This window comes from Paenibacillus sp. 01T424, assembly GCF_056398745.1.
Genome location: NZ_JBFTPZ010000002.1, coordinates 173,015 through 230,685, shown reverse-complemented (window position 1 = coordinate 230,685; position 57,671 = coordinate 173,015). Strand labels below are relative to the sequence as shown.

At 43.9% G+C, this 57,671-nt stretch carries 40 protein-coding genes, 1 tRNA gene and 2 pseudogenes (2 of these 43 running past the window's edge); 36 read left to right on the top strand and 7 right to left on the bottom strand.

Annotated elements, in window-relative coordinates:
- The 10 genes and pseudogenes from AC1DPK_RS03000 to AC1DPK_RS02955 all read left to right on the top strand — a co-directional run.
- Positions 1–477, top strand: partial view of a hypothetical protein gene (locus tag AC1DPK_RS03000; RefSeq protein WP_477509256.1) — the end only. It extends 813 nt beyond the left edge of the window; only the last 477 of its 1,290 coding nucleotides appear in the window; its start codon lies off the left edge, out of view; it ends in the stop codon at positions 475–477.
- Positions 478–505: 28 nt separating this feature from the next.
- Positions 506–1,972, top strand: a complete 1,467-nt coding sequence (locus AC1DPK_RS02995; protein WP_477509255.1) for a DUF5677 domain-containing protein — start codon at positions 506–508, stop codon at positions 1,970–1,972.
- The gene (locus AC1DPK_RS02990) at positions 1,965–3,068 is read left to right on the top strand and encodes a hypothetical protein (RefSeq protein WP_477509254.1); all 1,104 of its coding nucleotides are present in this window, start codon (positions 1,965–1,967) and stop codon (positions 3,066–3,068) included. The genes AC1DPK_RS02995 and AC1DPK_RS02990 overlap by 8 nt, the downstream gene beginning before the upstream one ends.
- A 214-nt stretch (positions 3,069–3,282) precedes the next feature.
- Positions 3,283–4,449, top strand: coding sequence for a DUF4317 family protein (locus AC1DPK_RS02985; RefSeq protein WP_475775611.1), 1,167 nt, complete (start codon positions 3,283–3,285; stop codon positions 4,447–4,449).
- 135 nt (positions 4,450–4,584) lie between these two features.
- Positions 4,585–5,095: pseudogene (gene sigK, locus AC1DPK_RS02980) on the top strand (RNA polymerase sporulation sigma factor SigK); the annotation flags it as partial.
- A 373-nt stretch (positions 5,096–5,468) separates the two neighbouring features.
- Complete coding sequence (locus AC1DPK_RS02975) at positions 5,469–6,383, top strand: phosphotransferase (RefSeq protein WP_477509253.1); 915 nt, start codon at positions 5,469–5,471, stop codon at positions 6,381–6,383.
- Between the two features lie 464 nt (positions 6,384–6,847).
- A complete protein-coding gene (locus AC1DPK_RS02970) occupies positions 6,848–7,759 on the top strand; it encodes a sensor histidine kinase (RefSeq protein WP_477509252.1) in 912 nt (303 codons plus the stop codon).
- 1 nt (position 7,760) lies between these two features.
- A complete protein-coding gene (locus AC1DPK_RS02965) occupies positions 7,761–8,456 on the top strand; it encodes a response regulator transcription factor (protein ID WP_477509251.1) in 696 nt (231 codons plus the stop codon).
- A 102-nt stretch (positions 8,457–8,558) separates the two neighbouring features.
- Complete coding sequence (locus AC1DPK_RS02960) at positions 8,559–9,485, top strand: ABC transporter ATP-binding protein (RefSeq protein ID WP_477509250.1); 927 nt, start codon at positions 8,559–8,561, stop codon at positions 9,483–9,485.
- A gap of 10 nt (positions 9,486–9,495) precedes the next feature.
- On the top strand, positions 9,496–10,242 hold the full coding sequence (locus tag AC1DPK_RS02955; RefSeq protein WP_477509334.1) for an ABC transporter permease: 747 nt from the start codon (positions 9,496–9,498) through the stop codon (positions 10,240–10,242).
- 229 nt (positions 10,243–10,471) lie between these two features.
- On the opposite strand, the gene AC1DPK_RS02950 is transcribed toward AC1DPK_RS02955, so the two are convergent.
- Complete coding sequence (locus tag AC1DPK_RS02950; protein ID WP_477509249.1) at positions 10,472–11,386, bottom strand: ketopantoate reductase family protein; 915 nt, start codon at positions 11,384–11,386, stop codon at positions 10,472–10,474.
- A 149-nt stretch (positions 11,387–11,535) separates the two neighbouring features.
- On the opposite strand from AC1DPK_RS02950, the gene AC1DPK_RS02945 reads away from it, so the two are divergent.
- Positions 11,536–12,126 (top strand): TetR/AcrR family transcriptional regulator, encoded by a 591-nt coding sequence (locus AC1DPK_RS02945; RefSeq protein WP_477509248.1) that lies wholly within the window; start codon positions 11,536–11,538, stop codon positions 12,124–12,126.
- A gap of 284 nt (positions 12,127–12,410) precedes the next feature.
- Here the strand turns inward: AC1DPK_RS02945 and AC1DPK_RS02940 are convergent, their stop codons facing one another.
- A complete protein-coding gene (locus AC1DPK_RS02940; protein ID WP_477509247.1) occupies positions 12,411–13,262 on the bottom strand; it encodes a helix-turn-helix transcriptional regulator in 852 nt (283 codons plus the stop codon).
- A 175-nt stretch (positions 13,263–13,437) separates the two neighbouring features.
- Between AC1DPK_RS02940 and AC1DPK_RS02935 the strand changes: the two genes are divergently transcribed.
- The 7 genes from AC1DPK_RS02935 to AC1DPK_RS02905 all read left to right on the top strand — a co-directional run bounded on the left by AC1DPK_RS02935 (position 13,438) and on the right by AC1DPK_RS02905 (position 26,273).
- Positions 13,438–14,826 carry a family 4 glycosyl hydrolase gene (locus AC1DPK_RS02935; protein WP_477509246.1) on the top strand — a complete coding sequence of 463 codons (1,389 nt, stop codon included), beginning with the start codon at positions 13,438–13,440 and terminating at the stop codon, positions 14,824–14,826.
- Between the two features lie 246 nt (positions 14,827–15,072).
- Positions 15,073–15,146: transfer RNA gene (locus AC1DPK_RS02930), tRNA-Ala, on the top strand.
- A 229-nt stretch (positions 15,147–15,375) separates the two neighbouring features.
- Positions 15,376–15,852 (top strand): endo-1,4-beta-xylanase, encoded by a 477-nt coding sequence (locus AC1DPK_RS02925; protein ID WP_477509333.1) that lies wholly within the window; start codon positions 15,376–15,378, stop codon positions 15,850–15,852.
- 328 nt (positions 15,853–16,180) lie between these two features.
- Positions 16,181–22,243 carry an endo-1,4-beta-xylanase gene (locus AC1DPK_RS02920; RefSeq protein WP_477509245.1) on the top strand — a complete coding sequence of 2,021 codons (6,063 nt, stop codon included), beginning with the start codon at positions 16,181–16,183 and terminating at the stop codon, positions 22,241–22,243.
- Between the two features lie 113 nt (positions 22,244–22,356).
- On the top strand, positions 22,357–22,518 hold the full coding sequence (locus AC1DPK_RS02915; protein WP_477509244.1) for a hypothetical protein: 162 nt from the start codon (positions 22,357–22,359) through the stop codon (positions 22,516–22,518).
- 887 nt (positions 22,519–23,405) lie between these two features.
- Positions 23,406–25,547 (top strand): sensor histidine kinase, encoded by a 2,142-nt coding sequence (locus tag AC1DPK_RS02910; RefSeq protein WP_477509243.1) that lies wholly within the window; start codon positions 23,406–23,408, stop codon positions 25,545–25,547.
- Between the two features lie 18 nt (positions 25,548–25,565).
- Positions 25,566–26,273, top strand: a complete 708-nt coding sequence (locus AC1DPK_RS02905; RefSeq protein WP_477509242.1) for a response regulator transcription factor — start codon at positions 25,566–25,568, stop codon at positions 26,271–26,273.
- A 285-nt stretch (positions 26,274–26,558) separates the two neighbouring features.
- Here the strand turns inward: AC1DPK_RS02905 and AC1DPK_RS02900 are convergent, their stop codons facing one another.
- The 3 genes from AC1DPK_RS02900 to AC1DPK_RS02890 form a co-directional block, all read right to left on the bottom strand.
- Positions 26,559–28,928, bottom strand: a complete 2,370-nt coding sequence (locus AC1DPK_RS02900) for a flagellin N-terminal helical domain-containing protein (RefSeq protein ID WP_477509241.1) — start codon at positions 28,926–28,928, stop codon at positions 26,559–26,561.
- A gap of 157 nt (positions 28,929–29,085) precedes the next feature.
- Positions 29,086–29,286, bottom strand: coding sequence for a carbon storage regulator (locus AC1DPK_RS02895; protein ID WP_076269472.1), 201 nt, complete (start codon positions 29,284–29,286; stop codon positions 29,086–29,088).
- 477 nt (positions 29,287–29,763) lie between these two features.
- Positions 29,764–29,925, bottom strand: coding sequence for a carbon storage regulator (locus AC1DPK_RS02890; protein ID WP_147947669.1), 162 nt, complete (start codon positions 29,923–29,925; stop codon positions 29,764–29,766).
- A 379-nt stretch (positions 29,926–30,304) separates the two neighbouring features.
- Here AC1DPK_RS02890 and AC1DPK_RS02885 point away from each other — a divergent pair.
- Together AC1DPK_RS02885 and AC1DPK_RS02880 are read left to right on the top strand one after the other, a co-directional pair.
- Positions 30,305–30,586, top strand: a pseudogene (locus AC1DPK_RS02885) (YkoP family protein); the annotation flags it as partial.
- Complete coding sequence (locus tag AC1DPK_RS02880) at positions 30,537–30,905, top strand: polysaccharide deacetylase family protein (RefSeq protein ID WP_477509240.1); 369 nt, start codon at positions 30,537–30,539, stop codon at positions 30,903–30,905. The pseudogene AC1DPK_RS02885 and the gene AC1DPK_RS02880, both read left to right, overlap by 50 nt.
- Before the next feature lie 73 nt (positions 30,906–30,978).
- Here AC1DPK_RS02880 and AC1DPK_RS02875 read toward each other — a convergent pair whose 3' ends face one another.
- Entirely contained in the window at positions 30,979–31,782 is an 804-nt protein-coding gene (locus tag AC1DPK_RS02875; RefSeq protein WP_477509239.1) for a helix-turn-helix domain-containing protein, read from the bottom strand.
- Positions 31,783–32,157: 375 nt separating this feature from the next.
- Between AC1DPK_RS02875 and AC1DPK_RS02870 the strand changes: the two genes are divergently transcribed.
- The 5 genes from AC1DPK_RS02870 (at position 32,158) to AC1DPK_RS02850 (ending at position 38,050) form a co-directional block, all read left to right on the top strand.
- Complete coding sequence (locus AC1DPK_RS02870; protein ID WP_477509238.1) at positions 32,158–33,615, top strand: sulfatase family protein; 1,458 nt, start codon at positions 32,158–32,160, stop codon at positions 33,613–33,615.
- A gap of 154 nt (positions 33,616–33,769) precedes the next feature.
- Positions 33,770–34,744, top strand: coding sequence for a formylglycine-generating enzyme family protein (locus AC1DPK_RS02865; protein ID WP_477509332.1), 975 nt, complete (start codon positions 33,770–33,772; stop codon positions 34,742–34,744).
- Positions 34,745–34,840: 96 nt separating this feature from the next.
- Positions 34,841–35,140, top strand: coding sequence for a hypothetical protein (locus tag AC1DPK_RS02860; RefSeq protein ID WP_477509237.1), 300 nt, complete (start codon positions 34,841–34,843; stop codon positions 35,138–35,140).
- Positions 35,141–36,133: 993 nt separating this feature from the next.
- A complete protein-coding gene (locus AC1DPK_RS02855; protein WP_339208096.1) occupies positions 36,134–37,003 on the top strand; it encodes a YitT family protein in 870 nt (289 codons plus the stop codon).
- Between the two features lie 306 nt (positions 37,004–37,309).
- A complete protein-coding gene (locus tag AC1DPK_RS02850; protein WP_477509236.1) occupies positions 37,310–38,050 on the top strand; it encodes an S-layer homology domain-containing protein in 741 nt (246 codons plus the stop codon).
- A gap of 803 nt (positions 38,051–38,853) precedes the next feature.
- Here the strand turns inward: AC1DPK_RS02850 and AC1DPK_RS02845 are convergent.
- The gene (locus AC1DPK_RS02845) at positions 38,854–40,338 is read right to left on the bottom strand and encodes an FGGY-family carbohydrate kinase (RefSeq protein ID WP_477509331.1); all 1,485 of its coding nucleotides are present in this window, start codon (positions 40,336–40,338) and stop codon (positions 38,854–38,856) included.
- A 280-nt stretch (positions 40,339–40,618) separates the two neighbouring features.
- Between AC1DPK_RS02845 and AC1DPK_RS02840 the strand changes: the two genes are divergently transcribed.
- From AC1DPK_RS02840 to AC1DPK_RS02790, 11 genes are all read left to right on the top strand, one after another.
- Positions 40,619–41,494, top strand: coding sequence for a class II fructose-bisphosphate aldolase (locus AC1DPK_RS02840; protein WP_477509235.1), 876 nt, complete (start codon positions 40,619–40,621; stop codon positions 41,492–41,494).
- A 35-nt stretch (positions 41,495–41,529) separates the two neighbouring features.
- Positions 41,530–42,366, top strand: a complete 837-nt coding sequence (locus AC1DPK_RS02835; RefSeq protein WP_339208100.1) for a class I fructose-bisphosphate aldolase — start codon at positions 41,530–41,532, stop codon at positions 42,364–42,366.
- 5 nt (positions 42,367–42,371) lie between these two features.
- Positions 42,372–43,526 (top strand): Gfo/Idh/MocA family protein, encoded by a 1,155-nt coding sequence (locus AC1DPK_RS02830; RefSeq protein WP_477509234.1) that lies wholly within the window; start codon positions 42,372–42,374, stop codon positions 43,524–43,526.
- 23 nt (positions 43,527–43,549) lie between these two features.
- Complete coding sequence (locus AC1DPK_RS02825; protein ID WP_477509233.1) at positions 43,550–44,590, top strand: aldose 1-epimerase family protein; 1,041 nt, start codon at positions 43,550–43,552, stop codon at positions 44,588–44,590.
- A gap of 24 nt (positions 44,591–44,614) precedes the next feature.
- The gene (araA, locus tag AC1DPK_RS02820) at positions 44,615–46,114 is read left to right on the top strand and encodes an L-arabinose isomerase (RefSeq protein WP_477509232.1); all 1,500 of its coding nucleotides are present in this window, start codon (positions 44,615–44,617) and stop codon (positions 46,112–46,114) included.
- 95 nt (positions 46,115–46,209) lie between these two features.
- Positions 46,210–47,625 carry a glycolate oxidase subunit GlcD gene (gene glcD / locus AC1DPK_RS02815; RefSeq protein ID WP_477509231.1) on the top strand — a complete coding sequence of 472 codons (1,416 nt, stop codon included), beginning with the start codon at positions 46,210–46,212 and terminating at the stop codon, positions 47,623–47,625.
- Positions 47,618–48,970, top strand: a complete 1,353-nt coding sequence (locus AC1DPK_RS02810) for a (Fe-S)-binding protein (protein ID WP_477509230.1) — start codon at positions 47,618–47,620, stop codon at positions 48,968–48,970. The genes glcD and AC1DPK_RS02810 overlap by 8 nt, the downstream gene beginning before the upstream one ends.
- 176 nt (positions 48,971–49,146) lie before the next feature.
- Positions 49,147–49,902 (top strand): DeoR/GlpR family DNA-binding transcription regulator, encoded by a 756-nt coding sequence (locus AC1DPK_RS02805; RefSeq protein WP_477509229.1) that lies wholly within the window; start codon positions 49,147–49,149, stop codon positions 49,900–49,902.
- A 325-nt stretch (positions 49,903–50,227) separates the two neighbouring features.
- Positions 50,228–55,387 carry an S-layer homology domain-containing protein gene (locus tag AC1DPK_RS02800; protein ID WP_477509330.1) on the top strand — a complete coding sequence of 1,720 codons (5,160 nt, stop codon included), beginning with the start codon at positions 50,228–50,230 and terminating at the stop codon, positions 55,385–55,387.
- A 15-nt stretch (positions 55,388–55,402) separates the two neighbouring features.
- The gene (locus tag AC1DPK_RS02795; RefSeq protein WP_441879671.1) at positions 55,403–56,008 is read left to right on the top strand and encodes an SGNH/GDSL hydrolase family protein; all 606 of its coding nucleotides are present in this window, start codon (positions 55,403–55,405) and stop codon (positions 56,006–56,008) included.
- A 136-nt stretch (positions 56,009–56,144) separates the two neighbouring features.
- A protein-coding gene (locus tag AC1DPK_RS02790; protein ID WP_477509228.1) for a sensor histidine kinase crosses the window boundary here: on the top strand, positions 56,145–57,671 show its 5' portion. Its footprint extends 255 nt past the window's final position; only the first 1,527 of its 1,782 coding nucleotides appear in the window; its start codon is at positions 56,145–56,147; its stop codon lies off the right edge, out of view.

Sequence of the window (57,671 nt, the reverse complement as noted above, 5' to 3'; positions counted from 1 at the left end):
AAATATCTTAAAAAGTTATTTGATTCGAGAAAATCGAAACTTGAGGTTCAAGAGGTTGAGGAAATCCTTAATGATTGTCAGAACGTTTGGGCACATAGGGCAACTCCCAAAGGTAATGATTTTGGTAAGAGGATTTACCCTGATTATTTGTCAATTGCATTTTCTGATATGGCGGGAGATGTTTCAGATGAACGAATCATTGAAATTATGGCTGGGCGGGATGATGATGCTGAGTTTGAGTTAGAGATGATATTTAAGAAGCTGCAATTGCAAGATCCCAACAAAGCTTTCGAACTGTCAAAGAGAATTATCAATGATGCGAATTGGAAGGTGCTAATTGAGGAAGCTTTTCGTTATTTAGCATCAATAGACAGTACGGAAGTTGAAGATATATTTATTAAATATTTAATAGATACTGATTACGATTCAAAGGATATATGCAGAAAGATAGCAGACGAATACTTAAATAATAGATAATCATTATAACGATTGTGATGTGATAGGTATGGATAAGCAATTCAGCAAACTCTCTGATCATACATTCAAAAAAGGAGTATTATATACACCATTTAATAGCAGTCTAGGAGATCAACTTTCTCTATCTCCATGGGCTATTGAGTGGTTACCTGAATATTTATGGTTAGCATTGATTCTAGAGCAGTATGGCAGGGAAGATGGACTAAATATAGTTGGCAGGATTTCAGGGGAATTATCGAAGATAGATAAGGAATTGTGCATTCCTATGCTATCGAAAATTTTTGAGCTAGAACCCAAAAAACAGCGGATTTTTTATGAAGTAATATGTAAATGGGCTACTAGGGATGTATTATCCCCTCTAACAATAATATACCGTACAGACAAACATGCTCTCTTTTATGAGTATTTTTCAGACTTCGAAACATCAATAGATGATAAAACCATTACCCTTCAAAATGTAATTGATAAAAATCTATTCCATCAAACAAATGAAGCTACAGATATAAGGTTTCTAATTTTATGGTTTAACGTTTTCGCTGAGCGAATTCATTTTGCTAGAGGGATGGAAATAACAAAGGCATTAGTTGAGTATCCTAAACTATCTCATGACCATCTAGAAATGAGATTGTATCGCCCGTTAATTAGATCATCYGAAATGGCTTTAAGGTTTAGAGAAGGTAACGGAGATTTTCCAAAACAATTTTGGCATAGTCTTGGGTTATTAACAAAGTGTAGATCTTTTATTATTGATTATGGTGAACAGGTAGGTGGAAGTGTGTCTTTTTTAGAGGATGCCGTTAATACGATCGACTACTTAATGTCTAATAACAAAGAGTCACTACTCACGGATGAAAAATTTTCTGTCTGCTTGGGTATCGCAACTTATGCACTGAAGATTTATAAAGAAGTGCTCGAAAGTCGAATTGGAGATGGAATCTTAGGTAGAAATGCCTTAAGGACTATTACAGAAGTGTATGTGACTTTGAAATACATGTCATTAAAAGAACAAGACCAACCAGATATATGGAAGGCTTTTAAGGAATACGGAATAGGTAAGTATAAATATGTAATTCTCAAAGCTAGAGAAGTTGAACCAGACCTCGAAAAACACCACTTTGCCCTTCCTGTACTAGAAGCATTGCTTAACGAAGATAAAGGTGAAGAATTCACTAATATGGACACAAGGCTATTTGATAATCAAAATGTAAGAAAGAAATTTGAAGCCATTGGTGAAAATGATCTTTACGATCTTTATTATGAATATGATACTAACTTCACTCATGGACTGTGGGGGRCTATTAGAGAAAGTGCAATGATTTTCTGTAATAATCCTTCTCACAAGTATCATACTGTTCCCGATATTACTTTTGAGCAGAAACTTAGAAGCGTGGAACATGACTGTGAGTATGTTCTGAAGAAACTATTTAATCAGTTATCTTCATTTTATGAATTTCCAGACTTCTTTAAAGATAAGTATGGTGGTCTAGATGATTGAATTGAAGCCGATCATTAAGATTCAAAAGGAATATTTAGACCTGATAAGTAAATATGTCGATTGCATAATGGATGAAGAAATCACAAACAATGAACTGGCATATTTCTTTGAGGAAGTATCACTTTTTTGGCGTAGAAAACATGAGATAATTGACTTTTTTCTAAAGAAGATAAGTACGGATGATAAATGTAGTTTTCTTGCTGGAGCAATGTATATTGATCTGAAAAATGATGGGCACTATGAATTCGCACCTTGTGGGAAATATCGTATTTTTACAGATCCTGTCTCGAAAATGAGAACTTTCTTTTTAACCGAAAGCAGCGCGATTAAACAAAAGAGAGTAAGGGAGTACTTAGTCAAGGTTGTAAATGATTGCATAAATGTCCTGTCAGAGTACTCGAACTATTTCATAGTTCTACCTTTGGATGATATCTTTTCGGAAGATCAAGAAGATCGAATGGCCTTTTTGAAGAAAAGCTCTTATTCGTTTATCTCAAGCCTTTTTGTTAACCCCTGTGCGACAGAGGAAGAATTTTTAGATAAATATCATTCCCTTAAGGAGATAGAACAAGATATCAGAGCAGATTTACTTGATAATTTAATCCTCAATGATAAGAGTGATGTCTCTATTTCTCTGCAAGAACGAATTGAAAAGAATTTAAATGATACTCTGTCTCTTGATGTTTTAAGACAAAGGATGGGGGATGCAGAGATTTTTTTAATGGCAATAGGGCAGTTTTTCATGCAAATCATGGATATTATTCTAATAGCGTATTCATACAAATTAATACCCTTCATTAGATCAGATGTAGTATTTAATTATTTATTAATTACGTATCCTATGATATCTGAAGAAAAAGTAGCTGTTACACTCTTAGAACAGACTGCCATAGCTTATATGTTTCAAAAGATGTACGGGAATTATGATTTTTCCTCCATCACATTCTCTGATTTTTATACCCATGTGTCCGAGAATCGTATTATTGATTCTGTGATTGAAAAGTCGCGGAGTAATGGGGAAAGCGTTTTTGATTTACAAGTCAGTGAAATTGCTTCGCTAATAAAAGAAGAATGTTCATTATTTTTACCAGCATAATTAAGAAAACAAAAAAGCCACTATTAGTGGCTTGGTGAAGGGCACATCATATTCATTTGTTCACACTGTCTACTCAACACATATTGAGTGTGTGGCTGTGTTGGTTTGGAACGGAACTGAAGATAAGTAACATTAACAGCCCTTCTAGCGAAGGGTTGTTATATCGTTTATACTGATAAAACCAATTTACTTCTTAGGAGTTGTCTAGCGAATCATGATAAAGAAAGAAGTCGCGCATATACGCAAGCAATTTAAGCTGGATCACGATATGATGAATATTAACGACATTCTCAACGTGTATATTATGAAGGATAGCAACGAGGTCTATCATTGGGAGAGCCAGGCGTTTGCTCTGGTGGATAGAGAGAAGCAGGAGTTGTATATGGGGAATTTCAAAAAACTGCTGACCGGAGAATTGGATCAGAAGTTGTTCGAGTTGAAGTTTCAGGAGGAAGCAGAGGATCCGACGCGAGTGATACTTCATCAAGGTTTGGCGACAGGCAATCCTGAAGAATGGAAGGACCTGATGCTGCTGTTGGTGGATAAAATGTTGGTGGATGCCAAGTATGAACAGGATACAGTAGTCACGTTCGTTCGTGGACAGTATTTCCGGCCGACCAAGGGCAGAAATGAAGAAGCTGAAGAGAGCGGGAAGGACGAACTGTTCGCGCATCCGTTCATTCTATGCAGCGTGAATTCCACGGAGAAGCAAAAGAAGACTCTCTTGTTCGATTATGTGGAGAGGGAATTTAAGTACAATGTCATTGTAGATCCGATTATCAAGTTAAGTTCGCCGGAGCACGGGTTCTTTTACCCTAGCGTGACGGATAACTATTCCGATGTGAACCGCATTCTGTATTGTACGGCAAAATCGAATTATCCAGATCCGCACTTCATCGGACAGGTCTTAAATGCCGAAAGATCCATGACGGCAATGGAAGAGAGGGCTATTTTCGAAGACATCGTGAAGGAAGTGGTGGGCGAACAACTCGACGTAGCCACTCTCGCACAGGTGTACGAGGAGATCCACCAAGTAATCGAAACCAACGAAGATAAAGAAGAACCCCCGAAGTTGGATTATAAAGATGTGGAACGTGTGCTGACAATAAGCGGCATAGATAACGTGACGACGGATAAAGTGGAACGCGCGTTTCAAACGATCGTCGACGATAGGAACTATGAAATGAAGGCAAGCAGCGTTATGCCGAAATTCACTTCAAAATCGATTAAGATCGATACAAAGGTAGCCTCGATTTCGGTCAGCCCGCAGGATTTAAAGTATGTGAGACAGGTGAATTATCAAGGGAAACGATGCATCCTGATTGAGATCGACGAAGATGCCGTAATCGAAGGATTTACGCTCAGTACAGAGACGTTATAGACTCAGTTGACAGCGTTGGTTGATGCGGTTGCAGTCTTTGAATAGGTCGGCGCATAATGTGTTCTTGGGGGAAAGAAAATATTTTAAGGGGACGAGCTGGAATGTGTTGACGTTTGGTTTACATCAGGTTGTGTCCACAACGTCAAAAAATTCGACAATACTGGGGAGGATCTCGAGGACTTGATCTCGATCGGGACGATCGGATTGATTAAGGCGATCGAGAGCTTCCAAACCGGGAAAGGGACGAAGCTCGCTACATTTGCTGCTCGTTGTATCGAGAATGAAATACTTATGCACCTTCGGTCTTTAAAGAAGACTAGGAAAGACGTTTCTTTGCATGATCCAATTGGAACGGATAAGGAAGGCAATGAAATTACGTTGATCGATATCCTCGGTACTGAAGCGGATGATATCGTCGATAAGGTGCAGTTGAAAATTGAAAAGTCGAAGATATATAAGAATTTGGATATACTTGATGACCTTGAGAAGGAAGTTGTCATCGGGCGCTTCGGGCTGGAGCATGGCGGGGATGAGCGGACGCAGCGGGATTGCGAAGGAGCTTGGGATTAGTCGGAGCTATGTGTCGCGGATAGAGAAGAGAGCACTCATGAAGCTTTATCATGAGTTTTATAAGGCGAAGCGGTGATAATGATCTGAGCTCTAATATTAAATTTGATCTTATCGTATGTAGTAGTGAGACCAGATGTTATTTCAATAAATGCAACCAAATGGCAGAAATGTCGTTTGGTTTTTTACTGTTTACACACTCATGTGGAGTGCTTAATATTGATGATTCTGAAACAATAATTGAGATGTGACGGTGCGGCTCAAAGGTATTGATTGTAATGATATGATCGTGTACGCTTAGGTACTGGTATTAAGCGAACGGGCAGTTTAGCGGAACAAGACGGTTAGATTGTTCTCAAACATAATATTAAATCCATGGTATGATGTGTGGGAAATGGGTCAAGGTTAGGTGAGCAGATTTTCTGTTTTTGCGAAGGAGGAGATAAAGGGATATGGAAAGTTCGAATCAATGGGATGCAGAATGGGAAGTATCAGAAGAATTGGCTTATAAATTAATAAGCAGTCAGTTTCCGCAGTTAGCTACAAAAAGTGTAAAAAAACTAGGGCATGGCTGGGATAACACTGTTTTTCTTGTCGGGTCCGAATATGCATTTCGCTTTCCAAGAAGAGAAGTTGCAATTAATTCTTTAAGGATGGAAGGAAAGATACTGCCTAAGCTTAAAGATTATTTTTCCATTGCATATTCGATACCACTATTTTTTGGGGAAGGGGATTATAATTATCCTGCACCCTTCCTAGGCTACCCCTATTTATCCGGAGAGTTTCCAATTGGATTAACTGACAAGCAACGAGCGCTATCAGCAACAACGCTCGCGCAATTTTTAAAAAGCTTACATGCATTCCCTGTGCAAATTGCCCAAGAAAATGGAGCTCAATATGACCATAGAAATCTGACTGATATTGCGATGCGTAAGAAGAAGATACATAAATTCATTTCCGATCTTGCCCTTCATTTCAGTGAAGAAGAGTATCATGCAATATCAAATTATTTGGAACAGCTCAGAACTGAAAGAGTGAATCAAAAGTATGTATTCCTTCATGGTGACCTTCATTTTAAAAATATACTGGTAGATGAGAATGGAAGAGTTTCAGGGATTATCGACTGGGGAGATATCAATATAGGACATCCTGCTTGTGATTTGAATGTTGTGTATAGCTTTTTACCTCCGGATGCGCGTTCTGACTTTTTCAAAGAATATGGGGATGTAGATGAAGAAACGAAGATCTTATCTCGATTAATTGCCATATATATTCCCATTTTGATAATGATGCAGGCAATTGATGATAAAGATGAAAGGTTGGTTGATGAAGCAAAAGCAAACATAAAACGTGCTCTTTCAGATTAAGAAATGTCATTCCGCTAACGTGGAACGAAAGTTGAAGAAATCGCCTTATCATAGGTGATCTTTTTCTTTATGTATCTAAAAAAAACTTACGATAATAGTGCCTTGATTCATCGCAATATTACGTACTCCAGTCATGTGGAGTGCTGTGTGTTGTTGGTAAGAATTTAGCAGCTAAGAGCCACATTTTCCTGCAAGTTGAAGCCCGGCAGTATACTGCCTGGGCTTTGTTTGTATCTATGGATATACATGTACTGTATAAACTATTATTATGTGGTTTATTGCTTTAATGGTACCTTCTTGAGACAATAATTAGTGTATAAATTTGAATGTTGTCGAAATAGAGCGTTATTGAAGGATATAATTATAAATTATTGAATATAGTCTTCAAGTATAAATTTCCAAGAGTTAGAGAGTTGAAATACAGGAGAACGAGATGGTTCAAGTGTCAGAAAGGAAGTGATTCTATGTTTTATATTATTTTAATCGTCATACTGGCTGCTTTAATCATTCAATCCGTTTACCTTGTGTATTACAAAAACCAAATTAAGGATATCGGCAACCAATTATCTTTTATATCAGACCATCATTCATTCAAAATGATACAAACACAAATTAAGCCAAAAGAAATTCATCGGTTAATCGATTTATGTAATGCAATGCTTCGTGATCAACGAAAGTTGAAGCAAGATTTTATCGAACAAAAGGAAGAAATCCACGCGACCATTATGAGCTTGTCCCACGATATACGAACCCCGCTGACTTCACTTGACGGCTATCTGCAATTGGCGGAACGATCCGAGTATCTTAAAGAAAAAACAGAGTATGTTAGTCTGGCACAGACTAGAATGAAACAGATTATTACACTTGTTGACGAGCTGTTCCTATATACGAAACTGAAAAACCCAGATTACATCTTGGAGCTTGAGCCAGTTGATGTGATAAAAGTGTTAAATAAACGTCTGTTTACCTTTATCGACGATTTTTTGCGAAGTGGCTATGAACCAAACATCTGCATGGTGGAAGCACCGCTATTTATAGTAGGAAATGAAAGTGCGTTGGAAAGAGTATTTGAGAATGTGATCAAAAATTACTTTATGCATAGTGAAGGTGCTCTAAGCATTCGTTATGAGGAGAAGCAGGACGAGGTTTTGTTTCATTTTTCCAATGTACTGAAGCGAAATCATCTGCTGAGCCTCGACAACATATTTACTCGCTTTTACAAAGCAGATCCGTCGCGTACGAACCAATCTTCAGGACTGGGACTTTTTATCGTGAAATCACTGATGGAGAAAATGAATGGTTATGTGCAAGCTGACCTGAACGATGAGCAGTTTTGCATCAGCTTAGCTTTTAAGAAAATCGTAAAGGAGAGTTGACGTGTACAATGACACGCACCACCTCAAAATTCTAATTGTCGAGGACGACGTGCATATCAACAATATTATTTATGATGTGCTTCGAAAAGAGAAGTTTCAATGCACGCAAGCGTATTCTGGCAGTGAGGGAATCATGAACGTCACTCATCGCGAGTATCAGCTTATTATTTTGGACCTCATGCTTCCTGGCTTCTCGGGGGAAGATTTTATGCATCGGCTAAGAATAGAATTAAGCTCTGACACACCAGTTATAGTTCTATCAGCCAAGGACAAATTGGATAATAAATTAAATCTGTTTAAGTTGGGAGCCGCTGATTATGTCACGAAACCGTTTGAGGTGGAGGAATTGCTTGCCCGAGTTAATGTACATGTCAAACGAACCTCCCGAACGGATTCTGCCACTCGCTATCGTCATAAAAATCTACTTTTAGATACCGGAACGATGAACGCTAGCGTCAATCAAGCAGATTTGAAACTTACAAGACAGGAATACAAGATCCTTGAGCTGCTGCTTAAGAATCCTACCCGAGTGTTTACAAAGCAGGATCTGTATGAGCTTGCATGGGAAGATATATACATAGGTGAGGACAAAACCATTACCGTTCACATTAGCAATATTCGCAATAAAATCAAAAGGGTTGACGATGAGGCTTATATTGACACCATTTGGGGCATTGGTTTCAGGCTGGCACCATAGGGAGTGCCTTAAACCGGCCCTAATCTTCTTTGAACTTTCTTAATCTTTTATTGACGATATGTTAGCTTCTTTTTGTTATTTTATTGACAAGGAGGTGCGAATATGGCTGAAGCAATTATTGAAGTAAGTCAATTAACCAAACAATTTAAAGGGAAAACAGCAGTGCGTAAGGTAGAGTTTAAAATAGGTAAAGGTGAAATCTTCGGTTTGATAGGCCAAAATGGAGCGGGAAAATCCACCTTGCTAAAGATGATTGCTGGATTGATATCCCCGACTTCAGGAGAAATTAAATTATTTGATCGTCCAGTGAAGGATAATCACCCTTATTTTGAACGAATAGGCGTACTCATTGAAAATCCAGGGTTATATCCCCATCATACTGCCTATGAAAATTTGGAATTAATCGCAATCTCTTATGGATTGACTAATCGGAAAGAGCATATTAACAAGCTGCTGAAGCTTGTCGGATTGGAAGGTTCGAACAAGACCAAGGTGAAAAATTATTCAATGGGCATGAAGCAAAGGCTTGGAATTGCAGCTGCATTAATTGGAAGCCCAGATGTCTTGATTTTGGATGAACCGATCAACGGTTTGGACCCGCAAGGAATTTCTGAGATTAGAAATATGATTTTGGAATTGAATAAAACGGGAATGACCATCATTATTTCAAGTCATATTTTGGAAGAGTTATCGAAAGTAGCGACGCAATATGCAATCGTACATCAAGGAGAAATCATCGAACACCATTCAAGGGAGCAACTGCTGCTTCAATGCGAAGATCGTATTGAAATAGAAGTGGATAAAGCAAGCTCGGCTGTTCCCATCTTAGAACAAAAATTGCATATTAATCATTACAAAGTCATAAATGAGCGTATGGTGTATGTATATGATGCTCATCTTGAGAACCAACATATCATCAAGACCTTAGTTGAAAGCGGCATAACTGTTCATTCGATTATCAAGCATAAACAAAGCCTAGAACAATATTTTTTGGCACGGATAGAAAGTGAGGGTGGGAGCCGTGATTAATATTCTCAAAATGGACTTTCACCGTTTTAAATCAAATAAAATGATTTATATATTACTGTTAATTTTTTTTGCTTTTCAAATATTCGGTATATTTATGTTGGGAAAATACGAGCAGCCCGGAGAAAGTGGGGATATGCTGATCAGCTCGATGAACGAAAGTCAGTTCATCCAAGTCATGATGTCTCAAATCCCATTGTGGCCGCTGATTTATATTGCTGTATTTGTTGTTTACTTCTATATGAGTGAACATAACTCTGGGTTTTATAAAAATTACATTTCCATGAAGCGTGCGCGGATGTACACTGTTATTTCAAAAATATTAATTGCAGGCCTATTCACTTTGCTTACATTTATTGTCATGATCGTTGCGGATATGATCGGAAGATCAATTTTCTTTGATCATGCAATGATTGGAGATGGGGGTTATTTTGCGAAATTGTTGATCGGCCAATTTTTACTTCATTGGGCATTTTCAATTGTAATCTTATGCATCTCCATCATTAGCAAAAGCTTGATTACTAGTATTGTAGTTGGATTTGTTCTATCGTTGAATGTTTTTGGAATGATTGTAACTGTCTTGGAATCCATCATTGATGGCGTTCATTTGTCCTCTTTCTTAATAGTTAATACGATCTTAAGCGCAAGAGATTTTGATAATATAAATGATCTTGTTCATGTAGCTAGCGTGTCGATTGTTTTCATAGTTATATTTTCATTTATAGCCATCAGATATAAGATCAAAGAGGATCTGAAATAGTATTTAGGGCTGTGCAATTAGCAATGATGGGAGGACGAACTGGTTGGTTACACTCCCCAACAAAAAAGTGAATACTTGAAGTTAGGTGTGCTGTTGGTCAGGGAGTAGTGTTTTGGAGCCATGTTTACCTGCTTTAATAAATAGATACTTTGCCCGAAGCTTCTAAAGTTCGGGCTATATTTGTTATACCCAAAGTTTTTTATGATATGGAATTTTCAATAGCTTTGTGTTATTCATTGTTTTCAAATGCCACAGTAAGACGTGGTAAAGGTATACCTAACTTTTTTGCTTCTCTCACAACTTCAACTACCGCAAAGCCTGCTTTACTATTGTTGTATTCGATGAAAAGTCGTGGTAAGCTGCCCTTCGCAAAAATAATCTTGTTAAAAAGCGTACCGAGAAGTGCTGGTGGAATCTTCGTTAACAGTAAAGAAATCTTATCAATCTTTGCACCTCTTGCTTTAAGCACAGGGCTAATTTCCCTCATATTCTTACCAACATTTGCGAATGAGTCACTATGATTCATGAGTGCTGGAAAACTTCCCAGTTTTAACACCTCGGTCTCTATAGCCGCATTCATGGCAAAGTGATTCCATAGCCAGTTTTGCATATCCTTTATCCAAGTAATTTTAAAATGGGCACTTTCAAATAGTTCTTTGACCTTATTGTTAATATGTTCAGTGCYTATCCGTGGTTTTTCCAGAAATAGCATTTTCAAAAAGCCACCCCTAAGCCTATTGTCCGCGATGCCGCCGCCGCCTCCTGGGAAGCCAAAGACAACATTGTTCATAGACAATGGTGAGATCGATGATTTCAAATCTTGCCACACGTTATTAAATATTAGGACAGGGGTGTTTCCAGCAGCTGTCGATAGTAATTGTGCTGCTTTTGGAAGTTGTTCCGTGTTGACACTCACAATAATGAGATCATAATTTGGGCTCATCTCCTCATGCAGCTTGACGTTCCAGCTTTCTTTTATTAGCTGTTTCCCTCTTCGTGCGTCCCACATTTCAAGCTCTATGTTGCTTCCGAAGGTTTCTTTTCTCCCTTTTCTAACGTAAAACTCAACTGTATGCCCTGCCTTTTCAAAAGCCCAGGCATATTGGGTCGATATTACACCTCTACCGAAGAATAAAATTCTCATATTGCCTCCTAAAAATATATATTAATCCTTGTTATTGATCAAACAACGTGTTGTATAATGTTATTGTATAGACTCACTATACGCTCATCAACCATCAGATTTTTAATATTTGTCGTATAATCGATTGAACAGACAAATGGAGGAAAATAATGAAAAAGCAACCTGAAATTACGGACAAAACAAGGCAAACATTTATAAATGTATTCTGTGATTTATATAGCAAAAAACCAATTGAAAAAATATCCATTCAAGAGATTGCTAACCAATCAGGATATAATCGCAGTACATTTTATCAATACTTTACGGATATCTATGAGTTGTTGGACTGCGTTGAAGAGCGTGTCTTGAAATCCATTAACGAGGAAATGGCAGGCAGAGAGTTTTCTACACATACTTTCCAAGATGCACTTCAATGCTTGGAAAATGCAGAGGAAATTTCAGTTCTTAAAGCCCTCTTGGGAGACTATGGTTCTGTTCATTTTATTGAACGCCTGAAAAGAGAAATTCCCTTTGAGAGATTGATTGTGGACTTTCCAACAAATGATGTCTTAGCACCATACATAATTGAGTTTTACATATCAACATTAATATCTACGTTTCGCCTTTGGATACGAAACGGCAAAGATCTATCGTCGGAAGAATTGGTCAAGTTGGTAGATAGCCTATTTGCAAATGGGATAACACCGTATCATATCTTTGGCACGGTCAATCCGCGGCGCCTTGATTCGAATAAAAAGTAAGGGGACGAGGAGAAAGAGAATGAGGGACTTTAATACCGGCTCATCTTGCCATTTGGCGGGTACCATTGGCGCATTCTTGATATACAGTTTTATGATCTATAGTGGTTTTTTCAGGGTTAGATGCTGATAAAGGATCCCCATCTTATCAATTTATTGATGATATTCATATAAATTACGCTCGAACCTCAGCGATCGCTATCGGGTTAATGAGAAACAAGTTATTTACGTGCCTGAGCAGAAACGGGAGACAAAAAGCTGTTAAGGGCATGTCCTCTGACAGCTTTTTACTCGAACTTTGACGGTGCAACGTTATAGTATTTTTTAAAAGATTTCGAAAAGGTAAACGGATCAGGATAACCCAGAAGGTTAGCAATTTGTTGAATCGTATATTTCTTTTCGTTCAAATATTCTCTCGCCCTGTTCATTTTAATCTGGTAAATATATTGTCCCGGAGTAATGCCCAAGGCTTTCTTGAAATAAGTAATAAAATATTTTTCTGATATGCCTACAAACGCTGCAAGCTCTTTTATTTTAATAGATTTGTGAAGGTGGTTATTAACGTATTTGAACACTGGCTGCAACACGTCCAAATTGCTCTGTACTTTTCTTGACGTTCTCCCATTCAGAAATGTGCCGGTATATTGGCCAAGCCCGTGGAGTTCAATAATTTTGGCAATAACGGCCGTCAGACAAGCCTTTAAATATAAACGGTTCCCAGGTATGCTTCGTAATAGATTCGATTGCGTAAAGGCTTTGCCGAACAAAATGGCTTCTTCCCGGATCAGCTCTTGCGGTATGACCCCCGAGAGCTGAAAATCGTTTAGAATTCGTTGTTGTTTGCCGATTTCAAAATCGAAATGAATGTAAATAAACCGGCATCCCTTATCACTAGCTGCTGCCATATAGGGAACCCCTGGGTAAAAAAAGACCACATCTCCCGGGTTTGCTGTATGTTCAAAACCATTGATAGTAATGGTAACGATTCCCGATTGAATGAACCAAAGATCATAGTCGGTGTGTGCCTTGTGTTCAATCCATTTCGTGTCGTGGGTAAGCTCAAAGAAGGATTTCATTCGAAGCGAGATCAATTCCGACAATTCATTGAGAATCCCCATATCCGTCATATTCTTATCCATTGGCATCCCTCTACATTCCTCAACCAGAAGACATTGCTCATATTATTTTAGTATATCACTGGATTTGTTAATCACAAATATTCGTACTATTTGACATGAAAGTGAAACTATCTCATATTCTACTTTTAAACCATTCTCCTATAATTAGGTTATAACCAGTTAGGAGGACTTGATCATGATGGATTCGAATGTTTCACAACCGAAGGTAGTTATCATTGGGGCTGGGAGTCTTTTCTTTGGGCGGCAGTCAATCTGGCAAATGGTTCACTCTAAATATTTGAATAACGGAACACTTTCTTTAGTAGATACTGATGAAGAAAAACTATCCAAGATGGTAAGGCTCGCTGAAATGGTTGCAAAGGAAAACAATGTATCTCTTAAAGTGGAAGGCTCGACGAATAGGAGACAGGTATTGAAGGGAGCGGATTTCGTCGTTCTCAGCTTTGCTGAGGATACCGTCAAATACCGTGGCATCGATTGCCAGGTTTCTTTAAAATATGGAATTCGGATGTGCTCTGGGGATACCATCGGTCCAGGCGGAATCTTCAGGGCAATGAGAGAGCTGCCAGTCATTATGGAATGCGCTAAAGACATTGAGGAACTTTGTCCGGATGCGTGGGTAATCAATTACATCAATCCATCTACCGTCCATGGGATCGCGTTAAGCCGATATGCGCCGAAACTTAAATCCTTTGCGCTTTGCGACTCCCATCACATGCCGAACAAGAAAGCTTACTACGCGATTCGAGCGGGTATCATTCAGGATCAAAGTGAATTCAATGAGGAGATCGATCGGAGATTTGATTTCCGCGTTGCCGGTGTCAATCATTTCACCTGGCTGCTTAAGGCGGAGTATGACGGAAAGAATGTTATGGCTCCGATTGCCGAGGCATTAAGGAGGTCGGCAGGAACGGAAAACAACGGTGGGGATAGAGGAGCAAAGGCACTTTATAACGATGCAATCACTTATGAACTTTATAACATTTTCGGGTATATTCCAACATGTACGGCCCATACCAAAGAATATGTCCGGTATTGGCAGGGGCTTGGCAAGAAGGAAGACGTCATCCCGCCTTTATCGATTTGGGAAACGGAAGACCGGTATAAACGGCATGAGGAAATGTGGCGGCAAGTGGATGACTTCATCTCAGGGAAAAATCCTATCGCCGATTATATGAAATCTTTCGGACCCGATCACGCTACGGATATTATCGAAAACATGGTGGGGAATTTGAACAAGCGGTTCTTTATTAATACGCTCAATAACGGTGCTGTGACCAACATGAATAACGACTCGTTCCTTGAGTTGTTAAGCGAAGTAAGCATGGACGGAATCAAACCGCTTCATATGGGTGAAATGCCGAGGGGAATCCGGGGCATGCAGGAGCTGGTGCTGGATACGCACGAACTGACTGCGGAGGCTGTTGTGGAACGGAGCTTCACGAAATTGAGAAGAGCGATGATGATCGATCCGCTTGTGAATTCCATACATGATGCGGATTTAATTATTAAAGAGTTGTTGGAACAGGAAAGGGAGATCATCCCCGAATATTGGTACGAGTAAACAAGTACGGCAAACATACAATCTGAATGCCTAAACAATATTTTCAAAACAATAGACTTGAAATAGCTCATGCTGAAATTGCATGAGCTATTTTTATTAGGTTTAACTCAGTTGGGAGTACGAGATGGTTGGTTACACTTCCCTAAAAGTAAGACAAAGTAAGGCGAAGAAATAACACGGGGGATTAGCTCGGTTGGGAGAACACCATTACCAGTTTAACACCCATAAAAGTTAACAACTAAATATGGGGCTATAGTTTAGGGGGGAAATAGGTCGCTGGCAGCGATCAGTCGGCGGTTCGATTCCGCCTAGCTCCACCATACCTTATCATCAGAACGGCAGAGATGCCGTTTTTTTTTATTTTATTTTGTGCTTGGATATTTCAAATCCCTAACTGAGAACATTTGAACAGTTTAGGTATGTATGCTGAAATTCAGCAATTATTTTACATAATTACTAAAATGAAATCAAATGCTTGATTCTTTGTAACGTCACACATGCTGAGTGGACGTGGTACTAGAGGTGTAGCTAACATGCTGATCAGTAACTCTGCCGCAGTTTATCGCTAATACTGAGGCTCTTAGGGAGCTTGGGGTTGGCGATGGTGAAGAGGATCCATTAGAAGCATACACGGAAATTCAAAGCGCGATAGACAATGACCTAAAAATACATGGGCATACGCTCGTCTGGGAAAGCCAAACGATTCCGTGGCTGAACAACGCTAAGATCTCCGACTCCGACCTGACTCCGTCCAACCCAGGACTGACCGCGGCTGGGGCGTATACGAACATGAAAGACTATATTAACGCGGTTCTCACGCATTTTAGCAAGTTCAACAAGAGCAGCATGCAGAACATCATCTCGTGGGACGTCGTCAACGAAGTGATGTTGAAAAAAGCATTCGATAAGGCTACCGAAAACAACCGCACGAGCGAGAACGCGTACGATCCGAGTGCCTCCTCACTCGCACCGAATCGGCAGTTATCCTGCAACGGATTTGGAGTAAATAAAGGTTTCATTAACTAATAATGAGGATGGCGATGAGGTTGTTTCTGCGCCATCCTCATTTTGTTGTGGTCTGTTACAGCCTTCATATTTTCCAAAATGAAATAGCAATAACTACTGAATTATGTTCATTTATGAGATATATCCTTTTATTTGTATTTAGCTTGTGGTTCATAAGTTCGGATCTAATATCTTCTTTAATTTTTATAGTAGAATCTCTACTTCGTTAGGTGCCGCCCTATTAAAACGCTCATTATAATTGAAGATACGGGAAGGAGAAGTCATTCAACATCAAGATTGAAAGCGCTTTAGGTAACATCAAAATCCATTATAGGGGGAAGGACATCAAATGAGTAGACGCTTCAAACAGCTATTGCTGTCACTGTTAGCCGCTGCACTGTTAGTGCCGCAATTTTGGTATGCTCCAAATGCGAATGCAGCGAGCGCAACGATACCTGTCATCCTGTACCATGTAATCACCGATAATCCATCCGGAGATTATCAATACAGCACAGCCAACTTCAAAAAACAAATGAAGTATCTGAACGATAACGGCTATACCACCGTATCCGCGGAACAGTACGTCGACATTATCGTGAACGGGGCAACCGCTCCTTCGAAACCGATCCTGCTGACGTTCGATGACGCGACACCGGACTTTATTACAAACGCGCTTCCAGTATTGACGCAGTACAATATCGGTTCTTGGGGAATGACGCTGAGCCAATTGAACACGCTGAAAAACAACCCGAACATCAGTCTTCAAAACCATACAAAGACGCATGATCAAGCTGTATGGACGACTAGCATCACCAAAGCGACCGCGGCCGCGGAAATCCAATCCGCTAATACGTTCTTGAAAGGAATTACCGGCAAAGATCCGATCCTTCTTGCCTATCCTTACGGCAACTACAACGCGGACGTAAAAGCAGCCGCGACGGAGAACGGAATTAATGTCGGTTTCAAAGCCTGGAGCGGCGATGACGACGCCTTGGCGATGGGACGTATTCTCATTAAGAAAGACGATACTTTAAATACCTTCGCAGCCGCGATCGGCGGACCTACGCCTCCGTCACCGGAAGCGATCGGGAACGTCGTCGTTTCGAACGACTTCGAGAACGGCACGCAAGGATGGTTCAAGCGTGGTACCGAGACTGTAACGGCTTCGAACAATGCCGCTCAGAGCGGAACCGGCAGTATCTTGGTGCAAGGAAGAACGGACAACTGGAACGGCCCGGGCTTTAACCTCGCCGCCACCGGCATACTGAACAAGGAATCAGTTTACGAGCTTTCCGCATGGGTTAAACTCAAAGAGGGATCGACCGGCTCCGAGACAATCCAATTCGGCGCTCAACAGACTGGGGCATCCAACGAGTACCTGAATCCAGGCTCCGCGGCAACGGTAACAGCAGACGCATGGGTACAAGTCAAAGGCGAGTATACATACGACATGAACGCCAATGCCCTGCAAGTCTACTTACAGAGCAGCAGCAGTAAAACCGCTAGTTTCTACGTCGACGATTTCCAAGTGAAAGTCGTCAAACCGGCCGTTCTTGTCGAGAAATTCGAAAACGGCAAAAATGGGTGGACCGGCAACGGCGCTACGGCGACCGTAACGAATGCCGTACACCACTCCGGCTCGAACGCGCTTCTCGTGACGGAACGTGCCCAAAATTACCACGGCCCGAGCCTAGTGTTGACGGATACGCTTGAAAAAGGCGCGGATTACGAAATTTCCGCCTACGCCAAGCTGGATACCGGAGCGGCTTCGACGCAGCTAAAGGCATCGATTGAGCAATCCGGATTAACCGGCAACGACCAGTTTAAGCAAGTAATCGAGTTGACGACGGTCACCGACGGCGCTTGGGTGAAACTGAGCGGTACTTATACATATAACAGCGCCGCTACGGGAATTAAACTCTACTTCGAATCCGAAGACGCCGGTAAAAATACTAGCTTCGCGATCGACGACATCGTCATTCGCCAGACAAGCGCAGCTTCTCCTCCAGGATTCCTCGTCCTGTCCCAAAGCTTTGAGGATGGTCAGCTCGGCGGTTGGACGGATCTGGGATGGAACGGCACCGGTACTGCGGTAGTATCGTCCGACTACGCATCCGAGGGAACGAAATCCCTTCTGTATAAGGTCCGTTCGGACAGAAAGAGCGCCGTATCGCTTAATTTGACCAGCAAGTTGGTATCCGGTCATAAATACGATATCTCGTTCAAACTCCGGTCCGCTCAAGGAACCGATAACTACCACTTAGGCGCAAAAGTCAAATCCGGCGGTACGGATAGCTACCCATGGATTATCCAAAACCAGGTCGTTACGAACTCCGTCTGGAAGACATTCGAGGTGAAAGGCTACGAAGTACCAGCCAACACGACCGAATTCCTAGTGTGGATCGAAGCGAACAACTACGACTCAGACGAAACCGCCACGGCGAAAGCCGACTTCTATATGGACGAATTCGTAATCAAAGACGTTACGCCTGGCGCCGAGCCTGCTAGAACACCTGCAGTGCCATTCAATACCGTAACGTTCGAGGATCAATCGAATGGCGGCTTTGTCGGCCGCGCGGGAACGGAAACGTTGACCGTTACGAATGAAGCCAACCATACCGACAACGGTTCTTATGCGATGAAAGTAGCAGACCGCACCGACTCTTGGCACGGTCCGACGATTCGCGTCGAGCAGAACGTAGACAAAGGCAGCGAGTACAAAGTAACGGCATGGGTCAAGCTGATCTCGCCGACCAGCTCGCAGCTTCAGTTGTCCACGCAAGTCGGCAACGGCAGCACCGCCAGCTACAATACCATACAAGCAAAAACCGTGAGTGCTGCAGACGGATGGGTGAAGCTTGAAGGCACCTATCGTTACTCCAGCGTAGGCGACGAATTTTTGACCATTTACGTCGAGAGCTCCAGCAACAAGACTGCTTCTTTCTACATCGACGATATCAGCTTTGTGAACACGGGCTCAATCCCTATCTCCGTACAAAAAGACTTGACGCCAATCAAGACAAAGTATCAAGACGATTTCTTGATCGGCAACGCGGTATCCGCGGCGGATTTCGATGGCACTCGCCTGGAGCTTCTCAAATTGCATCATAATGTCGTAACGGCGGAAAACGCCATGAAACCGGATGCGACACAGGCGGTGAAAGGTACTTTCACTTATGCGGATTCGCTAGTCGATAAAGCGATCGCCGCAGGGATGAAAGTACACGGCCATGTGCTCGTATGGCATCAGCAGACGCCTGCGTGGATGACTACTTCGAACGGTTCACCTTTGAGCCGCGACGAGGCACTCGCCAATATGAGAACGCACATCCAAACGGTTATGACGCACTACGCTGACAAATACGGCAACAATTTGATTTCTTGGGACGTCGTCAACGAAGCGATGAACGACAATCCTTCTAATCCGACGGATTGGGTTGCTGCCCTGCGCACCTCTCCTTGGAAAACGGCGATCGGTAACGATTACGTGGAGCAAGCGTTCTTAGCGGCAAGAGAAGTGCTGGACGCAAACCCGTCTTGGGATATCAAGCTCTATTACAACGATTACAACGATGATAACCAGAACAAAGCTACGGCCATTTACAATATGGTGAAAGAGATCAACGACAAGTACGCACTTACGCATCCGGGCAAGAAGCTGATCGACGGCGTCGGCATGCAGGCGCATTATAACGTCAACACGAAGCCGGACAACGTTAAAGCGTCGTTGGAGCGGTTTATTTCCTTGGGCGTTGAGATCAGCATTACCGAGCTGGACATAACGGCCGGCAACGGCGGCACGATCACCGAAAAGGAAGCAATCGCGCAAGGCTACTTGTACGCGCAGCTATTCCAAATTTACAAAGAGCACGCCGCGAATATCGCCAGAGTCACCTTCTGGGGTCTGAACGACGCGACGAGCTGGAGAAAAGAACAACCGCCGTTGCTCTTCGATAACAACCTGCAAGCGAAACAAGCCTATTACGGCGTTATCGATCCGAGCAAGTTCATAGCGGAGCACCCGCCGGCTTCGGCAACCGCTAGTCAAACTTCCGCTAAATACGGTACGCCGGTCATAGACGGAACCATTGACGCGATCTGGAGCGATGCGCCTGAAGTCTCGATCAACAAGTTCCAGATGGCATGGCAAGGTGCACGCGGTGTAGCCAGAGCGCTCTGGGATGATCACAACCTGTATTTGCAAATCCAAGTTACTGATAATGCGGAACTGGACAGTACTAGCCCGAACGCGCATGAACAAGATTCCGTCGAAGTGTTCGTAGACGAGAATAATGGTAAGACAGCTTCCTATCAATCGGATGATGGACAATACAGAGTAAACTATATGAACCAGGCAACTTTTAATCCGTCAAGCAAAGCAGCCGGTTTCGAGTCAGCCACCTCTCTTTCCGGAACGAACTACACGGTAGAAATGAAAATACCGTTAACATCGATCACGCCGGAAAACAACATGAAGCTAGGCTTTGACGTGCAAATCAACGACGGTAAAAACGGTGCTCGTCAGAGCGTTGCCGCATGGAACGATTTGACCGGCCAAGGTTATCAAGACACGTCCGTTTTTGGAGTGCTTACGCTTTTCGGTAAGAATTCTCCTGCAACGACACCGGCGGCGCCTGCGAACGTAACGGCTTCTGCCGTGAACGCTAGCTCGATCAAGTTGAATTGGAACACCACTTCAGACACGAGCGTAACGTTCTCCGTCTATCGTGGAACGTCCGAATCCGGTTCTTTCACGGTAATCGCTTCCGGCGTACCGGTTTCCGAATTCACGGATACGGGTCTGGAGGCTTCAACGAAGTACTACTACTACGTGAAGGCAGTTAAAGGGGAATTGGTGTCGGATGCATCCACAGTTGTGACTGCAACGACGATTCCTCTGGTTGTAACGCCTCCTGAGGAGGTTTTGGCGGCACCTACGGGATTGACGGCTGATGCTCAAAGCCAATCCTCAATCAGGCTGAATTGGAACACCACTTCAGACACGAGTGTAACGTTCTCCGTCTATCGCGGAACGTCCGAATCCGGTTCTTTCACGGTAATCGCTTCCGGCGTACCGGTTTCCGAATTTACGGATACGGGTCTGGAGGCTTCAACGAAGTACTACTACTACGTGAAGGCAGTTAAAGTGGAATTGGTGTCGGATGCATCACCAGTTGTGACTGCAACAACGAGAGCCGCTTCGCCTCAGACCGGTACAGACACGCCTCCTCCGGTGACTGAACAACCGGTTGAAAACGGCCAGATCACACCAAAAGTTACCGTGAATAACGGTAAGGCATCGTCCAACATCTCTGCCGGCAATCTGCAGAAAGCGTTCGATCAAGTTGTAACTAACGCTGCAGGCAAGAAAAAAGTTACGATCGACATTCCTGCAACAGCAGGCGCAAATTCATACGACGTGCAATTGCCGCTTCAAAGCCTGAAAGATTCCGGATCGACAGTACTTGCGATCAAGACGGTGAACGGCACGGTCGAGCTTCCTGGCAACATGCTGGCAGGCACGAACGTCGGCAGCTCCGAGTTCGTATCGGTTCGCTTGGGCAAGGTCTCGACAGAAGGACTCAGCAATGACGTCCGCCAGCAAATCGGTAACCATCCGGTCATTAGCCTCGAAGTTTTGGCAGGCGACTCCGTTGTCGCTTGGAACAACCCGAACGCGCCTGTAACGGTATCCGTACCTTACACGCCGACGGCTGAAGAGCTAAGCAACCCGGATCACATCATCATCTGGTACATCGAAGGCAGCGGCAAAGCGACACCTGTGCCGAATGCCCGCTACGATGCAGCAAGCGGTACGGTCAAATTCTCGACGACTCACTTCAGTATCTATGCGGTTGCGTTCGTCGTGAAATCGTTCGGAGATCTTCAGTCCGTACCATGGGCGAAGAAAGCGATCGAAGCGATGGCATCTCGCGGCATCATTAACGGCACGAGTGAGAACGCGTACGATCCGAATGCTTCCATCAAGAGAGCGGACTTCCTGTCGCTGCTCGTTCGCGCATTGGAGCTTAAAGGTAACAATGCTTCCGTAACGATGTTCTCCGACGTGGATTCCTCCGCATACTACTACGATGCGGTCAAGATCGCTGCGCAGCTCGGCATCATTCAAGGCACGGGCAGCAATCTGTTCGATCCAAACAGCAAGATCTCGCGTCAAGACATGATGGTCATCGCGGCGCGCGCGGCGAAAGCCGCAGGCAAAGCGTTGCCGACAGGTGGCACTTTGGATGCGTTCAGCGACGAGGCATCGGTAGCTTCTTACGCGAAAGACAGCGTTGTAGCACTGGTCAATGCCGGTATCGTGCAAGGATCAAACGGCATATTGGCGCCGAACAGCTCTCTCACTCGCGCCGAAGCGGCAGTTATCCTGCAACGAATTTGGAGTAAATAAGAGTTTCAGATAGCCTAAAGAGGCTGCTCTGCAGATTGAATCTTGATATGCTCCCCATACGGTAGACAGGTGAAATAATATATAACCTGTTTGCTGTGAGGGGAGCATTTTTCATGCCCGAAAATAAAATTAGTGCCTCAGAGAAATTAGCCATCGTGCAAGAGATTGAGAGCGGTCGAATTGGATTGAAGTACGCTGTTAGTAGATTTAAACTGAGTAAAAACACGCTCGTAAAAGGGAGACAACTTTATCGGTTATCTGGTGTTATAAGTTAGGTCGTTCTATTGTTAGTTCGATTATCGAGAAGCATAAAGGAACACTCTCTAGAAAGTATAGATAAGGGGAATGATACTATGAGGCTTGATTGCATCTTATTGTTTTTTTATTGACTTGATGGTCTATACATTTCAGATCAGTGATTCTTTTTCTTGTATTAAAATCAAATAACACTGGATAAAATATGTGCAAATCATGTTGTGAGTCCTGTCTATTCCGGTAGACATGCATGTTGAAATGCGAAAAACTCGTTAAAACCAACTAGCACTATATAAATAATCAAGTCGTTAGAAGCCTTACACCCTACGACCTTAAGGGACTTCTTAATACATAGTAAGACTTAGCGGACACTTGTTCTAATCCCCTCGCATTCACCATAGTACACCAGTCCGCATCAGGGCTGGTGTGTTTTTATGTGGCCCTATTCTATGATAGGTGTCGGCTTTATAATTATAATTTCCACTATAAAGCTGTAAAAGTACGGTAGTCAGACGTTCATAAGATGGGGGTACATCGTATTAGGTAATGTTCACACTGAGCACTCGGCACATGTGGGGCGCTGTATGTCACTCGTAAGAAAGTAGTAGTTAAGAGCCGCATTTACCTGTATATTGAAGTTTGAATGTATTTGAATCTACCACTATGATCTGCATCGGTGAGTCTACTTCGTTACCCGGTATATTCTTCTTGCTTAAAACATGGGTTTGCATGTTAATTAACCGTCCGGGGGTGGACGGTTTTTTCTTACGTTCAAAAAAGGACCTCATCGTAATGTTTGTGTTCAACGCCTCGTAGATATTTGCAGGGTACATTTACCTATAATGATGATATGATTTAGATAATCGACTTACTTATTGCGCTCTTGGAGATTGGGGTTGGGTTCATAATGAGGGGTATTCTCCGATTCGGTTCTCGTTCTATCTTGCTTTATATAATTGCTGCCCTTGTTATTGGTTCGGTTGTAAGCTATGCCGTCGTCCCTGCACCGGACTCCCCTAAGTTCCAAAGTGAAAAAGGCATTCTGGATATAACGCAGGCCCATGTCAGTGAGAATCCGGTAAAGTTAAAAGGGGACTGGGCGTTCTATTGGCAAGAGCTGCTGTCGCCTGAGGACATACAGAATCGCTTAGCAAGGGACGGAAATCATGATCGCTGGATCAGCATCCCGGGGTCATGGTTAGGCTATCAATTAGATGGTCAGCAGCTGAACGGTACAGGCTTTGCAACCTTTCGGGTGGTCATAAAGCTTAGCGAGCAGGATAGGAATGAGCGGCTTGCTCTGCGGATGCCTACCATTTTTCATGCGTATAAATTATGGGTTAATGGCGAGCTGTTGGCAGAGGTTGGTGTAGTTGGTCAGGACAAGAGCAGCGTGACACCGCATCTGGCAACGAAGCTGGTGTTCTTTCAGCCCAAGAATGACAAGGTAGAGCTGGTTATGCAAGTAGCCAACTTCCATCATAAGCGAGGCGGCATCACCAAGTATATAGAGCTCGGCGGCAGTGATGTGTTAACGGTTAGGACAAATCTGAGAATCGCCGCAGAAATGTTCACCACCGCAGGCCTGCTTGTGATTGGCGTATATCATCTGCTGTTATTCGGACTGCGACGCAAAGACAGGGCTCCATTGTATTTTGGTCTGTTCACCACGTTGTCCGGTATCCGATCCTTGCTGGTCGGCGAGCTCTTACTCACACAATTGTGGCCATCTTTTCCATGGGGATTGCAGTTCAAGATCGAATACCTGATTCTTTGCAGCATTGGTTATATCATGACGATGTACTTTGATAGCATTTTTCCGAATTATGTGTCGCGTTGGTTTCATCTTGTCACGCGGATCGTTACCGGCGCATTCTGTATCGTTGTTGTGGTGACCCCTGCACTTCTATATACCAAAATGTTACTGATGATCGGTGTGATGGTTTTTCTGCATATGGTTTATCTGATGGTTGGGCTAGTCAAAGCGGCTATGCGGCGTATGGAGGGAGCGCTAATCTTCCTGCTCGTGTCGGTGGTTGGTTTAGTTACTGTCGTCAACGATTTTTTATATTACAACGAATGGTCGCTGATCGGAAATACATCTCCGCTTGGTTTGTTGGTGTTTACGATCGCACAGATGATTCTGCTTTCTTCGAGATTTACGAGGGCGGCATCGAACGAGGAGAGGATTGCACGTGAACTGCAGGATGCTAACAACAAGCTGACCGAAATGAATTTGAATTTGGAACGAACCGTGCAGGAACGCACACAGGCCCTATCCGCTGCTCATGATGATCTCCGCACGTCGTATGACCGGTTGCTTCACTCCGAGGAAGGGAGGAAGAAGCTCCTTGCCTATATAACGCACGATCTGCGTATGCCGTTGTCCAGTATGCTTGGTTATGTAGAAGCTGTGCAGGACAGGGTCAAGCCGGAACGTAATGAACAGTACTTGAAGTATATCCGGGATAACACGATAAGGGTTAACCGCATGATCGAGGAGTTGTCCTTCTTGTCGCATTTGGAGACGGGACAAGTCTCGTACCGAATGGAGCAGGTTCATGTGGTTGACTTCTTGCGCCGGTTCTATGAACAATATGAGCTAGTTGTGCGTGACGCAGGGTTGGATTTCACGCTGGATTTCAGAGATGTGGAAGATCAACGCCCTGACATGCCTGTTGTCGAAATGGATGTGCAAAGATTAGAGCAGGCATTGTTTAATATAGTGTCGAACGCGATGAAGTTTACTTCTAGCAGTGGGTCGGTGCGTATTGCATTAGCTGTTGAAGAAGAGGATCATATCCGCCGTGCAATCATTAGCGTGCAAGATTCAGGCACAGGTATTCCCCCAGAGCAGCTCGAGCAAATCTTCGATCGTAATTACAGGTATGATCGACCGGGCCTGGAGAAGGGTATAGAGGGCAGCGGGCTCGGGCTGGCGATTTGCAGGGAAATCGTCCAAGCGCATGGAGGGACGATTCGAGCGGAGAGCGACGGCAAGACGGGGGCAATATTCTATGTATCGCTTCCTTGTATTCTTGTATTGTAGAAGAAAGAAGGTGACAGCATGATGGACATGCACAAAATTATGATCGTCGATGATGATCCCAATATATGCGAGATTGTTCAGGTGTATTGCGAGCGTGAGGGCTTCATATGCTCCTACAGCTACAGCGGGGCAGAAGCCATGAAACTGCTTACGTCGTTCGAGCCGGATTTGATTGTACTGGATGTATTGTTGGCTAATGAAAACGGCATTGATTGGTGTAGGAACGCACGTTTCTACACGAATGCGCCGATCGTGTTTCTGAGCAGCCGTGAGGAGGACGAGGTCAAAATCAGCGCATTATCCTATGGCGGCGACGATTATGTGACCAAGCCGTTTAGTCCAGGAGTACTCATGGCCAAGATCAAGGCTCACCTTCGCAGAGTGTCGACGGGCAGAAGGGAACAACTGCTAGAGTTTCCGGGTTTGACGCTGGATTACTACGCACAGTCCGCCATCATGGGTAGTGAAACCATTTTTTTAACGAAAAAAGAGTTCAGTCTATTGTCCTATTTGGCACAAAACGTTAACCGTGTCGTCACTGTCGATATGTTGTTTCAGCTCATCTGGGGAATGGAGAGTCTGGAGGATACGAGAACCGTCGCTGTACACATTAGTAATTTACGTAAAAAAATCGAAGCTGACCCTGTCAATCCTGAGAGAATCATTACGATTCGGGGGGCCGGATATATGCTGGTTGCCAGAAGTGCGTTACAAGCGAGAACATAGTAGCGTTAAGGTTGGTAGTGTGACCACGACTGCCGCTAACACACTGCAGCTAGAAGGGATAGAACCAAGCTGCCTTAATTGTAGTGAGCTGAACCGTATCATAAATAGAGCGAAATCCGTGGCAGACGTTCTGGAGAGGATCCCAGACTTCATGCAAAACAACCTCCAATTCCACCTATGATAAAGTGGAGATGGAGGTTGTTTTTACACGTAAAATTAGTAATAAGTGGAAACCGAAAAGTTATAAATGGGCCTTTGGGAAAACCCCTTCGGAATTTCAGGGAATTAACGGAGCAATTGCAGTACGCCTTGCGGCTGTTGGTTCGCTTGAGCCAACATAGATTGTGCTGCTTGAGTAAGAATGTTGTTCTTAGTGAACTCCATCATTTCCTTCGCCATGTCTACATCACGGATACGCGACTCAGCGGCAGTAAGGTTTTCAGAAGCAGCTCCAAGGTTGTTAATGGTGTGATCCAAACGATTTTGGTATGCACCTAATTTGGAACGTTCGGCGGATACAGCATTAATGGAATTATCTAGTACTGCAATTGCTCCAGAAGCCTTAGTAGCATCCGAAACATCAAGGGAGTACTCAACATTAACGTTATTAGTGCCATTATTGGTTTGTTTCGTAGTTGTCCAAGCAGCACCCGTAATCACATTTCCATTTTTATCTTTAATTACTGCAGATGTATCAGAAGAAGTTAACCCGAGAGCACTTGCACGCATGTCTGTAACATTCATGGACAAGGACTGACCTTGGTTTGCTCCGACTTGCATCGACAAGGATTTGTCCTCAACACCACCTTCAACTGTAAAAGCGGCTTGACCATTCGTTTTTGCGCCAATATTTACTTTGAGGCCATTTCCAAAATCGATCGTGGAGTTGGCTGCAATATCAGATTTCTTAGTTGTATCACCAGTTGTTGTGTTTGTCAGCGTAGCGGTTTTTGTTGTTGCAGCAGTAACGCTAAATCCATGTGTAGTAGGGCCAGTAAGTGTACCGATAGTAAGATCTACGCCATTACCCAGGTTATAAGTGCCGCCATCCTCAAACGTTAAAGTTTGCGTGCCAACCACAACGCCGCCATTGGCATCGTGGACTGTTGCAGTATAAGCATTTGCGGTACCAATGGTAAGGTCAAAAGTGTTAGAAGCGCTATACGTTGTACTATCAGCACGTGTATCAATGCTTACTCCGTTTGCGAAGGTAACTGTGCTGCCGGCAGTAAAGGTTACGTCAGGTCCGCTGTCAAATGATGCTGCAAGCTCATTAGTGACAGTAAAGCTATCAGTTCCATTGATAATTGTGTTACCAACGCCGTGGGCAATCGTGAAATCTCCAATTGTTACACTACCTGCAGCAGCACCTGCAGCAATAGATGTAGTACCTACAGTGCTGCCGCCTTGACTTAATGTAACCGTGCTGCTTACATCAAATGTTTGGTGATTTCCGGCTGCGTTAGCTCCAGTTAATGTGGTGTTAACCCCAGTAGCGGTTTTAAAGCTCACACCGAAGTCATTAGATGTTCCCAATGCCTTGAATTGATAATTTTGTACGTTGTTATCAAGAATAACTTTGTCTGTTAAAGCTGTAGTGCCGTCGGTATCCATTAATTGAACACTAAAAATACCGTTGCCTTCATCTGCATAAGCAAGTTGATATCCTACTCCATTGCTCAGTGCCGAAGAATTATCTAAACTCAAAGTAAGGGCACCAGCCGCACCTGCGGCAACAGTACCATTGTTTACCGCACCTAAAACGCCTACAGTTTTTATATCAAAGCTTCCAGACACTGAATTGTTACCTGTAACCGTAATACCATCGGCCGTAAGGCCTGTATTGGCACCGGTGAATGCGCCGGTTGCAACAGAATCTGTTCTTGTAATTGTTACTTCATGTGCACCGTTAGCCAAAGTAGAAGTAGGAGCAATCGAAACGCCTGTTACAGAGCCGGCCGGAGTATCAAGCGATGCATTTTTCGTTTGCGTTTGGCCAATACGAATTTCATAATCGCCGCTGTTAAGACTTGAGTTTGCCCCAACGCTAACGTTTTTAATTGCATTATCAGCAGTATGGGTTGCGGATTTCGTTACAGTGTCTGTAACATCTACTGTATAATTTCCTGCTTTCAGAGAACTGTTCTTATCTAAATCCGGATTCGAAATAGTCGTCGTTCCCGCATTGAAAGGATTAGTTGTTTTATCAATCGTTACAACACCGGATTTTTCCGAAATGTCCCCATTTAACAGTTTTTTCGTGTTGAACTCGGTCGTATTACCAATACGGTTAATTTCAGCTGATAATTGGTTGATTTCCTTCTGAATTTCGCCACGGTCATCAGCAGTGTTCGTATCGTTGGCAGCTTGCGTTGCGAGTTCTTTCATACGTTGAAGGATGCTATGTGTTTCGGTCAAAGCGCCTTCTGCCGTCTGAATCAGGGATATCGAATCTTGCGCGTTGCGCTGTGCTTGATCCAATCCGCGGATTTGTGCTCGCATTTTTTCGGAAATCGCAAGACCTGCAGCGTCGTCGCCCGCACGGTTGATACGAAGACCGGAAGACAATTTCTCTAAAGATTTTCCTGTTGCTCCTGTGTTACCTGCTAATTGCCGATGCGTGTTCTGTGCTGCAATGTTGTGGTTAATTCTCATTTCTCATTACCTCCATGTGGTGTGTTTTAGGTGCCTATCCGTTGGCATCCTTTGAAGCGCATACCCTGTACTCACAAGTCGTTGGTGGATTGCGCGCTAATCCAAAACAAGGATTTGTAAGTCAAACTGTTATCTTCCTTGATTTCACCACTCGTCCTTAAGTGGCAGGAGCTTCGACCTTTTTTGCCGTTTCTAAGGCTATATTGTTTTCTTCCCATAACTCTCCACGAACAATAGAAATATGCTTTGGTGCTTCAATCGCCAAACGTAAATGGCCTTCATCGCTCTTAATGACCTTTACCATAATGTTGTTGTCGATTAGCACATATTCTCCGGGTCTTCTCCCTAACACGAGCATTAGCTCATCCCCTTATCCCGCTCAGTAAATTGACATAAAAAAATGAGCAAACAAACCACTGCCCTTCTTCCTCCTGAAGAATGACGGCGACTCATTTGCTCATCCTAAGTCTCGTAATTATTTAATAAGTATTCAATTGTAAAAAACTACATTTAAACAGCAAAAAGACGAATAAATAGGCATCTGTTTCAAATGTTCCTCCTTGAAACTACATGCGTATTTACTCGTCCATGAGTAATCGAATATGAGATTAATTTATATATCGACAATGTATTTGAAATGTTTAGTCTTTTTGAAAAAAAAATTTGAAAGTTATTATCCTAAATTACGAAAGCCTATGGTTTCAGTCGTTTGAGAAAAATGGGCTTGGGCATCTCATAGGCTTTGCCCAGACGAAGCAAGTCCTTGTTTAAATATCTAAGGAAAGCTGCAAGTAAATAGAAGGGTCACTAGTGTTGCATAAATCTTCAGAATCATTTAGTCAGAAAATTCCGAAAGTAATTCTCCGCGAACGATAGAGATATCTTTTGGCGCTTCAATAGCCAAGCGTAAATGCCCCTCTTCACTTTTAATTACCTTTATGATAATTTTTTCGTTGATTACTATGTATTGTCCGGGTTTTCTTCCAAGAACCAGCATCAGACTCACTCCTTTACAGTGAAGGACCATTATATGATTTGAACTTATTTTACGAGAATTATCATTCATGCAATTGAGGTTTCCAAATTGCCTCCTGCAGCATTAACTTTCTACCATCCCCATAACCCTTAATGAGAGTCTGACTTTGTATTCTCACTTGCTGTATAGGCAGCAGGGAGGGGTAAGCTCAGTAGCAACGCTACAAACAAGCTGACCATTCGCCTTTTCATAGAGCTTTTCCTCCATGTATATTATCATGATAGATTAGCCCATTAATGAAACTCAAAGAAAACTTTAAGTTCGTGCTAGAGATAAAGCATACCAAAGAAAAAGATTACAAAGATAATTGGCTGTAAGAACGTAGAACAGATTAGGGTTTAAACAACATCCGATTCAATCAAAGTGTCTTAGAATATGGCTAACATTATACCTGAGATTTCTACTACGAGTGCTGCATCCCGTAGGTAGGCAACTTGTGAAGCAGAGCTCTTCAAAGCTGGTTCCAATGATGTTGATGATGTCTAGACAATCGTTGTTACATCATTATCAAAAGAAGTGCAATCATGACTCAATGGCTACCTGTCCTGTTTTTAATCGGTTCCTTTGTGTAAATGATGATTCCCGTAATATTGTCACGAGTCTTTGGTCTAGGTGTATATAAGAAAGGTATACAAGCACAACAGGCTGACTTTACTTTAGATGACGGCCCTGATCCACGCTATACACCTGAACTACTAGATTTGCTGAAGCAATATGATGTGTTGGCAACGTTCTTTGTACTTGGTAGTAAAGCTGAACAGTATCCACATTTGATACGAAGAATTCATGATGAGGGGCATCAAGTTGGAATTCACAACTACATTCATAAATGTAACTTACTTATATTTCAGTGGAAATTAAAGCGTCAGCATATCAATCGCATGGCAGATATTATTGAGGGGATTATCGGGGAGTATCAGGTTTCGCGTCGTTGCGGCTAGCGACAATAGATAGTTTCCTTCTTTATAACCGGGCCCGCAGATACCTGCGGGCTGTTTTGCTATGGTACAGAGCTCAGGTGAACAACTGGGCCGCGTCCTGCTGGTTCCCGTAGGTCATGAAGTCTGTAGGTGACATCGAGGTGTATTTTTTGAATACTCGGAAAAAGTAAGAGGTGTCATAGTAGCCTAAATAGTTTGAGATATTGGAGATGGACATGTCGGAGTTCAACAACAGGTTACATGCTTCAATCACGCGCAATTGATGGATGTATTTGATCGGCGATTGTCCGATAACTTCTCGGAATACGGCGATCGTATAGTTCGGTGAACGCTGAATTAATCGTGCCAGATCCTTGATTTCAATCTGTTCGCGGTAGTGGTCTAGCAAATAGTGTTTTATCATATCGGCATATTTCGTTTTGATCGGTATAACCTCGGGCTTCTCTAGTTCTCTTGCGATGATGCCAATCAGCTCTTGCAGGATGCCGTGACAAATGAAGGTTCTAAAGTTCTCCCCCTGGCGCATTTCCTCATATAAACGTTCAAATCTTCTATGCAAGTACTGGAGCCTCCACAGCTTGAAATGTACAAATTTCTTATCGTGAAGAAAAGGAATGAATGGCATAGCATCAACTTCATAGTTGAAGATGATCGTAAACTTTTGGTGTGGTCCGGAAGGGTGATTTTCACCGGCGCGACGCGAGCCATCTGGAATAAACATAAAGTCTCCCCGTTCACCGGTATAATCTTCGTTTTCAATCCTGTAAGTAACTTTGCCCTCCATGACAAGAACAAGCACATTGTAATTGATAACCTCGGAATGCGTACGCCAATTCGGGATGAAATCGTCAAAATGTACAGCTCTAATTGTCAGCATAAGCATCACCCATTTAATGAAAATAGTTGCCTTTATTATAGCATTGATAATTATCATAGTGTAAACGAAAACGTGTTGAAATCTTCAAGTTAGTGTTGAAATGTACATCTTCCGGAGATTATGTACATCGACAAAGAAAAGGGCTGACTCTTATACTGAAGATAATGCTTAAAGAAGGCGTTATCATTCTAGGGAAAGGGATAACGACATGAAAGCAAGGAAGTCACCGGGCGAATGAGAGCACGGCAAGCGGTACCGTTGCGGGAGATTAGGGCGAATTCTCAAAGCAGGTGATGCCAAGGGCTAATTACTTGCAGGGAGCTGCAGCAGTTGCAGGGACGAACAACTAGTAATCGAAGTAAAGGAGATTGAACGATGCGAGTATTGCTGCTTGATCTTGATTCCACCAGACCTGACCATCTTGGTTGTTACGGATACCATAGGAATACCTCCCCCCATATTGACAGGATCGCCGCCGAAGGAGTCCGTTTCGATAATTATTACACGTCCGATGCGCCGTGCTTCCCCTCTAGAACGGCGCTTATGACAGGAAGATTCGGCATTCATAACGGGGTTGTCGGTCACGGAGGGACAGCTGCGGATGTGCGCCATGAAGGCGAATCCCGCGATTTCCGCAGCAGGCTGGCCAGTGAAAGCTTCCCTTCGCTGTTCCGCAGCGCGGGGATGAAAACCTCACTTGTCAGCCCGTTCGGAGAAAGGCACACCGCCTGGACGTTCTATGCCGGCTTCAATGAAATTTACAATACGGGCAAGGGCGGCATGGAGTCGGCCGAGGAGGTGACGCCGGTCGTGCTCGAGTGGCTTGAGCGCAATGCCGAGCAGGATGATTGGATGCTTTACGTAAATTATTGGGACCCGCATACGCCATATCGTGCGCCGGAGGAATTCGGGAACCCGTTCAAGGACGATCCGCTCCCGGAGTGGATTACCGATGATATATTTGCAGCGCACCGTGAAAAGGTGGGACCGCACAGCGCGCACGAGATCAACATGTATAACAACCGTGTCTCGCCCCAATATCCCCGTCATCCCGGGGAGCTTGTGGATCGCAATGATCTCCGCCGTATGATTGACGGGTACGATTGCGGTGTGCGCCATATGGACGATAACATCGGTATGATTCTGAACGCGATGGTGAAGAAAGGCATTCTGGACGATACCGTAATTATTATAACGGCTGATCACGGAGAGAATATGGGCGAGCTTGGCATCTACGGCGAACATGGTACGGCAGACCAAGCGACATGCCGGATCCCGATGATCATCCGCTGGCCGGGCTGCATAGCCGGTCATGTGGATAAAGGCCTTCACTATCATCTGGATTTGCCGCCGACGATGGCGGAGCTGTTGGGACTTCAGCAGGCGCCGAGCTGGGACGGCCGCAGTTATGCCGACTCGATACTGACGGGCGAAGATACGGGACGCGACAGCCTCATTATTTCGCAATGTGCACATGTGTGCCAGCGCAGCGTAAGGTTCGACGAATGGCTCTACATCCGCACCTACCACGATGGCTATCATTTGTTCGACAAAGAGATGTTGTTTCATATCAAGGATGACATTCATGAGCTGCACAACTTGGCTCCCGCCCGCCCTGACATATGCAGAGAGGCTGCATACCGCCTGCTCGACTGGCATGATCAGATGATGATGTCGATGGAGCACGATGTTGACCCGCTCTGGACCGTCATACGAGAAGGCGGGCCCTATCATGCCAAGGGCAATCTCAGCGAATATGCCGAAAGACTTATCGAGTCGGGCAGAGGACGTTACGTGGAGGAATTGAGAAAGAGACATCCACAAGAGAAGTAGCAGTGAAAATGTTGAAAAAATTAATGTTTGAAGAAACGCCAGCAGTCCTTTTAAATCAATTTTCATGAGAGAGTTGTTCACTTCAGTGAAAAAATGATTTAAAGGATTTCTGGTGGCTTTCATGTGTGTGGAGGGAGGCGAAGGAGTGGAACAAATGAAATCCTGCTGTGCGGCAAGCAGGCTGCAAGCGAACATTGAGCACAGTGTTATAGCGGTCCCAGCACCGTCACAAACTGCCGTTCCGGAGCCGGATCACATCGACTTGGATTGGGCTATCATACCAGGCGGTTCCTTCGAAATGGGAACAATTTCTAGCGAAGGGTTTCCAAGCGATGGGGAAGGTCCAGTTCGGAGGGTGGAACTCGATGCCTTCAAAATCTCAGCTTGCCCCGTGACGAACGCGCAGTTTCGGGCATTCGTGGATGCAACCGGATATCGAACTGAAGCAGAAAGCTATGGATGGTCATATGTTTTCCATTTGCTGGTTTCAGATGAAACGAACATCAGGGTTAAAAATGTACCTCGGCAAGTCCCCTGGTGGCTTGTCGTTGATGGAGCAAATTGGAACAACCCGGAAGGGCCGGATTCGAGCATTGAGGGTCGTATGGATCATCCGGTCGTTCATGTCTCTTGGAATGATGCCGCGGCGTTCTGCTCCTGGTCTGGGACAAGACTGCCGACGGAAGCGGAATGGGAATATGCGGCACGAGGCGGTTTACAGGGCAGGACCTATCCTTGGGGGGACCTGCTCAAGYCGGACGGTAGGCATATGTGCAATATATGGCAGGGAAAGTTCCCAATTAAAAATAATGCAAGCGATGGTTATATCGGTACTGCTCCTGCTAAGTCGTTTGATCCGAACGGTTACGGACTGTATAATATGGCAGGAAATGTATGGGAATGGTGTGCGGATTGGTTCAGTCCTGCCTATCACCGTCAAACGTCTTCAGTGAATCCACGATACACACATGATACAGGCAAAAGGTCGATGAGAGGCGGCTCGTATCTGTGCCACCGCTCCTACTGCAACCGCTACAGGGTAGCGGCGAGAAGCGGCAATACACAAGACAGCTCAACGGGCAACATTGGCTTCCGCGTGGCCGCGGACCTAGTCCCTAAAGTAACTTAACGGCTATCGATACGGAATAAATGGAGTAGCTTAATACCCTCACGGTAACGGTGAATATTACGCCATGTGATCATGGTGTTTAGAATCACGATTAACGTGAGGATTTTTTGTCGTCGCTCTAGTGCTGAAGCGTTCGGCGCACAGGCGAGCCTGCTGCGAATTTTCTCCAATAAATTAAATGATCAACTGGAAAATATCATACCTGATTACCAGAGGTTGGAGCTGGAGAATGAGAAGGATATCGATCTAATTCAGGGTTATTTTTTCAACTATTGGAGCAATGGTCAAGGCATCATAATCGAGATGAAAGAAAGAGCCGCTTGCTACTTATTTGAATATTTTCCGAAACGAAAAAGCGAAGCTACTGCTGCTGTATTCGGATCTGAAGGTGTATGAGGTCGCGGACATGTCGGCTGTACCTACTGCCTTGTTTTGACAATTGTTTGAATGGAGAAATCATGTTATCCGTTAGTCAATTCCCTATGGGGGCAGAAGATGAACGATATGTTCATTTCTGTCCTTTTTTGTTTTAAAAATAATGAGAGAGTGAGGAGTTAGAAAAATGTAATCGACGAAGTTTAGGCACCTATACTTGCGAATGCGATGGGTCAGCATGGCAACTTAAAAAATTTTCATTTGTTAAAATAGGGTGGCAAGTGCGCCGCTTGTGTACAAAACGCACAACTGTAACCTCGTTAAGGTGAGACGAAGCCGTTCACCCAGAAAAAAATGTAGCTAGCACCTTGTACATCGCATTCAGTTAGAGAGGACGTAGGGATACGTCTTCTTTTCAAACGCAGAGAGATGCCGAACTTATAGTCAGCCATTAGTCCCTTTACTTATGACAAATTGGTGGTCAACGTGGAAACAAAGGCAAGATGAATTAGGAGCGGTCGGTTTTGCTTAAAGATGAATAGCTTCCTCCTATGTGTTTTTTAATTTTAGCTCTCGCAAGTGGAGTCGTTCATTAATATACAGGAATAGCAAATGTTATCCATTATTAAACTCCAATTTATTTCTAGCGCTGATATTAGTGATGAGTTGAACTTATCCACATTTCACTTCAAATACATAACGCTGCAATCCCATTGGCAACGATGAGGTCAAAGGTTCGAACCCGGCGGAATCCATAATAATTAAAGCCTTTAAACACAGCATATCGGGTGTTTAAAGCTTTTGTATGGAGAGTAGGTTTAGAATCCTAGTTCGAGGTCGCATTTGCTCTTCTTTTATGATGTGGTTGCGTTTTGTTATAGGTTGCATAGGGTGGACGCGCCACTATAGGAATGTAATAATTGACTTTAGGCGAATAGATATTTAGAATTTTAAAGGGAAAAATGTTTACATTTAGTGAAGTTAAAGAAACGAGAATAGGAAATGAGGTTTAAAATGAAGAAAGAGAATAAACAGACAGCAGTATTGGTCGCGGTGCTGCGAGGACTCATCGTTGTCATCGGTGCTTTTATTACGGCCTATGGCCTTGAGGCAGTATTAATTCCGAACAACGTATCGGACGGCGGCGTGACGGGTCTTAGCATCGTAGGGTCGAATCTATTCGGGTTGCCTTTGGGACTTCTCATTGCGATTTTGAATATACCGTTCGTATATTTAGGGTATAAACAGATTGGAAAAAGCTTCGCGATATATTCCGTGATCGGTATTGCTTCGCTGGCCGTGGGTACCGTCGTTATGCACCATATTACTCCGATCGTAGAAGGCGATACGCTCCTCGTCACCGTTGTCGGAGGCATCATTATCGGTTTAGGGATGGGTCTTGCTCTTCGGAACGGCGGCGCGCTGGATGGCATTGATATGTTGGCGGTATTGCTTTCCCGTAAGCTTCCTTTCGGTACAAGCGATCTTATCTTATTCCTGAACGTATTCGTATTTATCGTCGTCTCGACCGTATTTGGCTTGCAGGGTGCTATATTATCGGGGATTGCTTATTTTATAGCTTCCAAGGTGATACATATCGTCGAAGAAGGCCTCAGCGGAGCTAAAACGTTTAAGATCATTACCAAGCATCCTGAAAGCATGATTGACACTATTCGCGATCGCTTGGGTCGCGGCGCTACGTATAGTGTGGTGCAAGGCGGCTATTCAAATGAGCATTTTAAAGAAATCACATGCGTCATTAACCGTCTGGAAGAGCGAAAAATGAAAGAAATTATTCGTGAGATTGACGAAAATGCTTTCATCATGGTGTATGAGGTTGCTGAAGTAAAAGGTGGCAGCTTTAAGAAAAAGGACATCCACTAACAAATTTCAATTTCTAACCCCTTTTGAAGTGACATCAAATAAGTTAGACAGGTTATTTTATTAGGCGACATTCTGGGAATGAGTTTCGGTACTGTACCGGGTTCATTCCTTTTTATTTTGCCTTCACTAGCTCATCTCGAACTCTTCGATAGCCTTAGCGCCCTTTTTTTAACTATCGTCCATAAAAAAAATTTTTAAGTGTGAAAAATAATAGGCTCTTCGATTGTATTACTAATGTAAGGGCGATATCAGAAACAATGAATAAAAGGCTTGAATCTTAACTAAAAACGCTACGAGGTGAAAGAAATGAAAACAAAATTCAAAATGATTACTATGTCCACTATTACCGCATTATCATTAACCTTTGTAGGTCATAGCTATGCAGCTACTAACCCTTTCTCGGATCTAACGAATATCGCGGTAAAGGATAAAATTGTTGCCTTACAAGAACAAGGCTTAGTCCATGGTATYTCAGACGACTTATTTGCCCCGAATGAAACCATCACAGCGGCACAAGGTATTCAGCTTATTGTTAATGCTGCGAATTTGAATCTAGATTTAGTAAGATTCCTTGTAGAACCTAAAGCTACGGATTATTTCAAAAACGCAGACAATGATGCTTGGTATGCGAATGCCTTAATTACGGCAAGCGTTAATGGAGTCGTACTGCCAGCCGATCTGAATCTTAACAAGAAATGGACGCGTGAAGAGTTCACTCACCAGCTTATTAGCACGATTGAAACGCATGGCAATCTTCCAAAGATTAAGCTTGTTCCTGCCCAGATTAACGATAGCACGGATATAACCATTGATTATGACGGATCCATCCAGCGCGCGCTTGCTTATAACGTAGTGAAATTAGATGAACAAGGGAACTTCCATCCTAAAGCTGAAATCTCTCGCGCTGAGGCAGCGGAACAAATCTACAATGTACTCGACTACATTAAGGCACATCCTGCTCCATCGCCACAACCAGATCAAGATTTAGAAACAAACTCAAAAAGATCGCCTTGGTCAACAAGTCCACAAATACCAGGAACAAAATAAGATCTACAAAATTGGTTTCTCAAAATGATAAAGCGATCTCCCTAATCATGGGGGATCGCTTATTTTTGACTTTAATGAGTATTAACTTTATTTTAAGTGAGTGTTCCTCTTTGGAGCTCGCTTCATGGAAAGATTCTCCTTCAATATCGATTTTAGGCAGACTCTGACCATTTCTTGTTCCGTTTCTTGTGTGAACTGTTATATGGATTCTGACCCGAGAGTTTGGTTCGCGGGAGGGTACGAAGCGGGGGCGAATTTCGTCCCCAAACATCGGATGCCATTCGATTAGAACCTATGGTTTTATAAGGCGAAGAGATAATTGATGAAAAAGGCTGATGAAAATCATCGGTCTTTTTATTATCTAAATGACGGAGTACAGGGAAATGTCATTAATTGTTGAATTTAGGATAAAGAATATACGATTAACATAATGCCCAATACAGTAAGGTATGAAGTATTGTTAAACTGGTGGGGAATTGATCAAGAAGATGCTGATTTTGGTACAGTGAACGAATTGGCATTACAATTTCTTGAAGCAGATAGGCTTGAGTTGTATAACAAAATAAGTGAAAAGATAACTGGCCTTGAGGGATGAAACCTTCAAGGTTTTCTTTTTATCCAGACTAGTGTCGAGTAAAGCAGGCGGGAAAAACGACCCAATGGCTTGTGCTTGTCGGACTCACGCTGATGGCTTTCGCCCTATTAAGGCTTGCATTCAATGAATACAATATAAAACTCAAAATAAGAAACATTCCAGACTTAGCAGCTTGGTTGCTGCTACCTGGAATGTTTCTTTTACAAAATTATAAGTTTGAAATCGCTCGTGAAAGTACTTTGTATTTCTCATAGCGATCCTGATAGAGGGACGTATTAGATTCACTTGGGTAAAATATCCGCAGCGGTTTGACAAGTATGTTTACGGCTTCCTCATAAGTTTGGTAAACCCCTGAAGCTTTTCCAGCGAGAATGATGTTACCCATCGTTCCAGCTTCACTAACGTTTAATCTCTCTACAGGACAATTCATAATGTCAGCTTTAATCTGTAGCCACAGGTCGGATTTAGCCCCACCGCCTACCGCGCGCAGCGACTCAATAGGAATTCCCGCTTCCGCAAGGCATTCGAGGTTGTAGCGCAATTCATACGTAACACCTTCCATTAAGGCTCGGTACAGATGGGTGGAATCTGTATCAAATGATAATCCATAAATCGTACCCTTGGCTTCGGGATTCATGTATGGCGTACCCGATCCGGCAAAATGAGGAATCACGAGCAAATCGGTAGGTGATGTTGCAGATGTTGAATTCAAATAGTCGTAAACGTTAATGCCTAATTTGCGGGCTTCTGCTTCGGCGATTTGACCGAACTTGTCTCGGTACCACCGAATAAGGGAACCGCCAGTAAAATTGAAGGCATATGTCAAATATAAACCTTCAATGACATGCGGTGCGCAATTGAATTGATACTGGAGCATCTTCGTATTCAGAATTGGTGAAGAATAGGCAGGCGTAATACATTCCACGGTTCCGATACCGTCCACCGCATGATTGTTATGTAAAATACCTGCACCGAGAGCTGCACAGGCTTGATCATGGCCGCCGGCTACAACTAACGTTTCTGAACGGAAGCCTAGCGATTGTCTTATTTCATTGCGAATGGGGCCAATGATTTGACCAGACTGAATGAGGTCAGGAAATTTGTCTGCTTCAATTCCGGCGGCATCAAACATATCAGAGTCCCATTCTTTTTTGGACACATTAAAGGCCATGGTGCGAGAGGCCAAGGTGTAGTCTGTAACCGAAATACCCGTGAGTAAAAAAGCGATGAAATCGCCAAACGGCATGAATTTCCATACTTTTTGGTAAATCTCAGGCTGGTATTGTTTGATCCACATGACCTTCGGAAGGGAGAACATCGGATGCAGAGGGACTCCGGTAAGCTCCATCGTCCGTTCCTTACCGATTTTTTGTTCAATGATTGCAGCTTGCTCTATACCTCTTGAATCCGTATACAAAATGGCATTGCTTAATACATTTCCATGATGGTCGACGGGAACAACCGTCTCACCCAAGGAAGAAATGCTGAGGGCGTGAACAATGACGCCGGGAACAGCTAAGAGCACATCCGCGATAACCCGTCTGACGGACTCCCAGACTCGTTCTGGATTTAGCTCAAAAGCTCCTGGTTTAGGCTGTTCCAAAGGGTATTCCATATACGCGGCTGATAGAAGAGTTCCGCCCTCATCAAAGAGCGAAGCCTTACATCCAGTCGTTCCGATGTCGAGTCCCATTAGTGACAATTTATAATCCCTCCAATCATAAGTGTATGTTTATTATAAACAATTTTTGTTTGTTTGTATAATAGAAATTTTGAAATAATCTTTTAAACGAAATAGCTGAAAACTTTGATATATAGCGATATTAATGGGATTCTGCTATTTGAAATGCTATATTCGAAAAAAACGAATTTTAATATTTAAATTTCGTGGTTGCTTATTACATAGGAATTAATTATAATATGTTTGAAACGAACATTAAATAATATAGACTGATAGAAAGGTGGAAGGTAATTTGTCTAAAGTCTCCATGGGTGAAATGCTGCGGGATGCTTCTCATAGGGGCTATGCGGTCCCATGCTTTAACGCAATAAATTTAGATATGGTTCGCGGAATCATTGAGGCCGCTGAGGATGAACAGTCGCCAGTCATCCTATGCCATGCTGAAATTCATTTTAAGTATACACCGCTCGAGCAGATTGCACCCATTATGGTAGAAGCGATGAACCGTGCCAAGGTACCGGTCAGCATCCTTCTCGATCACGGAAAGAGCTTCTCCGCGGTAACGAATGCGATGCATTTAGGCTTTAACGCAATCATGTTTGATGGTTCGGAGTATGAGTATGAAGAAAATGTTCGCAGAACCGCAGAGGTCGTGAAGATTGCTAAAACGCTTGGCGTTTCGGTGGAAGGAGAGCTCGGCTACGTAACTCGGCCAAAAAGCGGCGGGGCGGAAGGTGAAGATGATGATTCCATCATTGACGATACTTCGCTTTATACCGATCCCGAGCAGGCAAGGGAGTTTGTTGAGCGAACCGGTATTGATGCGCTTGCCGCTGCATTCGGTACTGTGCATGGCGTTTATTTGAAAAAACCAGTATTGGATTTAATGCGCTTGGAGCGAATTCGGAATACGGCCGGTGTTCCGATTGTGATGCACGGTGGGTCTGGATTGTCGGAGGAAGACTTCCATAAGTCGATCGATCACGGTGCGTCTAAAATCAATTATTACACAGGGATGGCGCTTAAGGTTGTTGACCGGGCTAAAGAACGTTTTATCGAGTCCGAAGAGAAGACGTTCTATCACGAATTCATGATGAATGTCATTCAGGACTTTAAAGAAGATGCGCAGCATATTATGCGCACGTTCCGCAGCAGCAACAAAGCGTAATCATCAATAAAACAAGTATATGGGGTGTGTCAAATATGTCCGTTACCGCTCGTTTAAATCGTTTATTTAGTGAACAAGGCAAGTGCTTTGATGTCGCGATCGATCATGGCTTTTTCAATGAATATTCATTCTTGGCCGGCATTGAGAATATGAAAGCAGCAATCGAAACCATTGTACGTGCCAATCCCGATGCGATACAGCTTAGCGTTGGTCAAGCAGAGCATCTTCAAGCTATTCCAGGCAAAGAAAAGCCTTCACTCGTGCTGCGTACAGATGTTGCTAACGTATACGGCACGAAGCTTCCTTCACACTTATTCAGTGAACTCATTCATAATCCGGTTGAACAAGCAGTTCGCCTGGACGCAGCATGTGTCGTTGTAAATCTGCTGCTTCTGCCGGGACAACCGGAGCTTCATCGTCAATGCGTGCAAAATATATCAAAGCTGAAAACGGAATGTGAGCGTTATGGCATGCCACTTATGGTTGAACCGCTCGTTATGCTTCCGAATGAGCAAAAAGGCGGCTATATGGTCGACGGTGACATTACGAAGATCGTTCCGCTTGTTCGTCAAGGTACGGAGCTTGGCGCGGATATTATCAAAGCCGATCCATGCGATAACGTAGAGGATTATCATAAGGTTGTAGAAGCGGCATCAGGCAAGCCGGTATTGCCGCGTGGCGGCGGACGGGCTTCTGACGAAGAAATATTGTCGAGAACTTACGCACTTATGCAGCAGGGAGCTTCAGGAATTGTATATGGACGCAATGTCATCCAACATAATAATCCAGAGGCGATGACTCGCGCATTTATGGCTGTAGTTCACCAAGGCGCGACGCCTGAGCAAGCATTAGCTATTTTGAAAGGAGCGTAATCGACATGGCGAAAAAAGTCATTCGCTTCGGCGTTATCGGCTGTGGGTTAATGGGAAAAGAATTTGCAAGCGCCTCAGCGCGTTGGTGCCACTTGAGCAATGTGGATTATATTCCTGAGATTACACATGTATGCGATGCGCATCTGCCTGCGACAGAATGGTTCGAGAATAACGTGCCTAGCGTGAAGAAAACCACCTCCGATTACCACGAGCTCATTGCGGATCCGGAAGTGGATGCTGTCTACTGCGCAGTGCCGCATAATCTGCATGAGCAATTATATATAGATATCATTAAAGCTGGAAAACATTTGCTTGGTGAGAAGCCATTTGGCATCGATGCAGAAGCCAATCAGTCAATTATGAAAGCAATCGCGGAGAATCCGGACGTGATCGTTCGCTGCTCCTCTGAATTTCCATTCTTCCCGGGAGCCCAACGGATTGTCGAATGGGTTAATCAAGAAAAATTCGGACAAATTATCGAGGTTGAAGCCGGCTTCTGGCATAGCAGTGACCTCGATCCGAACAAAACGATCAATTGGAAGCGTCGTATCGGAACTAATGGTGAATACGGCTGCATGGGTGATTTGGGCATGCACGTCGCACATCTGCCGTTTCGCTTCGGTTGGAAGCCAGCTAACGTAAGGTCACTGCTTAGTAAAATCGTGCAGGAACGTCCGGATGGTAAAGGCGGCATGGCCGCTTGTGAAACATGGGATAATGCGATATTGGCATGTGACGTCAAAACAGATAAGTATAATTTCCCGATGGTGCTTTCCATGAAACGGATTGCTCCAGGTCATGCCAATACTTGGTTTATCCGCATTAACGGCACAAAAGGCTCTGCAGAGTTCACGACCAAGAACCCGAAGCAAGTCGCATTCCTTCCATACGAGCCAGGGGGCGAGCAGGCATGGCATATTTCAGATGTTCCATATAAATCAACCTATGGAACGATTACTGGAGGTATTTTCGAATTCGGCTTCTCGGACTCGATTTTACAGATGTGGGCAGCTTTCTGCGATGAGATCGCAAATGGAAAAGACAACCAATCTTCCTTCCAATGTGCGAAACCGGAAGAAGCGGCCATGAGCCATCGACTATTCACAGCGGCTTTGGAGTCAGAGAAAACAGATAATACGGTTTTGCTGAACTGGGAATAGGACTGCTTAAGGGGGAGGAAAACGTGGAGCTTTACGGAAGGAAATGGAAACGTCGCGAGCTGGAAGCGAGAGTTGGCCGCATTGAGCAAATTGGCGGTGTTGAACGTTATACAAGAAGTGAAGGGCCTGAAGCGGGAGTAGACACGTTCCGAGTGCGAACCGGAGGGGGGTTATGTTACTGGGTAACGCCAAGCAAGGGAATGGACATCTCACTTGCTGAAATGCATGGCATACCAGTTAGTTGGTCCTCGAGCAATGGAGAGCCTCACCCTTCTTATTACGATCAGCGAGAAGCGGAGTGGCTGCGAACAGCATCCGGTGGATTGCTTATGACCTGCGGATTATCACAGGTTGGATCGCCGGGTAAAGACATCGACGGTGCTTACGGTCTTCATGGCCGAATTCATCATACGCCAGCACGTCAAATTTCATCTTGGTCAGAATGGGCGGGCGATGATTATGTGCTGCGAGTCCGTGGAGTCATAGAGGAGACCTCGATTTTTGGAGAGCATCTACGCCTGACTAGAACAATAACTAGCCATTTAGGTGAAAATCGGATAACGATCCTAGATTCCGTTCAGAACGTTGGATTCCGTCCTGCGCCTCATATGATGCTATATCATTTCAACTTCGGATTCCCGCTGCTTGCCGAGGACACGACAGTGGAACTTCCGAAAGGAAGAACATCAACTCGCGACAGCGATATGGATATGAGAAGGATGGGATTATGGCAATCGCCTGATCCTGCCTTTAGAGAACAAGTGTATTATCATAAACCTGATCAAAGCAAGGATGCGGTCTATGCACGTATTCATAGTCCCTCATTCCCGATTCGTCCTGCAAACACCAATTCACATGGTTTATCGGTAGAATTGGAATGGGATCCTGTCACGCTTCCGAAATTCGTTCAGTGGCGAATGCCAGGGTCAGGTGAGCATGTACTCGGACTGGAGCCTTCTAATTGCTGGACGAGAGGAAGGACGGACGAAAGGGAGAGAGGATCGCTCCGTATATTAGAGCCGAGTAAAACCGTCGATTATCGATTGGAATTGCGATTTATTTAAACACATTATAAGGAGGATAAAGGTATGCTGCAGACTAAGCCTTATGTATTTTGGTTCGTAACCGGAAGTCAGGGACTGTATGGTGAAGATGTTTTGTCAAAAGTGGAGGACAACGCGAAGGAAATGGTCGCTGGGCTTGATCAAGACGATGCTCTTTCTTATAAAATCATATTTAAAGCAGTCGTAACAACGCCGGAAGCTATCCGTCGTGTCTGTCTGGAAGCGAATTCAGACGATCATTGTGCGGGAATCATTACTTGGATGCATACGTTTTCGCCAGCAAAAATGTGGATCTCAGGCCTTACCCAACTGCGTAAGCCGTTGCTTCACTTTCATACGCAGTTTAATGTAGATATTCCATGGGACAGCATTGACATGGATTTCATGAATTTGAATCAAGCGGCACATGGCGACCGAGAATTCGGATTTATTGGAGCCCGTCTTGGCATAGCCCGTAAAATTATTGCAGGTCACTGGAAAGACGTGAAAGTACGGAGCAGAATCGGTTCTTGGATGAGAACGGCTGCCGGCTTTACGGAAAGCCAAACGATGAAGATCGCTCGTTTCGGTGATAACATGCGTTATGTCGCCGTCACGGAAGGTGATAAAGTAGAAGGACAAATAAGGTTCGGTTGGTCGGTTAACGGTTATCCTGCAGGTGATCTGGCGGAACGTGTGCAGGATGTCACGGATGGACAAGTCAAGGAATTGATGGATGAGTACACAGAGCTTTATGACTTCACAGAGAACGGCCAACGTGAAGGCACCGAGCGTGATGCGATTCGGGAACAAGCACGTATCGAGATAGCATTAAAAGCGTTTCTTCAAGAAAGCGGTTACAGTGCATTTGTAACAAGCTTTCAGGATTTACACGGCTTGAAACAGCTGCCCGGGCTAGCTGCGCAGCGACTTATGGCTGCCGGATACGGCTTCGGAGCAGAGGGTGATTGGAAAACTGCCGCTCTTGTTCGCATTATGAAAATAATGGCTGAAAACAAAGGCACGTCCTTTATGGAAGATTATACATATCACATGCAGGAAGGCAATCAGCTTGTGCTCGGCGCTCATATGCTAGAGATATGTCCGACAGTTTCCGTCAGCAAGCCAAAGATTGAGGTTCATCCGCTGTTCGTCGGCGGTAAAGCCGATCCGGCTCGTCTCACTTTTAATGGGAATAGTGGTAAAGCAATCAATGCTACCGTAGTTGATCTTGGAGACAGATTTCGTCTGATAGTGAACGAAGTAACTGCTGTGAAAAATGAGAAGGAAATGCCGAACCTGCCGGTAGCGCGTGTTCTGTGGAAACCTGAGCCGTCGTTATCAGATGCTGCGGAAGCGTGGATTTTGGCTGGCGGCGCGCACCACTTTGGTTTCTCCTTTCATGTTACAAGCGAGCAGATGGCTGACTGGGCTAAGATGGCCGGTATCGAATGCATCATTATCAATCAGACCTCTACGATGACGAGCTTGGAGAACGAGATTCGTTGGAATGATCTATATTACCGTTTGAACCATAAATACTAGATGTTTTTATGACGAGAAACCAACGCTCCTGTCTGTTGTGTGCTATTAAGAGCCGTTTGTGTTTCTCGTCCATTTTCATTCCGGGGGGACTTGCGATGTTGAGTATTGAAGTTAAAAGTGAGTTAAAAATGATTGTAGGCGATTCCTATTTTAAAGACGATCCCCAGTCGCTGATTACCCATTCCTATGACGGTACGCCGATGCAGCAAGCACTGCCTGATGGCGTCATTTATCCGGAAACGACCGATCAGATTTCAGCAATTATGAAGGTTCTCCATCGTCATCGTATTCCCTTGATCACCCGCGGCTCGGGAACCAACTTATGCGGAGGAACTGTTCCTGTTACTGGTGGCGTTGTAATGGTTATGCACAGAATGAATCGGATATTGGAGATTGATCTTGAAAATTTGACGGCAGTTGTACAACCCGGCGTGAACACGAAGCAGTTTATCACTGAGGTTGAAAATCTAGGGCTTTTTTACCCGCCTGATCCGAGCAGTATGTCCATTTCCACAATCGGTGGAAATATTGCAGAATGCTCTGGCGGTCTCCGTGGTCTCAAATACGGAACGACCAAAGATTATGTTATCGGACTCGAAGCAGTTTTAGCCAATGGTGATATATTGCGAACGGGCGGAAAGCTGATGAAGGATGTGGCTGGTTACGATCTTACGAAGCTTCTTGTCGGCTCAGAGGGAACGCTTGCCGTTATTACGGAGGCTACACTTAAGCTTATTCCACCTCCAAAAACAAAAAAAACGATGCTGGCGATGTACAGAGATATCAATGGAGCTGCGAGAACGGTATCCAAAATCATCGAAAACCGGATAATTCCTGCGACGCTGGAGTTTATGGACAGTCCAACCATTCAGGTAGTCGATGATTATGCGATGCTCGGATTGCCAAGGGATATGGAAGCGATTTTGCTTATCGAGCAGGATGGCGAAGCTGAGACTGTTGAGCGAGACATAGCTATGATTGAAGAAATATGCCGAAGTGAGCAGGCTGATCGTATTGATGTTGCAGAAACCGCAGAGGAAGCACTGAAATTAATGACAGCGCGCCGCAGTGCGTTCACGGCGTTAGCGAGACTGAGGCCTACGACGATACTTGAGGATGCAACTGTCCCACGTTCAAAGATTGCTGACATGGTTTTGGAAATAAACCGTATTGCTAAGAAACATAATGTTCAGATTTGCACCTTCGGGCACGCAGGCGATGGTAATCTACATCCTACGGCAACTACGGATGCTCGAGATCATGAAGAGGTGAATCGCGTGGAGGCCGCGTTCGAGGAAATCTTCGAAGCAGCTATCCGTTTGGGAGGTACAATTACGGGGGAGCATGGAGTTGGTATCGTGAAGGCTCCATTCTTAGAATGGAAAGTAGGTACGGCAGGCATTGAAGTGATGAAAGCGATCAAGTCGGCGTTTGATCCACTGAACATTCTTAATCCAGGAAAAATGTTCGCGAAGGAAACAAGGAAAAGGGTGGTAATCGGACATGCATGAGAAAAGCATAGACAAGCCGAGAAGTCCGATGGCTTCTAAGCTCGCAGCCAAACTGGATTATGAGCAGCTAACTAATTGCATGCGCTGCGGATTTTGTCTCCCTGCTTGTCCGACCTTCAGGGAAACCGGTATTGAGGCAGAGTCACCAAGAGGACGAATCGCCTTAATGAAAGCGGTTGTTGACGGCATAATGGAGCCTGACCAGCAATTTGAGGAGCAAATGGATCATTGTCTTGGCTGCCGAGCGTGCGAACCTGCTTGTCCCGCCGACGTGAAATACGGGCAGCTTATCGAACAAACGCGGGATGCAATTGAAGAACATACCGATCGGCATCGTTGGTGGGTAAAAGGGATTCGCCGCACCGTATTAAAAGAGATGTTCCCTCATCAAAAACGGATGCGACTGCTGGGTGGAGCTCTTAAGGCCTACCAGAAAACAGGGCTTCGCAAAGTCGCACACGCCAGCGGGATGATGAAGCTGTTTCCATCGCATTTGCGGGAGATGGAGAACATATTACCTGACACATCATATAAAGGAGTGGCCGAGAAAATCGGGGTCAGGCACTTGGCTAAAGGGGAAAGAATCGCTACTGTTGCATTATTTCGAGGCTGCCTCATGGATATGATGTTTACGCAAACCAACATCCATACCGTTAAATTGTTAACGGAATCGGGATTTGACGTGCTCATACCCGTGACTCAAAATTGCTGCGGCGCCTTGCACGCCCACAGTGGGGAGTCCGAAGAAGCCAAATCTCTGGCACGGGTGAATATCAGAGCCTTTAAGGATGCGAACGTCGATTTTATCGTAACCAATGCGGGAGGCTGCGGAGCAATACTGGTCGAATACGATCATTTACTCCATGATGATCCGAATTGGAAAGCAGATGCCGAATGGTTTGCCGAGCGGGTCATTGACATTTCCGATCTTCTGGTTCGGATAGGCCGCAAGCTGCAGTTCTCAGAACGAGGTACAAGTAAAGCGGAGAAATCACTCCGTATAACATATCAAGATTCTTGTCATCTCCGTAATGTCATGCGTGCATCGGATGCACCAAGAAAGCTTATGGGAGAGATTGATGGCGTAAATTATGTTGAAATGAAAGAAGCGGATCGCTGCTGCGGCTCTGCAGGTATTTATAATGTGACTCAACCGGAAATGGCAGGACAAATACTGGAGCATAAGATGGTGCACGCGAATAATACACAGGCGGAATACATTGTGACCAGCAATCCTGGCTGCTTGCTGCAAATGAAGCATGGGATTGAGAAGCACGGCTCTCCTGAACGAGTGAAAGCTGTCCATATCGTGGATTTTCTATTTGATCGATTGAACATCGATTAGTAATGAAGTAGTTTCAAGTAGTAAAATGTTTAAAATAGACGAAAACATTATGAAATGAAACATATTTTGTTGATTTCCAAGAATTCATTCCATACAATAAAGGTACAACCTTTCGGAAATGTAATCGTTTATTGCTTTTGCTTAAAAACCATCTGCTGGAGATATGAGGGAGTGCCATGAAGGACGACTTGAATGACAGACAAAAACAAATAATTCAACAGTTACAGACCAAAGGTGAGGTCAAAATATCGGAATTGAAGGAACATTTCGACGTAACGGATATGACTGTGCGAAGAGATTTGGAGAAAATGGAACGCAGCGGCCTGCTTAAAAGAACGTTCGGTGGCGCCATTCTTGCATCGAAAGATGTTGCCTTGGGAGAGCGTTCTATTGTACGAGGAGTAGAGAAAGAACGAATCGGGCGTCTTGCAGCCAGCTTAGTGCAGGCTGGTGAATCGATATTTATTGATGGAGGTTCTACGACGCTTCAGATTGCACGGCATCTTCCGGAAGATGCCAATATTACCGTTGTTACGAATGCTATTAATGTAGCTGCCGAGTTGTCAGAAAAAAGGATTCCGACCATAGTTCTTGGTGGCATATTAATGGATACGACCAAGTCAATGGTTGGGCCTGTCACACTGGAGACGATTTCTCGTATGGCATTTGACAAGGTGTTCTTAGGAGCAACGGGACTTCATCCTCAGCACGGATTCAGCAACTCCAATATGCATGAAGCAGAAATCAAGCGTGTTGCCATTCAAAAAGCAAAAGAGTCGTATATTGTAATTGATCACTCTAAGTTCGGTACGAGCATGCTGGTTTCTTTCGCGGATTTGAAAGTCGTCACAGCAATAATTACGGACGAAAGACCGAATCAAGAAATGGTTTCCATTTGTCAAACCGCCGAGACAACCATCTTCTTAGCATAGATATCATTAGTTGAATTTGTCTCTACGCTTATGTTTTATGTATCACTTAATTGTTATTGAAATGAAATCGATAAGGATGAATGAACCAATCGTTGTGACATCACAATGGTTGGTTCATTTTTATTACCGAATATTATACAGAATCTACGTTGTCTACCAACCATACTAGTTATGCTTGATCAGATTCATCAAATATTGAAGCCAAAATACCACCAAAACACATAGCAGTTTCAAAGATAAGTACATGTTAATAGAGATGGACGAAGTGATAGGATAATGATGTTAAGAAGGGATCCTATCACGGGGGGGTATTTAATTGAAAACAATGATTTGGAATCGAGTTTTCCTAGTTGTGATGATTGTGATGTTGTTGACGATGAGTTGGCCGACGGGAACGAATATTTCATATGCTCAAGCAGGTGAAAGCTCGATTTTCTTTGACAATTTTGAAGATGAAGAAGCTGCAGCCTGGACCCACGAAAGTGGAACCTGGGCTACCGTTAATAGTACGGGAGTAACTTTATTTTCTGATGAATTCGAGAATGAAAGTGCTGCAGGGTGGACTAATAATGGGGGCGAGTGGTCTAGCGTACAAGGCGAAACGTCCAAAGCCTATCAACAGAGTTCCAGCAACGGGGGAGCAGAGCTAATTGCAGGGAGCAATGCTTGGACAGATTACTCCTTTGAAGCGGATGTGAAGCTGATCAGCGGCGCTGGAGCGATGCTGGATTTTCGGCATCAGGATAACCAGAATTTTTACTATTTGTATATGAGTGAATCGTACATCAGGCTGATGAAACAAAACGGCAGCGCTCAAGATTGGTTAAAGGCATATGATGGTCCTTCACTTGATGTCTCGAGGTTTGTGCATCTGAAAATCGATGTGATAGGGAATCAAATCCGTGTATATAAAGACGGTGAATTGGTCATAGAGACTACGGACGATAACGGTTATATTCCATCCGGTAAGGTAGCGCTTGCCACATGGGCCTCATCGGCGCAATTCGATCATGTTGCCGTGACAGATCTGTCTGCTAATCAAGTTTATTCGCAAACGGAGAGTAGCGGCGGTATTTCCTATACAGGCAATAGCACTTGGGCTAATTATTCCGTACAAGCTCAAGTTATGCCGACAGCGATAAGCGAGGATGGAACGGTAGGCTTAAGCCTGAGACATAAGGATAGTCATAACAGATACGATCTACAATATATCGAAGCTGGGAAAATCCAGATTGTCAAAGTTTTGGACGGAGAAGTGACGGCGCTTTCAGAAGCGGCTTTCAGCATGGAAAAGGGCAAGTCCTATACATTCAAAGGTGTAGCAGGGGGGAAATACATCGATTTTTATATTAACGGCGTTAAACTACTGTCTACAGTAGACACATCTTTTGCAACCGGAAAGATTGCTTTGACGATGTCGAGGGCAACTGCGGACTTTGATAATATCGAGGTGCAAAAGGTATTAGCACCTGTTAATTCGGATGGTCATACAGCTTATTATGTTAGTTCCAGCACTGGCGATGATGCGAACGATGGTTTAAGCGCTGAACGCGCATGGAAAACTCTGAATAAAATCAATATTTCGACTTTCAGTGCAGGGGATTCCATCCTCTTGAAATCGGGCGACGCATGGAATGAACCGCTTGTTTTGAAGGGGTCGGGCTCGAAGGAATATCCGATTACTGTTTCTTCTTATGGTTCAGGCGCTAAGCCTGTCATTTCGTGGAATGCTCCATACGGTGGAAGTGTAGTCACTGGACATAATTTAAGCCACTGGACGATTAAGGGATTAGCCGTTAACATCCTAACCTCTTCAACGTTATCATGGAGCAATATTACAGCAGGAATTAACGTTATATATGATAATGCCGAGCGGTACGAAAATCTTCGAATTGAAGAGAATGAGGTATACAGCGCTAATTACAACAGTAATAGCAATGGAATTATGATTACGGCGTTGATTCCGGGAACAGACATCAAAGAGGTTGCGACGGATGTGTCGATAATTAACAATGAGGTCCATAATGTGGGGTGGTATGGAATAACCACTGCTGGATGGGATACCGCGAAAAACGAGGATTTGCGCTCCCAGATGCTTTTTGGAAGATTTAAAATCAGCGGAAACTACGTGCATCATACTGCCAGCCAAGGAATCGTTCTGCAAGATGCTCATCATTCCGTTATAGAAAGAAATGTTGTTCATGATGGAGGTCTCGGTGTGGACACTTGGGGGCCAGGTGGCTTGTGGATCATTGCCTCCCGGGATTCTGTAATTAAATTTAACGAAGTTTATAACATGAAGGACGCGGAATCGGGGTATGACGGATCAGGGGTCAACGTGGATTGGTACTGTGACAATATTACCGTTCAGTATAATTACGCGCACGATAACAAAGGCAATGGAATAACGACAATGAGTAATTACGGAACAAAAATATGGAATAACAAAGTCAGAGGCAATCAAGGGCTACAATCGAACGGGAATGGTCAAATTGCACTCGGGAATTTCACGGGTAGACCCGATCTCTCATCAGGAGAGCATGATCTTGATGTTGCAAATAATATGATCATCGTAGACATAGAGAATACGGCCGCGATCAATAGCGCTTCTAATCCCCATGGAACGTGGACAGGAAATAAGATTTATAATAATCACGTTGCGATTGCCAGAGGAATAACGAACTTCAATATTTTCGATATTGCTTCAAATACGAACTTTGATGTTATTGATCATAACGATGTCACTAATGAAGCACTAGCCTTTAGCTCGATTTATCATGGAACAACCTATACGAGTCTTGGATCATGGCAACAAGGTACAGGGTTTGACGGCAATACACAAGTGCTGCCGATTGATGAATCGATTCCTTCGACGGTAAATCAAGTTACCGCGACGCTTAACGATTATCCTGAGTTATCCTGGTCGGAGGCAGAAGATCAAGGGAACGGGATCCTGCACTATAACATCTATAGAAGTGAAGACGCGGCTTTTTCGCCAGCTTATTCCAATATGGTGGGAGAATCCACTACGACAAATTTTATTGACAGGGAAGAAGCACRGCCAAACACGACGTATTATTACAAGGTAGAAGCGGAAGATCGGAGCGGAAATGTAGGGGCTGCTTCAGAGGCTGTCCATCTAACTACCGGACCGACTGTCCCGGAAACCGAGCAACCGAAAATGGTTGATTTTGCAACCTTTCGAGATGGTTATCAATTAAATGTTACCGATTTACAGACTATGCCTTATATCGCGGGAATACGACCCATTCAAAAAGTAGAGCTGTACGTGGATGATAGATTGATTCAGGAAATGACGGTATCACCTTATGCATATACCGTAAAGGGCTTAAGCAATGGAGAGCATACTTTGCAATACAAGGTTTACGATATGACCGGGACTGTTACCGAGTCGAGACGGATTAAAGTAAACAAACAAGTTACCGCCCTGCGCAGCTTATTCACACAATCTAGGCCGACAATTGACGGCTCAATCAAAGAATGGGGTACGCCCGAGTTTGTCATGGATCAGAAAGCCCAGGTGAAAAGTATTGAAAGCACTTTCTCTGATCAATGGTCTCCGCAAAGGTTAAATGCAATAGGGCATACCCGGTGGGATAATGACAATTTGTATATCGCAATTAAGGTTATGGAAGACGTACATCGTTTGCCTATCTCGAATGCGGCCGATTTGTGGAAAGGCTCCAGCATTCAGATCGCCATAGATCCCGATAGAGGAACTATTCCGGGAAGCAAAGGATACACTGAATTCGCATTTGGGTTAACAGATGAAAGCCAGACTGTCGGATATCGTTACAATGCTATTGCCGGCAAAACTGCAGGTGAGTTTACCGCAGGCGAAATGGAGATCACCAGAGACGAAGCGACGAAGTCTACTAGTTACGAATTGAGTATTCCTTGGGGCGAAATCATTCCGGGAGGAATTTCAGTTAAAGACGGTTCCGCCTTAGGGATCTCTGTACTTGCCAATTATAGCGACGGAAGCTTCATCAACCCGGGTAATGGAGATGCCCGAAATGGATGGATTGAATACAATAGTGGGATAGGTGCTGGAAAAGCCCCAATTCAATATGGATATTTGATTCTTAGCAAACAGATATTTGAAACTCCAACGATTAGCGCGATAGCCGGAAATGGAGAGGCGCAATTAAGTTGGAGTGCGGTAGCCGGAGCAACAGGTTATAACATTAAGTACGGTACAGCTAGCGGTTTGCATTCTAGCAAGATTGATGCAGGAAGCGTCACCCATCTTACTGTATCTGGGCTGACAAAGGATACGACCTATTACTTTGTTGCGGAAGCCTACGATGCATATGGCGAAAGCGGTCTTTCTAACGAAGTATCAATCGTCGCTTTAGGCGAGAGTGGTATCGGAAGTCCTGAAAGCCAAGTCGGCAACGCTGACTCAAAGGTAGAGATTAAGGACGGGGCGGCTCAAGTGAAGTTGGATGAAGGTCAATCGAAAGCTGTCGTCCTCTTATCGGAAGTCGGGAATTACCCGCTTCAAGTGCATCTTGGCAAAGTGGCGATTACCATAAGTCAAAAGACGCTGGATGATCTCAGAAAACAATCAGGCATTATCGCTGGTACTTTAATTGAAGTGACCATGAGCCCTATTAACAATTCTGCTATATTAAACGTGCCGATCAGCGGCAGCAAAGCGACGATGAAAATCGCAGGTGAAGTTTATGATTTCGAAGTCAAACTCAAGACTGCCGATAATCGTGAAATCCCAACCGATATAGTCTCAGGCGGCATTACGCTATCTCTGCCTTATGATCCCGGTCAAGTCGATGAGAAGCTTCTCGGTATTTACTATTACGATAAGGCGAAGATGCAATGGGAATATGTCGGCGGTGAAATCGATGAGGCCATGAATCAAGTTAAGGTAACGCTGCAGCATCTTAGCGTGTATTCGGTTATGGAGTATAACAAGACTTTCAGCGACGTGAAGGAAGGTCACTGGGCGAAGCGGGTGCTTCAAATATTGGCAGCAAAGCATATTGTCAATGGTGTGGATGAGTGGAGATTTAACCCTGAAGGAAAAACAACCAGAGCAGAATTCGTAACTTTACTGGCGAATGCTTTAAACCTGGAAGATGATGGTGTGAGCAATTCGTTCATCGACGTCAAAGAAGAAGCATGGTATGCGGATAGTATAGCGGCAGCAATTAAAGCTGGAATCACTTCAGGGATAAGCGCAAATCAGTTTGCCCCAGACCAATTCATCAGCCGAGCGGAAATGGTCACGATGATCGTGCGTTCGGCCGGCATTCAACCGAAGCCTGTGGCGACAGTCGGCTATACGGATGCGCAAGATATTCCGAGATGGGCTCTACCCTACATTGCCGCTGCCGAAGAAGCGAACTTGGTGCGTGGAAGAGGAAGCAACTTGTTTGCGCCTCAGAGCAATGCGACGCGGGCGGAAGCTGCCCAACTCGTTTACAATCTATTGAATAAATAAAGGGAGCGATGGCACATGTTGCTACAGGAAGGACAGAAAATGATATTTATTGGCGACAGCATTACGGATTGCGGCAGAAAGGATGATCCTGAAAATATAGGAGGCGGATATGTACGCATCGTTCGGGATTACTTATCGATCGTACGACCGGAGATCTCTTTGCAGGTAGAGAACCGTGGGATAAGCGGTGAGACGATATTGGATCTAAAGGCACGTTGGAATGAAGATGTAATCGAGTTAAAGCCGGACTGGCTATCCGTATCTATTGGCATAAATGATGAATGGAAAAATGTCAGCTGCGATGATTTCAGAGATACCTACCGGGAATTATTGGCTGAAACGAAAAGCAAAACGGGGTCATCGTTGATATTAATGGAAACGACAATCCTATCCGAAGATTCGAACGACGGGAAGAATGAACGACTTCTTCCCTATAATCAGATAATTAGAGAAGTCGCGGCGGAATTCGAAGCCATTCTCGTGCCTCAGTTTCAGTCATTTACAGCATATTTAAGGGAGCAGCGCGGGAAAACACTAACCGTGGATCAAGTTCACATGAACTCGACAGGGAATTTGCTAATGGCCCTCAATTGGTTGAAGGCTTGCGGGTTCGCACAATAAAAAACACATAAAAGCACACCCGAATCCACAATAAAACACATAGACAAACTGATTATATTGTGACATTATTGAGTCGTTAACCCTTGTCCGAACTACTGAGAAATTGTTGCTATCATCATATGTCTCGGAGGATCTCATGTTTAAAGAACTGGTGTCCTATACAACAAAGTATAGATTAAGCTTTCGGATGATCCTCACAAATATTTGTATTGCCGTTTTGCCCATTCTCCTTCTAGGGACAGTGGGCTATTTTTCTTATATTAATATTCTAAAAAAGAACGCACTCGATAATATTAATATTTTCGTGACGCAAACTAACAATCGGTTTGACGAATATTTTTACCGAATGGATCAGCTTTCAAAGTCGATTTTCTTTAACCGGAATGTTCAGTCCATCATGCTCGAGAATAAATCATGGCAGGAATCCGATATTTTGCTGAGAAATTTAAACTCGTACTTGTCATTGGAACCTGCCTTAAAATCCATCGGTATGATTAGTTCAGAAGATTTCCGCTTAGTATCCACAGGAGAACTGCTTATGCATCCTATGGTGACGTATTTGAAAGAGATGGAAAATAAGAACAGAATAAGCAATAAGCTGCAGATTTCTCCTCCATTTTCAAAAGACCAGGGCATACTGGCTTTCAGGAAGGTTAAATCCGTTCTTCCAAACCGATACCTGCAGGAAATTTACATAGGCGTTTTGTTATTGGATACGGAGTGGATACAGCAAATATTACGTTCAGCGGATTTGGCGGATAAAGCAGAGCTCTATATTATGAACGAGAGCGGCGATCTCATTGGCTCTTCGACTAATAATCCCGATTTTGAACAAATATATGCCCAGACTAGAACGAATCAGGATCACAAAGTCATCGATTTTCAAATGAACGGCATCAATTACTTGTACCAGTCTCTCCCGATCAAAAGCTTGGGTTGGAAGTTCGTTGCATTAATTAATGAGGATAAGCTGGTGGGAAAGGCATCAATCATTCAGTATATCGTGATTTCGGCTATAGCGATCATGGTTCTAATCGTCATCTGGGTCGCGATCTCCTTTAATATTCGTTTAACCCATCCCATTACTAAGATGGCTGATATTTTCGATAGCGCAGCGAGCGGTGACCTGGATGCCAGGTTGAGATTCGGCTATAAGAATGAAATTACTATTATTCAGGACCACTATAACAATATGATGAATGAAATCAAGAAGCTTACGGACAATCTGCTGCAATCACAGCAGCAGCTCTATGAAACAGAAATGGAGAAACGAATGTTTCAGTTAAATGGGCTCCAAAGCCAAATTAATTCTCATTTTTTGTATAACGTGCTTCACTCTATAAGAGGCATGGCCTTGTCCAACGCAAAGAGGGAGGTAGCTGTCGCAATTGACAATCTCGTCTCTTATTTCCGCTACATTACACGTACGGATGAATTTGTTCTTCTGCACAAAGAGCTGGAGCACCTGGAGCGATACATAGATATTCAAAAAATAAGATTTGGAGAACGGCTGCAGTTTAAAGTAATCATAGATCAGGGTCTCGGAGCCCGTTCGATCGTGAAGCTCATTCTTCAGCCGCTTGTGGAAAACGCCTTATTTCATGGTCTCGAAGGAAAGACAGGGCGATGGATCATTCACATCCATGCGACTATCAAAGAGGAG

Coding starts and splice junctions, on each gene's coding strand:
- AC1DPK_RS02990 (WP_477509254.1), top strand. CDS start 1,965: ATGATTGAATTGAAGCCGATCATTAAGATTCAAAAGGAATATTTAGAC.
- AC1DPK_RS02985 (WP_475775611.1), top strand. CDS start 3,283: ATGATAAAGAAAGAAGTCGCGCATATACGCAAGCAATTTAAGCTGGAT.
- AC1DPK_RS02975 (WP_477509253.1), top strand. CDS start 5,469: ATGGAAAGTTCGAATCAATGGGATGCAGAATGGGAAGTATCAGAAGAA.
- AC1DPK_RS02970 (WP_477509252.1), top strand. CDS start 6,848: ATGTTTTATATTATTTTAATCGTCATACTGGCTGCTTTAATCATTCAA.
- AC1DPK_RS02960 (WP_477509250.1), top strand. CDS start 8,559: ATGGCTGAAGCAATTATTGAAGTAAGTCAATTAACCAAACAATTTAAA.
- AC1DPK_RS02955 (WP_477509334.1), top strand. CDS start 9,496: ATGGACTTTCACCGTTTTAAATCAAATAAAATGATTTATATATTACTG.
- AC1DPK_RS02945 (WP_477509248.1), top strand. CDS start 11,536: ATGAAAAAGCAACCTGAAATTACGGACAAAACAAGGCAAACATTTATA.
- AC1DPK_RS02940 (WP_477509247.1), bottom strand. CDS start 13,262: ATGGATAAGAATATGACGGATATGGGGATTCTCAATGAATTGTCGGAA.
- AC1DPK_RS02935 (WP_477509246.1), top strand. CDS start 13,438: ATGATGGATTCGAATGTTTCACAACCGAAGGTAGTTATCATTGGGGCT.
- AC1DPK_RS02920 (WP_477509245.1), top strand. CDS start 16,181: ATGAGTAGACGCTTCAAACAGCTATTGCTGTCACTGTTAGCCGCTGCA.
- AC1DPK_RS02915 (WP_477509244.1), top strand. CDS start 22,357: ATGCCCGAAAATAAAATTAGTGCCTCAGAGAAATTAGCCATCGTGCAA.
- AC1DPK_RS02910 (WP_477509243.1), top strand. CDS start 23,406: ATGAGGGGTATTCTCCGATTCGGTTCTCGTTCTATCTTGCTTTATATA.
- AC1DPK_RS02905 (WP_477509242.1), top strand. CDS start 25,566: ATGATGGACATGCACAAAATTATGATCGTCGATGATGATCCCAATATA.
- AC1DPK_RS02900 (WP_477509241.1), bottom strand. CDS start 28,928: ATGAGAATTAACCACAACATTGCAGCACAGAACACGCATCGGCAATTA.
- AC1DPK_RS02895 (WP_076269472.1), bottom strand. CDS start 29,286: ATGCTCGTGTTAGGGAGAAGACCCGGAGAATATGTGCTAATCGACAAC.
- AC1DPK_RS02890 (WP_147947669.1), bottom strand. CDS start 29,925: ATGCTGGTTCTTGGAAGAAAACCCGGACAATACATAGTAATCAACGAA.
- AC1DPK_RS02880 (WP_477509240.1), top strand. CDS start 30,537: ATGATGATTCCCGTAATATTGTCACGAGTCTTTGGTCTAGGTGTATAT.
- AC1DPK_RS02875 (WP_477509239.1), bottom strand. CDS start 31,782: ATGCTGACAATTAGAGCTGTACATTTTGACGATTTCATCCCGAATTGG.
- AC1DPK_RS02870 (WP_477509238.1), top strand. CDS start 32,158: ATGCGAGTATTGCTGCTTGATCTTGATTCCACCAGACCTGACCATCTT.
- AC1DPK_RS02855 (WP_339208096.1), top strand. CDS start 36,134: ATGAAGAAAGAGAATAAACAGACAGCAGTATTGGTCGCGGTGCTGCGA.
- AC1DPK_RS02845 (WP_477509331.1), bottom strand. CDS start 40,338: ATGGGACTCGACATCGGAACGACTGGATGTAAGGCTTCGCTCTTTGAT.
- AC1DPK_RS02835 (WP_339208100.1), top strand. CDS start 41,530: ATGTCCGTTACCGCTCGTTTAAATCGTTTATTTAGTGAACAAGGCAAG.
- AC1DPK_RS02830 (WP_477509234.1), top strand. CDS start 42,372: ATGGCGAAAAAAGTCATTCGCTTCGGCGTTATCGGCTGTGGGTTAATG.
- araA (WP_477509232.1), top strand. CDS start 44,615: ATGCTGCAGACTAAGCCTTATGTATTTTGGTTCGTAACCGGAAGTCAG.
- glcD (WP_477509231.1), top strand. CDS start 46,210: ATGTTGAGTATTGAAGTTAAAAGTGAGTTAAAAATGATTGTAGGCGAT.
- AC1DPK_RS02810 (WP_477509230.1), top strand. CDS start 47,618: ATGCATGAGAAAAGCATAGACAAGCCGAGAAGTCCGATGGCTTCTAAG.
- AC1DPK_RS02805 (WP_477509229.1), top strand. CDS start 49,147: ATGAAGGACGACTTGAATGACAGACAAAAACAAATAATTCAACAGTTA.
- AC1DPK_RS02795 (WP_441879671.1), top strand. CDS start 55,403: ATGTTGCTACAGGAAGGACAGAAAATGATATTTATTGGCGACAGCATT.